Below are 51,328 nucleotides of genomic sequence, written 5' to 3' on the forward strand. Positions count from 1 at the left end.
CTGGGCAATGGACATTGTCAGTTTGGCAGTTTGACTGGGGCGGTCGCCTCCCAAAAAGTAACGGAGGCGTTCAAAGGTTCGCTCAGAATGGACGGAAACCATTCGCAGAGTACAAAGGCACAAGCGAGCTTAACTGCGAGATATACAGATCAAGCAGAGTAGAAATACGGACTTAGTGATCCGGTGGCACCGCATGGAAGGGCCATCGCTCAACGGATAAAAGCTACCCCGGGGATAACAGGCTTATCTCCCCCAAGAGTCCACATCGACGGGGAGGTTTGGCACCTCGATGTCGGCTCGTCTCATCCTGGGGCTGAAGTAGGTCCCAAGGGTTGGGCTGTTCGCCCATTAAAGAGGCACGCGAGCTGGGTTCAGAACGTCGTGAGACAGTTCGGTCCCTATCCAGCGTGGGCGTAAGAAATTTGCGAGGAGCTGTCCCTAGTACGAGAGGACCGGGATGGACATACCACTGGTGTACCAGTTGTTTCGCCAGAAGCATAGCTGGGTAGCTAAGTATGGCATTGATAAGTACTGAAAGCATCTAAGTACGAAGCAACCCTCAAGATAAGATTTCTAAAAGAAGGTAAAGAAAATACCTTAGATAGGTCCAAGGTGTAAGTACAGTAATGTATTAAGCTAAAGGATACTAAACTTTAAATCTTGACTGGAAATATTGTTACGGACCTAATCACATTTGCCAAGCAAATGTATGATAGGTCCTAGTCGATAGTGTCCCAACGGTAGAGCTCGAAGAGCTCTAGCTTGGCAAGACACTTACGGACAAGTCGTAAGTATAACAAAAGCTTAAGCTAAGTCCTTTAACTCGACTAGCTATTTAGAAGGTTCAAAAGAATATGGTGATGATGGCATGAGGGATACACCTGTATCCATACCGAACACAGAAGTTAAGCCTCATAACGCCGATGGTACTCGGAGGGCAACCTCCCGGTAGAGTAGGAAGTCGCCAAATAATCTAAGAGCTAGTCAATTGACTAGTTCTTTTTTATTAACAGGATACACCTAACACGAAAACCCGCTTTTTTCAAAAGCTCTTCCGCCCTACCGGGCTAAGTTTTCGGCATAAATATGCCAAATCAAGGCATATTTNGAATTTAGACTTAGTCATTTGACTAGATCTTTTTTTGTACGTAAATGCATCAAATTTAGCTTCTAGCTTAAATAAATCTTTATATGTAAAAATAGTGAATTAGATAATAATTGCCAATGTTTTTTTATTATAGATCCTATTTATTTCTTAAATTTTTAAGAGAAATGCCGATATCAAAATTATAATTTCACAAAATAATTATAAGTTGACATTTAAATATTTTTGCTAAGGGACTTGTTATATTGTGGACATATAATCATGTATATTTATAAATAACGTAATTGATAATATTTTAAAAATATTTTTTTGAGAATATGAGTAAAAATTAAAGTTTGGGACATCTATATTATATGGGGAGTAAATTTTTGAAGTGGAGGTATTTAATTGAAAAGATGGCGAAAATGGATTAATATTATTTTTTCTATCGCCACATTACTTGCTATATTTTGTTCATATTTCTTGATATTTGATTTTGGCAAAGTCACAGCAACACTAGAAAATTTCAATAGACAAGGATGGTTCTACTATTTCTTGACTGTAGTTGCTATTTTAGGAGCATTATTAGCTTTATATGTTTTGATTAAAACTATTGCTCTTCCAACAACTAACGATTATGTAATTGATAAAGGTGATTCTGGTGATATGCTCATTAGTTCTAGAGCAATTATAGATAATGTACTTACGACTGTAAGAAAATATCCAGAGATTAGAAATTCAGATGCAATTATCAAGGTTACAAATGGAGATTCTAACGAAATAAATACTAGGGTCAAATGTGGTGTTTATGAAGGAGAGAATTTAAATTCATTAGGACAAACTATAAAAGAAGATATTGCACAAAGTTTAGAAACTTTCACAGGTTATCCTGTAAATAAGGTTGATTTAGAATTTTACGATATTAAAAAAGATTCTAATAAGAGAGTAGTTTAAGAGGTTTCATATGAAAAATAATTATGAAAAATATTCGGATTATCAAAATGATTATGAGAACTCTATATTAAAAGATACTAGTGAAAAAATAGTTATAATTGAAAAAAAGAAGGAAAAAGCAGATTCGTTTTTTATAGGTAAAATTAAAAACTTTGCGAGTTCTCATTGGAATGAGTTCAAATATACAATACTTGGACTTGTTGTTTCAATACTATTTTTAACAATAGGATTTTTTAGAACTCTCTTGATTATAATCTTATACAATATTGGCAAAATTTATGGCAAGTATAAAGATGGTGATCCGGAAATAATATTTATGTTGGAAAAATTTTTTAGATAATAATAAAAAAAGGAGATATTAATATGGCAAATGAAGAAAAATACAATGAATTAGCAGGCGTTAACAAAAAGGAAGCGGATCAAAGAGCAAGAGCTCAACAAAAGGAAGAATTTGTAAATGATTTCCAAGAAAATTTCAAAGAAGATAATAAGCCAGCTCATGAATCAAAGCTTACATTTGACGGTTCTGTAATAGAAAAAATAGCTTCAATAGCTTGTCAAGAAGTTGCTGGAGTATTAGATATGAAGGGTGGTTTCTTCTCTGGAATATCTGAACAATTTGGTGGACGTTCACTAACTAAGGGAATAACAGCTGAAGTTGGTGAAAAAGAAGCTGCTATTGATGCCGCAATTATTTTAGAGTATGGATATTCAGCTCCAAAAGTATTTGAAGAGTTAAAAAGAAATATAGCTCAATCTGTTGGACAAATGACTGGACTAAAAGTTGTTGAAGTTAATGTTCGTGTTGACGATGTAATGACTAAAAAAGAATACGAAATTAAAAGAAAAAATACAAATAATGAAGACTCTAGCTATAATCAAGGATCTTCCTTAAGATAGTAAGTTTTTAATTTTAAAGGGGCTGTTGCAAAAGTCCTAACATAGAAAAAAGACGAGGAAACTAAAAATCCTCGTCTTTTTCTGATACAATGTATTTATGAAACAAAATATTAATACATCATCATTAACTAATTTTACACTAGTTGATGATACAATTCAATTAAAATTAAATTTTAACACCGAAGTATACATCCAAGATGACATAAAACTAAGGCTTGTAAAAAATATAATTGAAAGGATAGACCTAACAGAAATAAAGAAAGTCTACTCATCATTTGGAAGAAAACCTACTGTTAACCCAGTAACAATGCTTCAAATAATAATATTCTGCTACTCTGAAGGAATATTTACATCAAGAGAAATAGAAAAATCATGCAAATATGATCTAAGAATAAAATATCTTCTTGATGGACAAACTCCACCAGATCACTCAACAATAAATAGATTTAGACAAAAAATAATAAATCTAACCCCCAATCTACTAAATGAAATGGTCCAAATATTAATAGAAGAAAATCAGATAGACCTATCAAGTATATACATAGATGGAACAAAAATAGAAGCCTACGCCAATAGATATAGCTTTGTATGGAAAGGAAGCATAGAAAAGTGGCAAGAAAAACTAAGGATGAGAATAATAAAACACTTCAATTTAAACAAAGACCTAACTGCAAGCCAAGTATTAGAAGTAGTAAAAATAGTATTTAATCAAGTTAGTAAAGAATGCATAGAAAAGAAAATCAACTTTGTATTTGGACAAGGCAAAAGAAAACATCAGCTTCAGCGTGAGTATGAAATGCTAAAAGATTGGAAAAGCAAACTAGAAACTTACCAGAAACATCTAGAAATAATGGGCGATTACAGAAACTCCTACTCAAAAACAGACCATGATGCAACCTTTATGAGAATGAAAGAAGACCACATGAGAAATGGTCAACTAAAGCCAGCATATAATGAACTAGCCCGTCCGGCTCGTGGAGGACCTAGCAAGTGCCTCAGGCTTCATCATAGGAGAAAATGTATCCCATCACCCATCTGATATGTATACGCTAAAGCCATTCTTAACAAAACTACTAAAAAGTTACCCAAACAAACTATACAAAGTAGTAGCAGATGCAGGATATGAAAGCGAAGAAAACTATGTATATCTTGCAGAAAATAACTTAACATCCTACATAAAGCCATCAAACTATGAACAATCAAAAACACGAAAATATAAAAAAGAACAAGAATTTAAACAAAGCCTAATATATGATGAAAATCAAGACAAATACATATCAGAAGAAGGTAAAGAATTCATAAGATGCAATGACAGATATAGAAAAAGAAAAAATGGATATGTAACAACCACAAAAATCTACAGGTGTTTCCATTGGAACAAAGATGGACAAAAAACTAAAGGCATCTACATATCAGAAACATTCCAAAAATATAGGAAAGAATCATTAGAAAACATAATATCCGACCAAGGAATAGAGGAAAGATTAAATAGATCAATCCAAGCTGAGGGAGCATTTTCTAAAATAAAATCAGGGCTAGACTACAACAGATTCCATCATAGAGGAAAAGCAAATATAATAAGTGAAATATGCCTTTTATCAATAGCGCTCAACTTAAATAAACTGGCATCCAAAATAGAAAACAAAAACTTAGAAATCATAAAATACAAAGCTGCTTAAGAAAAAACATTATTTTTATAAGCTCTATTAAGTGACCCTATTTTTAAGAAAAATGTGGAAAAGTTCACTCATATCTTAAAAAACTCTATAAAAATTAATGGCTTGATACAGATATACAAGAAAAAAAGTGATGAGCAGAATAGATTTATCTATTCTGCAACATCACCTTTTTTTCTATATTTTTTAAAGATTGTAATCTTTCTAAGAAAGATATAAATAACTATTAAAAAAACTTTGAAAGCCTTAGTAGTTTTATATAGTATAGATTAATAATAATGGGCTGTTGCAAGATAGATAAATCCTTCCTATATCATTCGAGCACTCTAGAAGAAAGACCTCTGTCAGACGGAGATCTAAAGCTCAAACTTTCTGGGGGTGCACTCCAATGATGGGACGTTAGATATCTATCAATTTGCAAAAGCTCCATACTGGAGAGTGTATAGACTTATCTAATTGTTATTAAAATCATGGCCTGCAAATTGAGAGTCTATCTTGATTTTGTGACCTTCTAGTTCGTCTATTTGAGGATCTAGCTCTAGGTGGATGCTCTTTAGTAATTTGCTTTCTTTGTCAAATTCTATTTCCATTGATTTTTCTATTTCATCTTCTTCTACTAGTGTTAGTTTTATGTTGTATTCGTTTTCGATATATTTTAGAACGTCTTCTGCATCATCTTTGAGAATTAGCTTGATGGTTTGATTATCTTCACTTACTTCTAGATTATCTTTTAAGTCCATAACAGCTTGTATTAGCCTATGATAGTCTGGTTGAAGGTCGTAGGTATCAACTGTTGCTTCTGTGACAGTTGTTTCTTCTTCGCCAGCTTGTCTTTCTATAATGTAAGCTTTAGTGTTGTCATTTTCATCAAACTTAACCTCTTGGTAGTAGCCGTCGTTTGATTCAGAAATTGTATCAGCTTTTATGATAAGCAAATCATCACCATATAGGGCATCGGCATCAAATGTTTGTATATTAGTCTTATCTGGGTCTATTTTTTTAATTTCTGATTTCATATTGACTTTTCTTACTTTGTCATTTTCTGTTTTTATTTGGTCAAACAAGGTTTCTTTTTCAGCTGAATCTTTACCGTCATCTTGCTTTTCTTCTACACTATCTTCTTTTTCAAAATCATCTTCTTTTACTTCTTCTTTTTCATCGACGACTTGATTTTTAGTTTCTGATTCTAGCTTATTTTCCTCATATTCCTTGTTTGTTTTATCTGTTTCTGTGGTTGCTGTGTCATTTGCAGTAACTTCACTTGTTTCTTCTGTAGGGCTAGTTTTTTCGTTGTTTGCACTACAAGCTGTTAGCATGGACAGGGTAAGGGATAGCATTAAATATTTTCCGATTTTAATTTTCATCTTAATATCCTCTTCTGTTTTATTCTTCTAATAACGTCTTTACTTCATCAGGTATATTTATTTCTTTCATCTCATTTATTTCTTTGTATTCAGCTGTGTGCTTATAAACCTAACGTCTTCGTTTTCATCGGTAAATTCTAGCTCAAAATCATAAGAAATAGGATATATATTATCCTTGCGGAATTTGTGCCAAGACTTGATAGATGTTAGTTCTCCAACAAAAACTTGACCTGATGTGTCTTTCATGATAATATCCTTCATTTCATTTATATTCTCAGGATTGGATTCTAATTCTATGGTATAATCGTCAGGATTTTCAATAAGCTCATAATACTTTTCAAGCTCTTTAAAGATTTTATTACTGTTTTTATCAGTATCTGAAAGATTGTAAACATCTTCTCCATCTGTCATCTGTGTTTTAATCCATCCACTATCATCTTTTCTATAAACCATTAGATTATCAACTTGATAGGATTCCATTTCCATTTGGCCTACACTAGGGTCGTATATAGTATATAGGGAATGGTAGATATTAGCTTCTCTATTAAATTCTACATAACCTTCGGTAGCATTTAATTCTTCTGGATTGCTAGAATTTGCCTTAGCTATTTGCTTGGTGGTGGTGTCTATCTTGTAAGAATCCAGGCTGCCTTCCTCAGTTAATTTATTAAAAAGTTCTTCTTTGCTTAGCTTATCTGGCTCTTTCTTATCATCTACTTGTGGATTATCAGCTTTTGATTCTTCTAAGCTCGTATCATCTTTCCTGTTTTCTTCCTTAGTCTTTATATTTGCCGTGTCATTTGCGGTAACTTTGCTAGTTTCTTTTGTAGAGTTACTATTTATATTGCAAGCTGTTAAAATCGACAGGACAAGTGCCAATATAAAAATTTCCTTTTTAACTTTCATTTAACATTTCCTTTCCTATATTATTCTTCTAACAAAGCCTTAACCTCATCAGGTATAGGAATGTCTTCTACTGCATTTACCTCTTTATAAATATCATTATTTTTATATAGGGTTATGTCACCATTTTCATTTATAGACTCAGCCTCCAAGTCATAGCTGATTGGATAAAGGGTTTTCTTGTCAAATTTGTGGTTAATTCTAATAGTTGTTAGCTCACCATCAAATATTTGCTCAAATTCATCACCCATTATCAAATCCTTAATTTCTTCGAGGTTGTCTGGACTTGTTTCTATCTCTAAAAGATAGTAATCGTCAGTTTCGCTTACTGTGTAATAATCATCAAGTTCGTTTACTATAATATTGTTCTCGTCATTTGTTTCATTTTCTGGTATTTCAGTTCTCATCCAAGCGCTAGCATCTTGCCTTGTGACCGCAACTCTTCCATTTTGATAAGTTTCAGTTTCCATTTCACCTACAGCAGGATCGTGAATCTGATATAGGGCATGGTAGATATGTGGCTCTTTGATATATTCTAATTTTGCATCGGTGGAATTTATTACTTCTGGATTATCAGAATTTGCTTTTGCTATTTTTTCTGATCTAGTTTCAATCTTGTAGGATTCTAAACTAGAAAGTTCATTTAATTTGCTAAATAATTCTTCTTTGCTTAACTCTTCTTCTTTTGCTTCCTTGCTTTCTGTTTTATTATCTTTATTGGTATCTTCTGCCGTATTTTCAGTTTTTTCCTCACTTGTTTCACTTTGTGACACCTTAACCTGTTTATTATTTTGATCGGCTGGATTATTACATGATGTAAGTAGGGCCAAGCTAATGGCTATGACTAAGCTTATTTTGTATTTCATAAAATTTCCTTTCGCTATCTCTTATAAATGCATATATTACAATAAGTTTTGTAACAATATTTATCTAATTAACAAATAATTGCGATTTGCTTTAGCGGATAAATATATTTTTTAATTACCCGATTATAAAAAAGATAAACAAAAATATGAAATAAAATAGCAGGAATTATATGTGGGGATATGTTAAGAAATAAACCATATTTGATAGAGAAGCTTGCACAAAAAGGGGCTGTTGCAAATTGATAGATATCTAACGTTCCATCATTTGAGTGCACTCCCAGAAAGTTTGAGGTTTAGCCCGCCGGCTCAGGGAGGCCAAACTTTCTGGGAGGGTGCTCGAATGATATAGGAACGATTTATCTATTTTGCAACAGCCCCGTCTTATATAGATATTTTAACTGTTTTTAATAGGTATGAAGATATCCTTACCAAAGCTGTTAGAGTTTTCTCATATACTAAGCCGCTTTCAGGATCGCATTGTCTTTCTCTCATTCTTAGCATATGGTCATATCTACATTTTTCTACATCTCTTTCTACGATTTTGTAGTAGTCACTTACTATTTTTACTCTTTCATCTTTTGGTAAGTCTTCTCTCAAGGACTTTAGCATTTTTATTGTGTATTCATTTAATGTGTACAAATCTTCATAAGCTATGTTTGTGAAGTCTAGTTTTTGTTCAGACTTAAGCTTTGCAACTTCAGCAACATTTTTGGCATGATCACCAACTCTCTCTAGGTTTCTTGATATTCTCAAATAAGATACGAAATTGGCTGATGTATCTTCATCCATAGACATGGATAGAGCATCTATTATGAAAGCAGATATTTCTTTGTTTAAGTGGTTGATAATTTTTTCTCTATGGAAAATATCGTGGTATTTATCCTCATCAAATTTCGCCAAGATATCCATTGAATCTTCGTAATTAAGATCTACTATGGCCAAGAGTCTATTTATTTCAGCCCTAACATCTGTAAATGTAGCATTCACATCTTTAGTTATGTTTTTGTTTATATATTGTAAGCTCATTTCTTCTTGTTCCTTGTCCTTACCAGGAATTAATTTTACTGATAATTCTGCAAGTTTTCTTGAAAAAGGAACCAGAATTATAGTCGTTGCAATATTAAACAAGGTGTGTAGATTTGCTATTTGAGCCGCTGGCAAGTCCCTAGAATGCCTTAGTACAATTTCATCTATTGGTAAGAACATAGCGACAATAATGAATATTATTGTTCCTATTATGTTAAAAAGCACGTGGGCTAGAGCTGTCCTCTTTGCGTTTTTGGATGATCCAAGTGCAGATAAGACTGATGTAATACAAGTTCCTATATTAAAGCCAAACACTATGTATATACACCTTGGTTAGCAATAGCCTGTAAGATACCAAGAGATGCTGATGATGATTGGATAAGAGCAGTTATAAGTGTACCAGCCAAAACTCCTAGGAAAGGATTTTGAAATTTGGTCATAAGTGTGACAAAACCAGGATAATCCCTTAGTGGTTCCATGGCCGTGCTCATAAATTCCATACCCATAAATAGAAACCCAAGTCCCATAATAGCTTGTCCTAAAAAAGTCTTCCTCTCTTTTTTAGAAAAAGTATTCAATACGAAACATACAAAGGCTATTATCGGAGCAATGGTAGAAATATTTAAGGCTACTAGCTGACCGGTGATAGTTGTACCAATATTTGCGCCAATGATTATCCCAACGGCTTGGTAGATATTCATCAAGCCCGCATTTACAAAACCTACAACCATGACAGTTGTAGCAGATGATGATTGGATAATGGCGGTTACTATCACCCCAACAAGGATCGCCTTAAAGAAATTGGATGTCATCTTTTCAATAATGACACGAAGCTTATAACCTGCGGCAAGCTCCAATCCCTTGCTCATCATGGCCATCCCGTACAAAAACAGGGCCAGACCTCCCAATAATTTGATAAAATAATTAATTGACATATACCCTCCATAATCATTGATTATTTTTATCTATATTTAATTTTTAAGTAAATAATTAATGCTGTTATTTACTATGTACAAAATAAGACCTAATAAAAAGTCCGCTATAATAATTTTACCTTTTATACTTTTAAAACTTCTTAAAATTAGAATATAAGCCTAGTCTTAATAAAAACTTTAATAGTCAGTCGATAAGTGATATAATTGTTAATTATAATACATGTTGGGATATAGCCAAGTTGGTAAGGCACCAGATTCTGACTCTGGAGAGCGTAGGTTCGAGTCCTACTATCCCAGCCATTTTTATGTGAGGAATTAGCCTATGGATAATAATATAGTAAAACAATTAGAAAATGACTTTGGAAATAAAAATTTATTAGATGGAAAAAATCATTTTATTTTAAATGACTACGATGATAGTTTCTTATCCTACAATCGCCATCCACTTTCCATTAATTGCGTGGGCAATTCCTTGCTAGTTCGCTCTTCTGATAAAAATTTACTTAAAGAACTAGAAAGGGAATACAATGACTACCCAGCTGAGTGGTTTATGGAAGTTCCCAATCTTATAAAACTACAAGATATCCTTAAAAATCACAAGATGACCCTAAAAAATATGGCTCCAATTATGGGACCAAGTAGAAGTTTTAAGAAAATAGATAGTCCATATGAATTTACTAGGATAAAAGAAGAAGACTTTATAAAATTTAAAGGCGTAACTAAACATGCCTTTAGCTTTGATGATGGAATTTGGAAAGATAGACTTGCCCTAGCCTATTATGATAATGAAAGGCTTATAGCAATAGCAGGCGCCAATCAAAACTCAAAATACTTGTGGGAAATAGGAGTAGAGAAATTTGATAAGTCTCCTAAATATAAAAATGTGACTTCATACTTGGTAAATAATCTAGTCAACATAGCAAGAGAAGAAAACCCAGAAATAACAGTAATATATTCCACCCAATTTTCCCATGTAAAGTCTATGAATGTGGCAATAAGAGCAGGATATGACTTTGCTTTCTCACTTCTTGTGGGAGATTATAAGTAAAGGCTTGTAATATTATTATAAAGTAATGAATGATATTTACGATAGATATCAAAAACCATTATTTATAGTAGAAAATGGTCTTGGTGCTATCGATAGGCCTGATGAAAAAGGATATGTTGAAGATGATTATAGGATTGATTATCTAAGAGAGCATATAAAGCTGATGAAGGATGCAGTGGAAATTGATGGTGTAGATTTATTGGGCTATACAACATGGGGGCCAATAGATTTGGTTTCAGCAGGAACTGGACAAATGAAGAAAAGATATGGCTTTATCTATGTTGATAGAGATGACTCTGGAAATGGAAGTCTAAAAAGAAGCAAAAAGAAATCATTTGATTGGTACAAAAAAGTTATTGCATCAAATGGAGAAGATTTGGATTAAAAAAGTGATGGTAGATTTTTATCTATCATCACTTTTAACTTATGAAGCAAAGGAAACTGTACTTGCTATTCCATCTTTTACTTCGATATTTAGTCCTAGGCCAGAATCTGTTATACCTTGATAGTATTCAATAAATTCTGCTGGAGTAAATATTTCTGGTTCGGCTAGGCCGCCCACTGCTTGGAACTTGGTATCAGAGTTAAATTTAAATTTGTATGTCTTTTTTTCAAGCTCTTTTGGACTTTCTTCAGAATTTGGATCTTCTCTGTAGTCCATGGTGCCTTCTACTATTAGTGTATCTTCTTCGATTTTGATACTAGAAATTGTAGCAAGCCCCATGTCGCTATCACGTTCTCCGCCCTTTGATGCAACTAGGTTTGAAAAATAAACTCCGTCTTGGTCTTGGTTGTCCATATCTTCTTCACTTTCGCTTGTATTTTGTGAATCATCAGCAGTTTCGTTATTAGAATCTTCTTTTTTTTCTTCTTTATTTTGATTCTTGACATTTATTACTGTCTTTTCTTCTGCTTTTGAATCATCAGCTTTTTCATCAGTTTCTGCCTTATCTTCAATTTCGATAACTTCGTTATTAGCATCGTTAGATGTCTCTTCAGCTTCTACATCTTTTTCTTCGTTTGTGTTTTCCATACTAGCTACTGCTTCATCGCTTACATTTTCTCCTGAATCGGAGTTTGTACAAGATGCTAGGCTTACTGCCAAGATTGCAGTTAATAAAATTTTATTACTAATTTTCATAATATTCTCCTTGTTATATATTTTACCCTTATTTAGCTATAAGAAAATATTTTGAAGAGAATTTATTTTATGAAGATATTGATACTAAGGTAACTATGCCATCCTTTACATCAATAAATAGGGCTAGTCCAGAGTCTTTGACATCTTCATAGAATTGTAAGAATTCTTCTTTAGTATAGACTGTAGGTTCTTGGTCTCCGCCTGCTGATTGAAGTTTAACATCAGGACTTAAGTTAAAATGGAAAGACCCCTTGTCATATTTTTCGACATCTTCTGTGTTTTCTAGATCGACCAAATAATCAATGGTACCATCTACGGTGAGTACATCATCTTCTATTGTTAGATTTGATACAAATCCAGCGTCGAAGTCTTCGCTGCGTTTTCCGTTTTTTGAAGCCATTAGGGTTGAAAAATATCTTCCATCACGTTCTTCTATAATCATCTTATCGCCTACTTCTGATTCTTCTTTTGAATCATCAGGAGTAGTATCATTAGCATCTTCTTCTATATTTTTTTCAGGATTTTCACTATCTGCAATAGCTTCGTTTTCATATTCCATTGGCTCTACAATAGCTTCCTTGGTCGCCATTTTAGTATTTTCGCTTGTCTGTTCTGATTCTGTTGCATTGCCACAACTAGCTAGGGCAAGTGCTAAAGCCGCAGTCATTAGTATTTTCTTTTTCATTATTTTCTCCTTTTTATAATAGTTTTATTTCAAACCCATATGAACTTCAATTACCCTACCATCCGCAACTTGTACAAATAAAGCAAGTTGCTCGTCCTTAGTTTCATTGTACATACTTAAGAATTCTTCTTTGGAATGGGTATTTGTCTCAGTACTTGAATTGCTTTGGGTTGTAAATTGAGTAGCATCGTCAATTTTAAAGACATTGACCTGATTCTCTAAAGGCTTTGCTTCACTGCTAGTATCATCATCTGAGAAAAAGTCTAAGCTTCCTTTGACAATTAACATATCTTTATCTATAGCCATGTCGTAAACATTGGCCCAAGACCCGTCAGCTTCTCTTTCTCCATTTCTGCCTGGCTCGAGACTAGAGGTGTACGTTCCATCATCAATCATATTGGTTCCATCGGCTGTATCTTCTTTGCCTTCATCATTTGTATTGGCTTCTTTATTTGTTTTATTTGAACTTTCATCATTAGTTTCACTTTGCTTACTATCTTCACTTACAATTTCTGTAGAAGTATCGGTAGATTTATCTAAATCTTTTGAACAAGCAGCAAAAGTGAGGATTGCTAATAGGGCTAACAAGGTCTTTTGTAAATTTTTCACATTCATAAAACCTCCTTTATTTCTACTTTTTATACCCGTTTGCAAAAAACATTAACATCTTATTTGCATGAGTAAAATTAAATGACAATTGTAGATAATAACTAGACAATTAATGACTGGTATAGTATAGTAGACCCACTAGAAAAGATTTTTGAAATTATATAAGTTTAGGGAAATATAGAATGAAATTAAGGGATAAACTCGAGATTCTAGCTAATGCGGCTAAGTATGATGTATCTTGCTCATCTAGTGGATCTAATAGAAAAAATCATAATAAAGGACTAGGTAATGGGTCAATGGGTGGCATATGCCATTCATGGTCTGAAGATGGTAGATGTATTTCCTTGCTCAAAATTTTAATGACCAATTCTTGTATATATAATTGTGAATATTGCATAAATCGTAGGGATAATGAAACGAGAAGGGCTACGTTTAGCCCAGAAGAAGTGGCAAATCTTACTATGAATTTTTATCGCAGAAATTATATAGAAGGCTTGTTTTTATCATCTGGCATAATTAGAAATCCAGATTATACCATGGAACAATTAATCAAAGTTGCTGATTTGCTGAGAAATACCTACAATTTCAATGGATACATACACATGAAGGCAATTCCTGGTGCAAGCTACGATTTGCTAAGAAAAATGGGCTTACTCGTAGATAGGATGTCTATAAATATTGAGCTTCCAACCCAAAAAGCTCTATCTGAACTAGCACCAGAGAAGAAAATAGCAGATATCACCCGTCCAATGGATCATATAAAAAACGAACTAATGGTTTATGGAGCTGATAGGATGAAGTTTGCCCACACACCTAAGTTTCTTCCAGCAGGTCAAACGACTCAAATGATAATTGGAGCAAATAGGGAAAGTGATTACGAAATTATCAAGGCTAGTGAGAATCTATACCAAAACTATTCTTTAAAGAGAGTTTATTATTCGGGTTTTGTACCAGTAGTGAAGTCAAAATGGACTCAAGGAATTGATAAGGCTCCACTCTTGCGTGAACATAGGCTATACCAGGCTGACTTTCTCATGCGTGGATATAGATTTGCCGCTGATGATATATTATCAGTGGTAGATTCGAATTTAGATTTAAGAATTGATCCCAAAACTAATTGGGCGATAAATAATATTGAAAGATTCCCTATAGAGATAAATACTGCAACATATGACCAACTGATGAAAGTTCCTGGTTTTGGTAGAACCTATGCTAATAGGATTATCGCTGCTCGTAAATTTCACAGATTATCCTATGACAATCTAAAGCAAATGAAAATATCAACCAAACGTGCCCAACATTTCATCCTAGTAAATGGAGTCTATAGAGGTCTACGTTTTAAAAATAGAAAGGACCTTAGGGATATGATGAGAGCTCCAGACAATTCAAATTACCAACAATTATCAATGTTTGATAGGCAGCTTCCATGATTTACAATTACGATGGGACCTTTGACGGTTTAATGACTGTAATATTTGAAAAATATAATGAAATAGTCAAATGTGAGATCTCAAAAGAAAGTGAGCAAGTAAACTTTCTTCAAAGTGAGCTTGTAGAAACAAATTTGCCAGAAGCTCAAAGAGTCCTAATGTCTATAAAAGATAACATAGGAGATGAATTTTTATCTGATGTCTACAAAGTCTTTAAGTCAAAAGATGACACAAAAGAAGAAACCATAGCTATCACAATCAAATCCTGCCTGGTATATGGCAGAATATACCTGGGATCATCCAAAAAAGCCGCTGTAAAATTTAGACAAATATTAAGAAATTTCAACCACGAGGTTCATACCTACAAGGGCCTAGCAAGATTTAGGGAGATCCAAGAAAATTATTTATTAGCAGAAATAGAGCCGGAAAATGACATCATAGAACACTTGACTCCACATTTTTTATCGAGAATGCCAAATGAGAAATTTATCATATATGATAAGAATCGAAAGAAGGCAAGTCTTTGCGAAAAGGGATCTTGGGAGATAGTAGAAATACTTAATATGAATGGGGTAGATAGTAAAGAGGAAGAATTATTTAAAGACGCCTGGCAGGGGTTTTATAAGGCCATAGGGATTGAGGAAAGAAAAAACCAAAAATTGATGGTATCTAATATGCCAAAAAAATATTGGAAGTACCTACCTGAGAAGAACGAAATATCATAAATATATAGATAGAGTTTTTTTATAGTTTCTTCATTCGAATCGGGAGAAATCAGATAGTCAATTGATATTATCGATGAACTAAGTAATGTGTTAATAGTTAAGAAGAATTTGCGAAGCAAACTTCTACTGCTCATTGCCCCACGCAGTGGCGGAGGGGGTGTAGAAGGTATAGGGGGATCGGGGGAGTTAAACAGCCGTTGATTTCGGCTGTTTAACCCGGAAACTCAGTGCGGTAGCACGAAAGAGCTTTGAATAAAGCGAGTTTCCGTAGGAAAAAGGGGTCTGTCCTCTGTCAGCCGGACGGGCTAGATACCCCTAATTCCTATCCCCCGAGGTCCAACGGTACATATTTGAACTATCAGAAAAATATAAGGTATTATTTTTTGATAATTACTTATGAAAATCTTTATATCATTCCTAATAATCTCCTAAGAGTTTAACAAGTGAATAATAGAACAATTACAAAGGATAATTATGAAAGACAAATTAATTTCAATACTAAAAGAAAGATTCGATAGTAATTTCGACCTTCATCCAAAGGCAAATTGGGATCAAGTTGAAGAGAAATTATTAAAGAACAAAAAGTTATTAGAAACTTTGTGTCTAATGGAAGAAACTGGTGGAGAGGTTAATCTTGTTGATTTGCCTATATTTTCTGGATTAGTATTTGTGGATCTATCCAAGGAATCTCCCAAGGGGCGCAGGAGCTTTTGCTATGACAAGGAAGCTAGAATAAAAAGAAAGAAGAATGCTCCAAATTCATCTGCCATGGAAGAAGCAGAAAAAATGGGAATCGAACTTCTAAATGAAGACCAGTACTATGCTCTTCAAGAACTTTTTGAATTTGATTTAAAATCATCGTCATGGATTTTAACTGAAGATGACTTGAGGGCAAGGGGTGGGGCTTGCTTTTGTGAAAAGAGATATGGCAGAGTCTTTACCTTCCACAATGGAGCTGATTCCTACTATGCATCAAGAGGATTCCGTGGCTATGTTAAAATTTAAACTAGGAGTCAAATATGCCTGATATAATTAGAAAATTATTTAGAAAATATAATATAAAAATAGGAAAGCAAGTAACTAGAACACCGAATAAAATAACCTTAAACTACTTTACAATGGATTATAAACTGACTTCTTTTGTACTTGCAATTGTATTTATCCTTCTTATAATTTTAGATTTAACAGGATTGGCAGATATAGATATTTTTGATTACCTATTAGTGGGTATACTGATGGTAGGATTTTATTTTGCAAAGTCATAAAAAATTACTAGCGAGAGCTGGTATTTTTTTTATGTAAATTTAACAAAAGATATTATATAATATCTGTAAAATGGAGGTAAGTATGCGTGTATTAGTTGTAGAAGATGATTTAGATTTAATAGATTTACTTGAAGAAGGTCTAACTATGTATGGTTATGCGGTAGATAAGGCGACAGACGGTGAAGAAGCTATCGATATGGCATATGTTGAGACTTATGATGTGATTGTTTTGGATATCAATTTGCCAAAAAAAGACGGCTTTGAAGTCTTAGAAGAAATCCGTGACTTTAACAAAGAAGTTAATATCATAATGCTTACAGCTCGTTCTGATATAGATGATAGGGTCAAGGGTCTTGATTTTGGGGCTAATGATTATATGGTAAAGCCATTTGATCTAAAGGAGCTTGATGCCAGAATGAGGGCACTTTTGAGAAGAAAATCTGTTACAGAAGCTCCAATACTAGAAGCTGGAGGTATGACTTTTGATACGACTACCCGTGAAGCCTTTGTAGGAGATCAAAAATTAAATCTAACCCAAAAAGAAACTGGAATCTTAGAATATTTATTTTTGAACAAGGAAAAGTATGTATCAAGCGAAGAGCTTATAGACCATGTATGGGATTCCAATGCTGATAGTTTTTCCAATTCTGTAAGAGTCCATATGTCTTCTCTTAGAAAAAAAATAAAAGAAGCCAGTGGAGAGAACAAAATCGAAAATATAATTGGCAAGGGTTATAGAATTTATGAAAACTGAGAAATTTTATCAATCCATTGTTTTTAAGCTGATTGCTGCTGTTGTTATCATTTTTATTGCTATGATTACTATAACAAATTATTTGATTAATCAAAAGCAAATAGAAATGACTGAGATTATGCTAAGGCAGATTGAAGAATGGATGCCTAGCTATAAAAATTCCATAGTTGTAACTGTAAATAATGCCCACCTACAATCATCAGCTGATTTTAAAATCTATACATTTATAGTAACTGGCATTGTGATATTGACTGGGTCTTTGATTTTTGCCTTTATTATTACAAAAATTTTGAATCCTCTAAAGGATCTCCAAAAAAATATTGCAAAAGTTGATATAGATAGGCCAGAAACTTTTTCAGAAAAACTTTTGATAGAAGATGGATCAAGTGAGATAGTGGATTTGTCAGAAAGCTTTAATAGTCTCATGGATAGGGTCTACAAGGACTACAAAAAACAAAAAGACTTTTCGGCAAATGTAGCCCATGAACTTCGCACACCCGTTGCAGTTATGAAGGCTCAGGTGGATGTTTTCAAGAGAAAAGAAATGGATGATGATACATGGGTCTTTGTAGAGAAAATGGATAAATCCCTAGAAAAACTTACAAATCTAATAAATTCCGTTCTGATTTTTTCCAAAAACCAAGAACCACATATAAGCAAGGTCTGCATAAATTCTTTGATAGATGAAATATTATTTGATTTAGAAGATAAAATAGCTAGCAAAGATTTAAGGGTAAACTTTGAAAAAAATACAGATCTTTGTATAAATTCAGATGATGCACTCTTGCAGAGATTGCTATTTAACATAATTGAAAACTCGATAAAATACAATATTCAAGGTGGATTTATAAGTATAGAAACTAAAGTTATTGATGATAAATTAAAAATAGAGATAGCAGATTCTGGTATTGGTATGACCGATGAGCAAAAGAAGAAAATATTTGATCTATTCTATCAGGCAGACAAATCAAGAAACGGAGAAGGCTTTGGAATAGGTCTATCCTTATCAAAACAAATAGCAGATTCCCTAGGTGCAAAGATTGAAGTTTTGGACAACGAGCCAAAGGGAAGTAAATTTATCCTTACTTTCAAATAATCTTAACAAGGAATTAACAATTCATTTGCTAATATTATTCTAGAGGTAATGATATGAAAAAAATTGACAAAAAAATAATAAGAAATTTAATATTTGTCACTTCTCTAGTCTTTATGGTATATGGGGCAAGTCGTGGCGAAGTAGACACTGTCTTTCACAAAGCGGTGAAACTATGTTTGGAGTGTATTGGAATTGGATAAGATGAATCCCAGACATATTATACAAGCTATAGCGACACTAGTTTACAACATACATATACCGAACTTTTTCAAAGGGAGAATCTATACTGGACCAACAAAGAAGATATGCCTTCCTGGATTAAATTGTTATTCCTGCCCTGGTGCTGCTGGTGCTTGCCCGATTGGGTCCATGCAAGCTGTTATGGGCAACAAAAAGTATAGATTTTCATACTATGTGTTTGGCATAATGGCATTTTTTGGAGTAATGTTTGGAAGACTCATATGTGGCTTTCTTTGCCCATTTGGCTTCTTCCAAGATTTGATCCACAAAATCCCAAGTAAAAAATTGTCCACTAAGAAACTTTGGCCACTTCGCTATATCAAATATGGAATCCTATTTTCCCTAGTGATTGCCTTAGGTCTTGTCTTAAGAGATGTGTACGAAGTAATTCCTCCATATTTTTGCAAATACATCTGTCCACAAGGGATTCTAGAAGGTGCATTTCCCCTAGCACTTAAAAATCCTTCACTAAGACTTGGCATGGGAGCCTTATTTAATTGGAAGCTAGGAATTTTGATAGTGACCATAATCCTATCAACCATATTTTATAGGCCATTTTGCAAGTGGATTTGTCCACTGGGTGCATTTTATGCTTTCTTTAATAAGTATAGTTTTTACCAAATGGAAGTTAGCAAGTCAAAATGCATAGACTGTGGCAAATGTGCCAGAGTTTGCAAGATGGACGTTGACATTAGGAAAAATTCTTGCCATAGCGAATGTATCAGATGCAATGACTGTGTCAGAGCTTGCCCTACTAAGGCCATATCAACCTCAATGATAAAAAGGAGAGAAAATGATGAAAATTAAAAAATTTAATGCTATTTTATTAGCAGGTCTAATGCTTACAGCTTGTGGCAATCAAAAAGCTGAGAAAACTGAAAATGAAACTAAAACTGAAGCTAAAGCAGAAACTGAAGATAAAACTGAAACAAAAGAAGAAACTGCACCAGCTGAGGCTATGGAATCTATGCCTGAAGGTGCAAATGTAGTAAAGGAAAATCTTCCTATAGACGAGCCAGAAACAAATGGAGAAAAAATCACAAAATTACCAAGCTTCACATCAAAAGACCAAGATGGCAAGGATTTTACTAACGAAGATATTGCAAAAAATGATGCTACAGTAATCAACCTATGGTTTACAGGATGTTCAGCTTGTATAGACGAGATGGATGAGCTAAACGACCTGGCAGATGAGCTAAACAAGGAAGATGGGGTAGAATTCCTATCCATGTGTACAGATGTAAATTACGATGAATCTACCAAGGAAGCCTTCGATAGAATAATAGCTGACAAAAAGCCAACATACAAAACACTTGCGGTTGACTATGAGGGTGAAATGAAAGACTACCTAGAAAACATATTTGCCTATCCGACAACTATAGTAGTAGACAAGAACGGAAATATTATAGGAGATCCAATAGAAGGAGCCCTTATTCCTGAAGAACAAGTAGCAAAACTAAAAGAAAATATTAAAAAAGCTGTTGAATCATCAAAAAACAGCTAAAAGGTGCACATTTATATGTGCATTTTTTATTTGTTGATTAATGGAATAAAGCATTATATAATTAAAGGAGATTATTGTAAAGGAGTTTATAATGGCTAATAAAAAAATTCTTACTTTATGTGCGGTGATATCCTTATCTGCATTTTTGCATACAAATGTAGCAAATGCCGCTGACACATCTCCCACAGATAATAATTATATAAATGAAACTATAGAAATCACAGATACTAATGTAGAAAAATTAGCAAATAAAAATATCTTGCTAACTAATAACATTTCTGATTCTGGATTGGAAGAAGACCTAGATGGCAAAGATGAAATAAGTAAATTCTCAGAAGATTCATCCGAAAATGCTCCGCTTGTATATTATAAAGACATAAATCTAGATGAGCTTTTGCCTTTGCTTAAAGAGGATTACCAAAGTCCAGATACAAAACCGGATAAAGAAGAAAATAATGAAATAGCTGAAGAAAAAGAGGAAAGTCAAAGCACTTACAAACTAAAAAATGACACAATATACCAAGTAGTAGATGGAAAAGAGTCCAAGGCTAAAGATACCTGGGCATCTGTTGGAGGTAAGATTTACTACGCTGGCAAAGATGGCAAGGCCTACCAAGGCCTAAAAGACATCTATGGCAGAAAATATTTCTTTAATAGAGATTACAATCTAGCAGTTGATCAAACATTTATTGCAGATGGTGGGACCTACCAAGCAGGAAGCGATGCTAGTGTTAAGCTAACAGAAGCTGCCCAAAAAGGCTGGAGGGGTCTTGGTGATAAATCTTACTACTTTAATGATAAAGGAAATTTATTAAGAGGACTAAATGATTTAGGCACCAATAGGTTTTACTTTGACAAAATCGATGGACTCATGCTTAGAAATCAGATAATAAATGAAGGTTTTGACAAAATCCATACTGCGGACAATGGAGTAGCCCACTATGTAGGTTGGGATTATTATAATGGTAAGCTAGGATATTTTAATTCCAACGGTACATATTCTAAGGGTCTTAAAAAAATTGATGGTATGACTTATGGTTTTGATAACGCTGGTAAAATCTATAATCGCCAATACAAAAAAATCGACAACCAATGGTGGTATTTCAACAAATACGGAGAAGCTTCCAAATCAAATGGAAATTTCCCTAAAGGTTGGGTTGGAGATAAGTATTATTTTTCAGATGGTAAACCAGCTGAAGGCCTTCAAGTTATAAATGGAAAGACCTATATCTTCCATGAATTGACTTTAGAAAAACAAAGAAATGTAGAAAAAGTTTTTAATCACAAGAGATATAGAACTGATGGAAACGGTGTAGCAAGATATATTGGTGAAGTTAACCGATACCCAGCTCAAGCTGGAACAAGGGGATATTTTAGAGGAGGATTTAGCAAGTACCTAAACCGTAAAACTCCATACTTTACACAAAACGACCCTAGGTGGAAATACAGGCCTTATGCCTCAGGTAATTTTGGAGCATACGCTTGTGGACCAACAGCCATGGCCATGGTTTTAAATAGAAAATTAAACAGAAACGACATATATCCTACAACTACAGCAATAGACGCCAGACCTTATACAGCATGGAATGGAACAGATTGGCAATATCTAATTGAGGGCCCAGAAAATTATGGACTAAAATCTTATCCAGTAACGGTAAATGAAAAAGCCTTTATTCAAGCCTTAAAAGAGAATCCTATCATTGTAAGGGTAGGCAATGGTTATTTTATAAATAATGGCCATTATATGGTAATTGATTCCTACAAAGATGGCAAGTTCTACATCAACGATCCATTTTATTCAAAGAAAAATACCATGGAAGCTCACGATTTCTGGAGATTAAAACAAGAAGTTACTGTGGCTTGGGAGATTAAATAATTATTTATTAAAATCTTAAAATTAGGTAAATTATAGTTAATAATAAGGAGGCTTGTTATGGTAGTTATGACAGTGATATTAGGTCTTACATATTTGATACTTGGAATAAAATTCTATAATACAAAAATGCTCCACTTATTAAATGGAATCAATATTGAAAAAGTAGATGACCCGATAAAATTAGGAAAAAATGTAGGTAAATCTTACATAATATTAGCCGTGTTATTATTTTTAGAAGCAATTGCTTATAGGTCATTTTGGCTCTCTCAAAATTCATTTGTATTTTGCCTTGTAGCAACTGTCATTTTTGGCCCTATAATAATGACTATAGTATTAAGTCAATATATTTAACTTTAGCACCCTTTATGGGTGCTTTTAGTATGCAAAAATATATGGATATTTATTTGCAAATTGGGTATAAAATTTCCTAAGAGGTGAAGATATGTATTTTGAAGATTATAAAGTAGGTATGATTTTTGATGAAGAAATTGAACCAATATCTTTTACAGAAGAAGAAATTATAGAATATGGCAAAAAATACGACCCAAGACCTATTCATATAGACAAAGAGGCTGCGGCAAAATCCAGGTTTGGTAGGATCATAGCCCCAGGTTCTTTTGCAAATATGGCCTTTTGGGGGCAATGGGTAAAAACAGGCATAGATATGGATGGACTTGTGGCTGGCGCATGGCTAGATGGTGGCCAGTGGATAAAGCCAGTATATGCAGATACTCTTTATGATATAAAGGTAGAAATTACTGAAAAGAAAGTCAGACGTGAGGGTATTGATGGCTTTGTGACCTATAAATTAACTGCCTATGACCCTGATCAAGAACCAGTTTTGCACTACGAAGCAAGTGGACTAGTGAATTATAATAATAAATAATGATTTTCATTATCAGTTGTGGGTATAAAATAAGTACAAATGAAAATTAAACCACTAGGAGGTTTTATATAATGCTAGAACTTAAGAAATTAGCTTACGAATATAATGCACTAGAGCCAGTCATATCAAAAGAGACTATGACCTTCCACCACGACAAACACCACCAAGCTTATGTTGACACAGCAAATAAACTTTTGGAAGGCACAGGATATGAAGAAAAATCATGTCCAAAATGTCTATTAAAGGATATAGAAAATATTACAGATGATGCTGACAAAAAGCAAAAGCTTATCAACAATCTTGGCGGAGTTTTAAACCACAACCTATTTTGGGATACAATGACTCCAGGTGGATCAAGTGAACCTGTTGGTGAATTAAAAGCAGCAATTGAAGAAAAATTTGGATCATTTGATGCATTCAAAAAAGAATTTGAAGAAGCAGGCAAGGGTCAATTTGGTTCAGGTTGGGCATGGCTTGTTGTAAGTGAAGAAGGTCTTGAAGTTATCTCTACAAAAAATCAAGATAATCCAATTCTTTGCGGCAAAACTCCACTTCTAGGCAACGATGTTTGGGAACATGCTTATTATCTAGACTACCAAAATGCAAGAGCTAAATACCTAGAAGAATGGTGGAAAGTTGTAAACTGGGATGTAGCTGAAGAAAGATACCAAAAAAATTGTAAATAATATTTGTGACTTAAAAATTATATAGATGCAAAAAGCCTATTCGAGATCTCAAACTAATGGAGAGGTCATTAAGGATAGGCTTTTCTTGTCTAATTATTATATGATCAGAAATAAATAGTTAAAATTTTGTAAAACCTTAATATTAAGTATTGCAAAAAACGTTTTTATAATATATAATATAGCTCTAAGTTATAACTGAAGACTAGATGAACTCTAGAATTTGTAGGAGAAAAGAACAATAAAATATAAATTTGAAAAAATTTATGTTTTACTATTTTAATTTTATGAAGAATAGGTTATAATTTAGTTGCAAAGGTTTACATAATAATATACATAGGAGAATTTTATGGGACGTTTAAAAAACATCGGACTTGTTCCAAAACTAATCGTTGCAATCGTTCTCGGTATCCTAATAGGCACATATATGCCAGCTGGATTTACGAGATTGTTTGTAACATTTTCTAAGATCTTCGGATCATTCTTATCATTCATTATTCCATTAATGATTTTAGCTTTCGTTACCAAGGGTATTGCAGATCTTGGTGAAGGCGCAGGTAAATTATTGGGTATAACAGTATTAATAGCATATTGTTCTACATTAGTAGCTGGAAGCTTATCATACATTATGGCTAGCAATATATTTCCAAAATTCATTACTTCGGCTCAAGTAGATGCTATTACAGCTTCAGAGGGAAATGGACTTGAACCATATTTCACAGTTCCAATAACACCATTTTTTGATGTAACAAGTGCTTTAATTTTTGCATTTATGATGGGTATTTCTATTTCTTGGTTACGTAAAAATCACAAGGGTGAAGTAATTTATAACGCGGTTTCTGAATTTAACTTAATTATTGTAAGAGTTCTTGAACTAGCAATTGTACCAGTTCTTCCATTCTTCATTCTAGGTAACTTCGCAGATATGGCACACTCTGGATCAGTTTTTGCAGTACTAAGCATATTCTGGAGAATATTCCTATGCATAGTAACCCTACACCTACTTTATATAACATTAATGTTTATAATTTCAGGTTCTTATTCAGGCAAAAACCCATTTGCTATGATGAAAAATGAAATAAAGGGATATATGACAGCTGTTGGTACACAATCATCAGCTGCAACAATTCCAGTAAACTTACAATGTGCAGCAAACAACGGTGTTAGCCGTGAAATCTCAGACTTCGTTGTGCCTCTTGGAGCTACAGTACACATGCCAGGTTCTATGATTACAATCACAGGTTGTGTATTTACAATTTTATACATGTACAACCTTCCACACTCATTTGGATTAATGCTTTCATTAATCGCAACTTTGGGTGTTGCTATGGTAGCTGCACCAGGAGCACCAGGTGGGGCTGTTATGAGTGCATTGCCATTCTTACCAATAGTAGGTATTTCACCAGAATCAGCAATGGCAAGTTTGTTGATATCTCTATACCTAACCCAAGACTCATTTGGTACAGCAGCAAACATCTCAGGTGACGTTGCATTAGCAGTAGCAGTAGACAAATTTTATAATAGAGTAATCTTAGGCAATAAGGATTGGACACCAGCACCAGTTGTTGAAAATCCAAGATAGAAAAAATTAGCCTTTGCAAATTAAAAGAAGGTAGCACAACTATGTTTGCTACCTTTCTTTATCAAAACATAAAAGGAGATTATATGACAGTAAATGCGTCAATTTTCGATATCATAGGCCCAGTAATGGTTGGGCCAAGCTCTTCGCATACTGCAGGAGCTTGTAAAATAGCAAATGTAGCAAGAAAAATTGTTGAGCCAGGTTTTAATGAAGTCGCTTTCTATTTGCACGGATCTTTCGCAGCAACCTACAAGGGCCACGGTACAAATAGAGCCTTGGTTGGTGGAGTTTTAGGCTTTGGACCAGAAGATGATCGAATTATCAATGCTTTTGAATATGCAAAAGAACAAGGCATAGCTTATGACTTCATAGAAACAGACCTTGGCGATGTACACCCAAACACAGTAAGGATTATTTTCAAATACCCTGACGGAAGGGGCCCAATTGATATAGAAGGATCCTCAATCGGTGGCGGCGCAATAGTTATCACAAAAATTTATGGCAACAAGATTGAATACTATGCAAACAAACCAACCCTATTTATGTCATATGGAGAACAAAAGGGCATAATTGCCTTTGTTTCAAGCATACTCTTTGACCATGGTTACAATATTAACCTAATGAAAACCATAAAAGAAGGGGATAATGTGATGCTTGTTTGCGAACTAGACGAGCCGCTAACAGAAGATGTATTGGAATTAATTAGAAAAGGTAAAGATTTTACCTTCATTAAATACTTACAATAGGAAAAATTATGCTTACAAAATTTGAATTATTAAAAGAAAGATGCCAAGAAGAAAACTTAACTTTGTGGGAACTATCCATAAAGGATGAAGTAGAAAATACTAAAAAAACTGAAGAAGAAATATTTGACAGACTCCAAAGAACACTTGACATAATGAAAGAATCTTCACACGCGGCCCTTGATGTAGCTGTAACATCAGTAACAGGAATGACAGGTGGCAATGCTAAAACAATGAATGATTACTTCCTGGGAGGAGAATCAATACTTGGAGAAACTGCAGCAAAAGCTATGGCTATGGCCCTATCAACAAGCGAAGTAAATGCAGCCATGGGTAGGATAGTCGCTGCACCAACAGCAGGTGCATCTGGAATACTTCCTGCAACACTTATGACTATGTATCATAAATATGGTTATGACGATAGAAAACTAATGGAAGCTATGCTAGTAGCAACCCAAATTGGCCAAGTAATATTTGACAATGCAACCTTTGCGGGAGCTGAAGGTGGATGCCAAGCAGAAACAGGATCAGCAGCAGCAATGGCAGCAGCTGCAGCAGTATACCTTCGTGGATATGACATAGAAACTCAAGAAAAAGCTGCAACTTGTGCCCTACTAAACATCATGGGACTCGTATGTGACCCAATCGGAGGCATGGTAGAATTCCCGTGTAACCTTAGAAATGCAAACGGCGTAATGAACGCCCTAGCAAGTGCTGACATGGCTATGGCTGGAGTTACTATGTATGTAACATTTGACGAAGCAGTAGAAGCTATGAAGAGAGTAGGAGATAGCCTACCACACGGCCTAAGAGAAACAGGAGAAGGCGGCATAGCAGTATGCCCATCTGCCCTAAAACTAAGAGCAAAATATATTGATGGTACAATGTAATATAGGAGTGAGCAAGCATGGCTTGCTCTTTTTTTCTCCAAAATTTAAACTTGTTTATTGATTGACAAACAAGATATCTTAGCATAAAATAATGATAAATAATAAATTAACAAAAGGAGAAAGATTATGGCAATGAAAGTTTACAGTGTACCAAGAGTAATAGTTCATGGTGAAAATTCCCTAGACTACCTAAAAGAGCTCGATGGCAAAAAGGCAACTATAGTTACTGGCGGATCTTCTATGAAGAGATTTGGATTTTTAGACAAAGCCAAGGAAATCCTTGAAGAGGGTGGAATGGAAGTTCAAATAATCGATGGAGTAGAACCTGATCCTTCTATCAAAACTTGCAAAGATGGTGGAGCAAAGATGGTAGAATTTGGTCCTGATTGGATTATTGCCCTAGGTGGAGGTTCTGCAATGGATGCTGCTAAGGTTATGTGGGTTTATTACGAACATCCAGGCTATGACTTTGCTAAGCTTGCTAATTTTGAAAATCCCCCACTAAGAAACAAGGCGAAGATGGCTTGTATTGCTTCAACATCAGGTACTGCATCAGAAATAACAGCATTTTCTGTAATCACAGATACAGAAAATAAGATAAAATACCCACTAGTTCACGCAGATTTTGTTCCAGATGTGGCTATAGTTGATCCAGAAATCCCATCCAAAATGCCTCCACTTATCACAGCTCAAACAGGTATGGATGTTATGACCCATGCAGTTGAAGCATACGTTTCAACAAGTGCCGATGATTACACATCACCTCATGCATTAAAAGCTATAGAACTTGTTTTTGAAAACCTAAAGAAGGCCTATGACAATGGAGAAGACTTAGAAGCAAGAGAAAAAATGCACGATGCTTCAACCCTTGCAGGAATGGCATTTTCCAATGCATCACTTGGTATAGTTCACTCCATGGCTCATAAAATTGGCGGTATCTTCCACCTAACCCACGGAGAAGCCAATGCGATTATGCTACCATACATCATTGATTACAATAGAAAATCTACTGATAAATATGATGAATTAGAAAAATTACTGGGTATTGATGATATTGCAGAAGAAATCAGAAAATTAAATGCATCAGTAGGAATTGCAGCAAATATCAAAGATGGAAAAAACACCGTAATTGAAGAAAAAGACTTCGAAGAAGTTTTAGATCAAATGAGCAAAAATGCCTTCGCTGATGCTTGTACCCTAACAAACCCAAGAGAAACATCAGCTGAAGATATCAAGAAAATATACAAGGCAGCTTACTACGGCGAAAAGGTAGACTTCTAGTAAATAAATGACTATTTAAAAATTGGCTATTACACTAAAACGTAAAATGTAGTAGCCGCTTTTAATTTTAAAAACTATAGAGATTCAAAAATAAATTTTATATCTTTTTTAGGGTTTAATAGAAGGTTTAACGTGCCTGCTTCTTTGGTATTCATATTTGTAGTAAAAACTGTTTTTTTATAAGCTTTAAATCCGCATTTTTCCTGGAGCTTTTTGGATGCCAGGTTGGCAGAGAAATATCCCGCTAATAAAAAATCATAGTTTAAAGTATTAAATAAATAATTAATTATTTTAAATACGGCCTCGCTCATAAGACCTGATTTCCAATATTCTTTACTCAATACAAAACCTAATTCCCTACCGATATAATTTTTAAATCCTACCGGCTCTTCTTCTGTTCCATATTTTTCTATGCCAATAGATCCTATAATTTTATTATCGTTCTTATGGTAAATAGCAAATGTCTTATCTCCCTCTATAAACATATCTAAAATTTTTTTGGATTCTTCCTTATTCTCATGGTGCTTCCAACCAGCCATCTCACCAACGCCGGGAACAGATGCATACTCATAAAAATCATCCAAGTCATCTTCCTCAAAAGCTCTCAGTATTAATCTGTCCGTTTCTAAAACTTTCCCATCAATCTTAAAATCAGCATTCATTCTTATTTCCTCATACTTTTTAGTGATTATACTATCTAAATAAATATAAGGGAAATATTATCGCATAAATTGTAATAATATAGGATGTATAGATACTAAATAGAATATTTTTTATTCGAAGTTAGGCATTAAATTCCATCATGATAATAGTAAATTTAATGAACTATTGATCTAGATTAATATAGGTTCTAGAAAAGCATTGTTAAGTCTACAAATAATATGTATATTTATTCGTATTCTTAGTTTTATTTTATCTTATGGAATTTGCCATTAATTTATAATTATTCATATGCTTATATCTTATAAATATAGAAGTCTACTGATTTACTTATCTTAAATTATAGGCAAATTACAACCTCATATTAGCTTTTATATTGGATTTAATGTTACGTTTTTTGGGAATAATCATAATATATATACAAATATTTTAGCATAATAGCAGCTTTTTTTTCAATTTCGAGTAAACTTACAATAGCAGGTCTAAAATTTAACGAAATTGAAGACCTTATATTTTTCCCATTATACTATGTATAAGCTTATTAATTATTAAATTCTTTGCAAATTGGGAATAAATATATTAAGCGAAATTTGAAAGGCGGTAATTTAAGTGGATAACCCGAATGGTAAAGGGATCAAAAAGGAAAAGTTGACACTAAAGAGGATTTTGAAGTTTATAATTCCTTCTATTATAGGAGTGCTACTTCTAATGACTCCTTTTGAAAAAGATGGATCATCAACTGTTATGGCTTCAGTGCTTTCTAAGGCTGTTAATAGTGGTATCGATTCTATTATTCCTATATATATTTTAGTTTTGATATGCATATTCATTTCTTGCATACTTGCTCTTATATATAAGATTTCTAAACCAATTTTTATAGAAAATAATGAAGTTTTAAAAAATGCAGCAGATATTTCTAATTTTTGGCTTTTAGTAAGATTTATAGGTCTTATCCTAGGTCTTATGACAGCCTTTAAAGTGGGCCCAGATATAGTGTATGGTCCTGATACTGGTGGACTTATCTTGTATGAATTGATAGGTGGTCTATTTACAATATTTTTAGTCGCTGGATTTGTCTTACCTTTTTTGACAGAGTTCGGTCTGTTGGAATACATAGGGGTGTTTTTGACCTCTGTGATGAGACCTGTATTTAATCTACCAGGTAGATCTGCCATAGACTGTTTGGCAAGCTGGATTGGGGATGGTACTATTGGAGTTACCTTAACTAATAAGCAGTATGAAGAGGGATATTATACAGCCAGAGAAGCAGCTATTATATCTACGACTTTTTCTGCGGTATCAATCACATTTTGCTTGGTTGTTTTGGAAAATGTTGGTCTAACAGATTATTTTGGCAAATTTTATTTGACAGTTGCTGTAGCAGGAATAGTAGCAGCTTTGATATTGCCAAGGATATATCCTCTAGCTGGCAAAGAAGATAAGTACAAAACCAAAGAAGTCAAAGCTCAAGCAGAAAATATACCTCACGGTTTTAGCAAAAATGAATGGGCCTTACAACTTGCAGTACAAAAGGCTGAAAAAAATAACAGCGTAAAAAACTATTTTGTAAGTGCAATTAAAACAGTCCTAGGCCTATGGCTAGGAGTTGTGCCAATTATAATGGCAGTAGGTACTATTGCTCTCATAGTTTCAGAGGCAACACCGTTTTTCCAAATTTTGGGTAAGCCATTCTTGCCATTACTTAAACTTCTACAAATCCCAGAAGCTGAAGTAGCAAGTACGACTATGGTAGTTGGATTTGCAGATATGGTTGTACCATCCATACTTGCAGCAGAAATAGCAAACCCTATGACAAGATTTATAGTAGCAGCAGTTTCAGTAACCCAATTAATATATATGTCCGAAACTGGTGCTGTGATACTAGGTTCTAACTTGCCTGTTTCACTTCTAGATTTATTTATATTATTTTTGGAAAGGACAATCATAACCTTGCCAATAATAGTAGTCTTTGCCCATATTTTCTTCTAGCAAAGGGCATTTAAGGAAAGGGGCTGTTGCAAATTGATAGATATCTAACGTTCCATCATTGGAGTGCACTCCCAGAAAGTTTGAGGTTTAGCCCGCCGGCTCAGGGAGGTAATTAGCCAGTCGGCTGACAGAGACCTTTCTGGGAGGGTGCTCGAATGATATAGGAACGATTTATCTATTTTGCAACAGCCCCTTTCCTTTTTTAATGATAATTTTAAAATTAAGTTGTAAAATATTATCATCATAGGAGGATTTATGGATCAAAATGTTGATTTAACCAAGGGTGATATCACATCATCACTTTTCAAACTGTCAATTCCTTTGGCTTTGACGGCTTTTATACAGATTACATATAACTTTGTGGATATATTTTTCCTTGGCAGGCTTGGAAAAGATGCAATAGCAGGAGTTGGAATAGCTGGATTTTTATTTTGGATTGCCAATGCTATTACCCTTATTCCTAAGATTGGGACAGGGGTTTATGTATCCCAATCCTTTGGTAGAGGAGATAAGAAAGAAACAATCAGGGTTTTAAATAATGGCTATATTTTAACTATAATTGTAGCCCTGGTTTATTCTATATTTATGCTATTATTTTCAAGTGCATATGTAAATTTCTATGGATTAACTGATATGGCTAGTTCTTATGCTAGAGATTATTTGCATATTATAAGCTTTGGCATGGTTTTTTTCTTTATAAATCCGGTGTTTTCCCAAAGCTTCCAATCTCTGGGCAACAGCCTTACTCCCTTTAAGATAAATACAGTAGGACTTGTGGCAAATATAATAATGGATCCAATATTTATCTTTGGCCTTGGGCCTATACCACGCCTTGAAGCAAAAGGAGCTGCAATAGCAACTCTACTTGCTCAGGTATTTGTCAGCCTAATTTTCATAGGAGTGATTTTTAGAAAAAATGAACTTCTAAAAAGCGCCTTAACTAGGATAGATTATCAGAGGAGTTGGATCAAAAGTATCTTTAAGATGGGTTTGCCCTCTGCTTTGATGAGCACATATATGGCCTTTATAAGTATAATTTTGAATAAGTTTATGGCAAGATTTGGTGAAGCTGCTGTTGCAGCCTACACAGTTGGTAGCCAGCTAGAGGCAATCACTTGGAACACAACAGAGGGTCTCCAGGTCGGCATTGCAGCCATAGTTGGGCAAAACTATGGGGCTGGGCTTTTTGATAGGGTAAGAGAATCTATCAAAAAGTCATTTCAAATAGTATTTATAATTGGACTAATATCAAATCTTGTTCTATTTTTATTTAGATACCCACTCTTTAAACTCTTTGTTCCATCAGATAAGGAAACTATAGAGCTTGGGGCTACATATCTTGCGATTTTATCCATGTCGCAAATATTTCTATCGACAGAAATAGGACTTACAGGAGCCTTCAATGGTCTAGGAGATACAAAAACACCAGCAAGAATAGCTATGTTTTTTGATACAATGAGGATACCGTGCTCCTTACTATTTATGCCAATTTTTGGAGTAGCAGGAGTCTGGCTTGCAATGACAGTTACTTCAGTTTTTAAGGGATTGTTTGTAGGGGTATTAATAAGAAGAAAAGCAAAATATAAACTTGAAAAACCTAGCTAAATGCTAGGCTTTTTTTATGAAAAATTTACTTTAATTTTACAAAAACCTTTTACTTATAAATCTTTTGTAAAATGATTTTACAAATAATGCCGGGTAAATTTATCCGACCTTGATATTTCATATTTTTAATATTTATATGTATTTACAATAACTTTATTTTTTACTAACAATAATCGTATATATTAGCATATAGATACGAGTTTTAACGAAGTTTTTCATTACTTACATTAAATTATTTATATAAATTCGTAATTCTAATTTTTTAAAATCTTAATCTTTTAAGAAGGAGAATAGATGAGCAATATTAAACTTGAACACATCTACAAGGATTATATTGAAGGGCATCATGTTGTTCGCGATTTTAATTTGGATATTAAAGATGGTGAATTTATCGTGCTTGTCGGTCCTAGTGGTTGTGGAAAGTCGACTACTCTAAGGATGATTGCGGGACTGGAAGATATTACTTCAGGTAAGCTTTATTTTGAAGATAAATTGATGAATGACGTGCATCCTAAAGATCGTGATATAGCCATGGTTTTTCAAAACTATGCCCTATATCCTCATATGAGCGTTGCTGAAAATATGGGATTTGGTCTAAAAATGCAAAATAAAAGTCAGGATGAAATTAACACTACAGTAAAAAGAACTGCTGATATTATAGGTCTTAGTGATTATCTTGATAGGTTACCAAAGGAGCTTTCTGGTGGACAACGCCAAAGAGTGGCCCTTGGTCGTGCCATTTCTAGAAATCCAAAAGTTTTCTTGATGGATGAACCACTTTCAAACCTAGATGCTAAGCTTAGGGTACAGACTAGATCAGAAATTTCAAACATTTCAAAAGAATTCGGAAACACTACTATCTATGTGACCCATGACCAGGTTGAAGCTATGACAATGGCTGATAGGATTGTTTTGATGCGTGATGGAGTTATCCAACAAGTTTCTACACCTAAAGATATTTATTTGTATCCAAATAATATTTTTGTTGCAGGATTTATGGGTTCTCCAGCAATGAACTTTATTCCAGCAACTCTTACTAAAGACGGACTTGAAACTGGAGAAGGGACATTGAATCTAAACGAAAGTATCCTCAACCAACTAAGCTTTAAAGGCTATATGGATAGGGAAATAATTTTTGGAATCCGACCAGAAAATATCGTATTAGCCGGTGACCTAAGTGAAGCAAACGATCGATATGTTCCATTTGCTACAAATGTTCGCTTGGCTGAAATGCTTGGCTCTGAGACATTAATCCACTTTATGCTTGATAATCAAAATATAATTGCAAAAGTAAATACTTTAGAAGAATTTACCAGAAATCAAGATTTAACCCTCGCTTTTGACCTAGAATTTGCTAATTTCTTTGACAAAGACTCTACAGATAGAATAGTTCTTGATAATGAGAAAAATTATCAAAATATAACTATGGAAGGAGGAAGTGCTAGTGGAAAATCAGACAAGCAATATGACCAATCAAATCAGTCAGACAGAACACATAGCCAAACACACAGTTTCCAAGCCTCCAAATAATGATGATAACGACAATGACCCATACTTTAAGCCGGTGAAAAAAACTTTGTGGCAAAGAATGGCAAGATATAAAACTTTTTATCTAATGCTATTGCCTGCCTTGCTTTTTTTCATAATATTTTCTTATTGGCCAATGACAGGAAATATCCTAGCCTTTAGAAAATTTTCATTTAACTCTGGCATGTATGGAAAAGGATGGGTTGGACTCCAGTATTTTAGGGAGTTTTTTGCTGATAGACAAACACCGATTTATATCAGAAACACCCTTATTATTTCAGCTATTAAATTATTTATTTATCTGCCTTTTCCAATAATATTGGCACTGATATTTAATGAAATAGTTAATACTAAACATAGGTCATTATTCCAATCTGTTAGCTACCTGCCATATTTTATTTCTTGGGTAGTTGTCGTGGGTATGTTAAACAAATTATTTGCTCCAAACACCGGTCTTATCAACAGCCTTTTAAGAAATATTGGAGCAAGTGATGGTTCCAGATTTTTTATGATGGAAAATGGATTTTTCTATCCAGCAGTATTTGGATCTTATTTGTGGAAAAATGTTGGTTGGGATTCAATCATCTATTACGCGGCAATTATGGGGATTTCACCATCCCTTTATGAAGCTGCAGCTATAGATGGAGCAAATAGATTAAAGCAAACCCGTCATGTAACCCTGCCTGGAATTTCAAAAACAATTATGATATTATTTATCATTTCCTTAGGTGGGATATTATCAGCTGGATTTGACCAAGTGTACTTGATGCAAAATCCAGGAAACTACCAAGTATCAGAAATAATTGATACCTATGTAGTAAAAACAGGGCTTGAAAAAGCTCGTTACGGTCCAGCAACAGCAGTTGGACTTGTTCAAGGACTCGTAGGACTTGGACTAACAGTTGCAGTTAACAAAGCAGCCGATAAATACGGCGAAAATTCTTTATGGTAAGAGGAGAAAATATGAATATCAAAAAAACTTTTAGCAAAGCGATGCTAATGGCAATGAGTTTAGTTGCCCTAACAGCTTGTGGAAACAATGATTCTAATACCACAACTGACAACAAGACAGAAACAACTCAAAGTGCAGAAAACAAAACAGAAGATGCTGACAAAAAAGATGCTAACACAGAAGAAGAAAACACAGACAAACCAGATACATGGATAGCAGATCGTGAAATCAGACTTTTAGTATTCGAATCAGCGGGAGATACTGGTGAAGGCACAATGAGCCCAGAAATTGCTCAATATATCAAAGACAAAACAGGTATCACACTAACAATCGAATCAGTATCAAATGAAGATTCTTATGAAGCTCTTGCAGCAGGACTTTCATCAGGAGACCTTCCAGATGCAGTTGCTTTTTACCTAGACAACTCAGGTAGACCAGAATTCCCATTATTATTAAAAGCTAGTAATGAAGGAATGTTTGCTGATATTTCTAAACCTCTTAAAGAAAGTAAGATTTATGGTAAATATTTTGAAGAAGGCTACCTTCCAACAGATACAAAAGATAATATCATGATGAGAGATGACCAAGATGGTGCAACATACCTAGTTCACATGTCAATTAATAGAAATCCTGCAGACCCAGGACGTAAGTTATTTGGAAATATGTTTATCAGACGTGATATTGCTGAAGACCTTGGTGTAAAAACAGATGACATCAAAACAAGTGATCAACTAGAAGAATTATTAAACAAAATTGCTAAAGGTGGCTATGAAGACAATAATGGCAACCCTGTAACACCACTTGGACCAACATCATGGGGTGGTTCTGAAAGACCAAGACCATATAGAGATTTAATGTGGCAAGGTGAAGGCGAACAAAAATTTGCCAAAGATGGAGATACAGTTAAACACGAATCTATGACAGATTACGGTGAAAAAAGAGTTGCAAAAGTACGTAAATGGTTAGAAGAAGGCCTAATGCACCCAGAATTCTACACAATGGAAGAAACACGTGCTCAAGAAGGTATCCAAAATAAATCATTTGCAATCGTATCAGACTCACACAACTACAGACCAGAAATCGCCAATGGAGAATGGATGCCACTTGGAGATATCAAAAGAGTAGACGGATCAGACAACATGGTTAAACCATATAAATCTGGTTATACAGGTTGGGCAGTACCAGCTACAACAGAAAATCCAGAAGAAGTTGTAAAATTTGCAGACTGGATGGCTAGCGAAGAAGGAAAACGACTATACTTCTACGGTCTAGAAGGTAAACACTACGACATGGTAGATGGAAAACCAGTTCCTAAAAAAGAATTAGTTGAACTTCAAGATGAAAATCCAGACGAAGCTATCAAAGAAGGTTTCAGAGGCGTTAGAGCATTCTGGGGCGAACACTTTGCATACACAGACATGGACAACCTAGGAGACTTTGGTGAAGAATCTTGGGGAGATAGCGTAAGAGGGGATGAAGCTAGTGGAGCTCAAAAACTTCTTGAAGAATATAACTATGACAAAAAATTCGAAGACAAAGAAGTAATCGATGGTCTATATCCAAAAGCTTACCTATACGAATTTGAAGGAGAAGATGGAAATCTTACTCAAGCTCTAGAAGATTGGGATGATGCAATTCTTAAAGCATATTATGCAAAAAGTGAAGAAGAAGCAAATGCAATCTTAGAACAATCTCGTCAAAGACTTAAAGATGCTGACATCGAAGGTTTCTGTAAGTTCTTAGAAGATAAAGAAAAAGATGGAGATACAATATTCTATTAATATTTTAAATTAAAAGCCTTCTCCGAGAATAAGCTAAAATTTCTCGGAGAATCTTTTATTTTAGGGAGGATTATGGACAGTTCAAAAAAAGCCATCCAAACAAGCAGATGGGCACAAATTATATTTTATATTATTTTGATACTTATGGCTCTTGCCATTATTTTGCCATTTTTACACATCCTAGCCCTTGCTTTTAACTCAGGTAAAGATGCAGCTAGAGGAGGTATTACCTTTTTTCCTAGAGAATTTACCTTAGAAAACTTTAGAGAAGTTTTTAAGCAAGATAACCTTATAAATGGATTTTTCATTTCTATATTTAGAACAGTACTTGGTACAGCCCTTGGCGTATTTTTGATGTCTATGGCTGCTTGGGCCCTTACAATTCCTGACCTGCCAGGTAGGGGTAAGATTACATTCTTTATATTTTTTACTATGCTATTTGGTGGAGGAACTATCCCTTACTATTTGGTACTTAGTCAATTAGGTCTTACAAATACCATTTGGGTTTATATTATTCCAAGCCTTTATAGTGTTACAAATATTTTGCTACTAAGATCTGCATTTTCTCAAGTGCCAATGAGCCTTGTGGAAGCAGCAAGAATAGATGGGATGAAAGAATTCAGGATTTTTACAGATATGGTTTTACCTATGAGTAAGCCAACCCTTGCTACAGTTACACTTTTTACAGCTGTGGGACATTGGAATGACTGGTTTGCTGGAAGTTTCTATGTTAGAAATCAAAAACTAAAACCACTTGCTACAATACTTCAAGATATGTTAACCCGCCAACAAGGGCTAGCAGATATTTTGGCCAAAAACTCAGGTGCAGCCTACCAACAACTTGATAAGATTCAGGTAACGGGAGACTCCCTACAAATGGCAACTATCATTGTAGTTATATTACCAATTGTAATTTTATATCCATTTATACAAAAATATTTTGTCCAAGGTATCACCATAGGATCAGTAAAGGAATAATATGGAATTTAAAAATAATACATTTAAAATCGTACAATTTACCGACACACACTTTGGAAATCTACCTCAACATGAGGATGACATCAGGACTTTTGACTTAATCGATAAAATCCTCACTGATGAAAAACCAGATTTAATTGTTCACACTGGCGATATTATGTGGTCAGATGGGGTTAAAGATTCTGATAAAGTTTTTCAAATAGTGATGGACTATTTTGATAAATACAACATACCTCTTGCAATAACTTTTGGTAATCATGATAGCGAGGAAGGTATAAGCCGTAGCGAACTAAGGGATATTTATGAAAAAACCATTAGCAAAAAGCCAGAAAAGAAGGATAGCTTTATTATAGATGATAAGGAAAGTTATGTGATTACTTTATCAGACAATGATGAAGATATTGCTTACTTATACTTCATTGATTCAGGAGCTGATGATAAGCTTGGATTTGGAACTTACGAGTGGGTATTGCCAGAACAAGTCGAGTGGTTTAGAAAAACATCTGATAAAAATAAGAAAAATGATGGGGTAAAACGTGGCATAATATTCCAACATATTCCAATTCCTGAATATTGGCAAAGCAAAGATAATATTTTATACGGAGTTCAAGAAGAAACTAACGAAGAAATTTCAGCACCAAAAATAAATACGGGACTATTTGCGAATATGGTTTTAAATGGTGAAATATGGGGCATGCTTGTAGGTCATGACCACGAGAATAACTTTGACAGCGAGCTTTTTGGTATTCACTTAGCCTATGGAAATTCATCTGGTTACCAAGCCTATGGAGATTTAGCAAAAGGAGCAACAGTGATTGAAATTACAAAAGATCCTTTTGAAATTAAAACTAGAAATATTCAGATAAATGCAGATAAATAATAAACTATTTACAAAAGAGTACCAAAACCTATTTTGGCCACTATTAGTAGAGCAAATATTTTTAACTTTAATTGGGAATTTTAATGTATTTTTATTCTCCTTATTTAATGACCAAATGGTTGCCGCTATCGGTATATCTGACCAATTATTAAATATATTTGCAATGATTACCAATATCATTGTCCTTGGAGCAAGCATACTAATCATACAAAATGCAGATAAATCTAGACTTTCCTATGTAAAGTCAATTCTTAAAGAATCTATAATTTTAAATATAATAATTGCAGCTTTAATTGTTATAAGTGTATTTTTATTTAACAAAAATCTTCTTATGCTCATGCAAACTCCAGAAGAACTTTTGGAACAAACATCTATATACATTAGAATAGTATCAGTTTCCATAATATTTTTGGCCATGACATCTTTAATGCTTGGAGCTTTGCGCGCATTTGGATTTGTAAAGATAGCAGTAAAAGTTTCAGTAATAAACACAATATTGGTTATCCTGGGAAACTCATTAATAGTTATTTTTAATTTAGGTGGCATAACATTTATTGCAATTGCAACTCTAGTTTCAAGACTCTTGGCTATGCTTTTGACATTTTTCACCTTAAAAAGTAAGATTCCAGATTTGTTTGACTTTAAAAATGGATTTAGAAAAATATCCTTAAAAAAAGAAATTTTAACCCTTGGAATTCCGTCTGCCATGGAACAAATTTCCTATAATTTTAGCCAAACATTTATAACAGCAATTATAGCATCTTTGGGGACTATAGCAGTAAGTTCCAAGATTTATACACAAACCATTACTTCATTTATATTTTCTATTGGAGTTGCGGCAGGTGTTTGTGGAAATCTTGTTATTGGTAATTATTACAGAAATAAAGATTTTGATATAATAAATAGCTTTGCAGTTACAAATGCAAATAGGATTAGCTTATTAGCCGGTGGAATAAATATAATACTAGCCCTAATTGGTAAGTTTTTGGTAGGTATATTTACTAAAAATCCAGAAATAACTCAAATAGTAACACAGCTATTATTTTTTCAAATATTACTTGACCCAATGAGAGTTGCAAATGAAATTTTGGTAAATTCATTAAATGTCTTAAAGGATGTTAAATTCCCAGTTGTTGTAGGAATAGTAACAACATACATTTTAGTAATTCCGCTTTCATATCTTATGGTCAGTAAACTAGGAATGGGACTTAAGACAGTTTGGATAATATTTATTATCGACGAGACTCTAAGAAGGCTTTTATTTACAATGAGATTAAAATCTGGAAAATGGAAGAAAATAAATGAGGTGGACAATGGAATCCAAATATAGAAATATAATAAGTAAAATTTTTGAAAAAACATATTATTATTTATCTTACTCACTAATATATGTATTTTCGCTTGTAATTGGCCTAGTATTTTTAACATTTGCAGGGGCAAGTGTAATGGTATTTGATCTTCATGAGAAAATAGATCATGAAAGATACAAAGAAAAAGTGAAAATCTTTAAGTTTTTTAAGGATAATATTATAAGTAATTCATTGAAATACTTAAAAGTGAGCCTCTTATATACAAGCTTAATTTTAATATTAGCCGTAGATCTATTCTACTTTTCAACATCCATTAACCCACTATTTACAGCTATGTTTTATATAAACATAATAATGACCTTCATTTTAATAAATTCTATGGCCCTAAGCTTTTATCTAATGGAAAAATATCCAGAGATAAAATTTAAAGAAATTGCAAAAAATGCCATATCATTGACAATAGTACACATGGTAGATATCTTAGTTTTAAATGTATTTCTAATAGTAATAGCCTACCTACTTTCAAGGGTTTCTGGCATTTTACTTATTCTTATATTACCTGGAATTGCAATTAATCTATCCTATAAATTTTATGTAAAAATGTTAGATAAAAAATCAATAACTTATTTAATATTTAATTTAAATTAGTCCTAAAAGTCTCAAATGATTTCAAAACCACCAGCAGTTTTGCTAGTGGTTATTTTGTCCACTTAAGTGAGTTAATCGAACGAAAGAGAGCGAAACAAAAAACCACCTGCTATGCAGGTGGAGGCATTTAGCTTTAGCTTCAAGCACCAAGAAAACCTCCTTAAAGTATAATTGTGATAGTCACATGCACAATTAAATAAGGAGGTAATCGTGGATAAAAATACTTTATCACATACAAGCCGGAGATGCAAATATCATATAGTATTTGCACCAAAATATAGAAGACAAGTAATATATAGGCAATTAAGTAAAGATATAGGAAGCAGACTTCGAGAATTATGTTCAAGAAAAGGAATAAAAATAATAGAAGCAGAGCTGTGTCCTGATCATGTCCATATGCTGGTGGAAATACCACCCAAATATTCAATATCACAAATTATGGGATATTTAAAAGGAAAAAGTTCACTGATAATATTCGATAGACATGCCAACTTAAAATATAAATATGGAAACAGACACTTTTGGTGTAGAGGATACTATGTGGATACAGTGGGTAGAAATGAAAAGAAAATAAAAGAATAAATACAAAATCAATTAAAAGAAGACTATTACGCAGACCAAATAAGTATAAAGGAATACTATGACCCGTTTACGGGAGAGAAAGTCGAATAAAAACAAATAAAAAACTGCTTAAGTAGTAGTTGAGATAGTGGCGCATGTGATGGAATATTCGACAGCCCCAAAAGGGGCGTGCCGGTATTCGCGCCTTATAGGCGCTGTGCAAACTATCAGCTAAACTGGTAGTTTTGATTATACGATTACATTATAGTTAAAGTCCCCAATCCCATCAACAGCAAAGTCAGCAATTTCTTTTATTTCATCCCATTCTTTCTCATTCCAAGGGAAATCCTTGATTCCACAAGTTTTAATTCCAGCTTTTTTGGCTGCCTCTAGGGCGTAGCCTGCATCGTCAAAAAGGATTAGGTTTTTTGTTTGAGTTTTTAATACTTTGGCTGTATTTTCCCAAAATTCTACTTGGTTTTTTTTAGATTTGTTAAATCTGGTGTGAAAAATTCTTTAAAGCAGTCGTGTATGCCTAGCCTTTTTAGGGCTGCTTTAACAAGAGTTGAGCTGTTTGATGAAGCTACAGCCATTTCATAGCCCTTGTCATGAAGGGCTTTTATGGTCTCTAACGCACCTTCTTTTGCTGGGATGGAATTTTTGTATCCATCTTCTAATATGCTATCAAAGTAGGCAGTGACTTCTTCTTCGCTCATGCCTGTTACAAAGTGTTCCCAAATATATTTTACACAATCTTCATAAGATAGGGACTCTATTTGAATCCTGTCAGATGCACTCATGGTCTCTAGGCTATGTCCAGATTTTTCTATCAAATCTTTCATACTTTTTAGCCAAAGTCCCATAGAGTCGATTAGGGTACCATCACAATCAAATAATAATTTCATATTTTCTCGCTTTCTTTTGTTTATAAGTCTATCATACCAGATTAAAATAATATTATTTTATAAAACGTTTGTATAATGGCTTGTAAGAGTCTTATCTAATCACTATAATGTTAGTAGGAGGGATAGTGATGACAGATTACAGAAAAGAACGCGATTCTATAGGCGAAATTGAAGTGCCTGTTGATGCCTTGTATGGGGCAAATTCTCTAAGAGCAAGAAATAATTTTAATATTACATCTTTATCAATGGATAGTGAGATGATAAATGCAATAGTTGAGGTTAAGAAAGCCTGTGCTATTGAAAATGAGAAGATTGGTCTTTTGACAAGAACTCAACAAAATGCAATTGTCGCAGCTTGTAACCAAATTTTGGCAGGCCAACACAGGGACAATTTTATAGTTGATCCAATCCAAGGTGGAGCTGGTACAAGTTTTAATATGAACGCCAATGAAGTAATTGCCAATGTTGCAAATACTGCTATGGGTGGTGGTTTAGGTACATATGAAAATGTTCACCCAAATGACCATGTAAACTTGGGTCAGTCTACCAATGATGTTATACCAACTAGTGGTAAGATAGCCCTTATTAGATATTTTAAAGAACTTATCGATGAAACTATATTGTTAATAAGATCTATTGAGAAAAAGGCTGAAGAATTTAAAGACGTTTACAAGATGGGACGTACTCAGCTTCAAGATGCGATTCCAATAAGTCTTGGCCAAGAATTTAGAGCCTATGCTAGGGTAATCACCCGTGATTTGGAAAGATTTGACCTTGCTGTTGATAGCCTAAGCCATGTAAACCTAGGTGGTACAGCTATTGGTACAGGATTAAATGCGGATCCAACTTATGTTGAGGAAATAGTTGGGGTCTTAAGCGAAGTAACCGATTTGAAGTTAAAGCAAAATGAAGACTTGATAGATGGAACCCAAAACTTGGATGGTTTCTTGTATGTTTCAGGTATTTTAAAAACCTTCGCAGCTAATTTATCAAAAATATCTAACGACCTAAGACTTATGAGCTCTGGTCCACAAGTAGGCATTGGCGATATAAAATTAAAACCAACACAAGCTGGTTCATCAATCATGCCAGGTAAGGTAAACCCTGTAATCCCAGAGGTTGTAAACCAAGTTGCCTTCAATGTTATAGGCAATGATATGACTGTAACTATGGCTGTTGAGGCAGGACAACTTGAACTAAATGCTTTTGAACCAATTATTTTCTACAATCTTTTTGAGTCACTAAAGACACTCAAAAATGCCATCTATACACTAAGGGTTAATTGTATAGATTACATCACGGCTGATAGAAGCGAACTATCAGAACAAGTAGAAAAATCAATCGGACTTGTTACAGCCCTTGCTCCTCATATAGGCTATGCAAAGGCAAGTGATATAGCTCACAAAGCCCTAGAAACTGGCAAATCAATTAGAGAATTGGTTCTTACTGATGAACTACTTAGCAAAGAAGAACTTGAAAAGATATTAGATTTTAAACAAATGATAAAACCAGGTATCTTGGACGAAGATGCCTTAAAAAAGGAATAAAAATGGATTATAGAATAGAAAAGGATAGTATAGGTGAGGTTAAAGTTCCAGCAGATAAATTATGGGGAGCACAAAGTCAAAGATCTTTTGAAAATTTCCCACAAGATGCTGAACTTATGCCAAAATCACTAATTTATGCCTTAGTTAATATAAAAAAAGCTGCAGCTATAGTAAACAACAGGCAAGGAAAGCTAAGTGAAGAAAAAAGAGAACTCATAGTCTTTGCCTGCAACAAGATACTTTTGGGCTACTACGATGATCAATTCCCACTAACAGTATGGCAAACAGGATCTGGCACACAGACCAATATGAATGTCAACGAAGTTATAGCCCACATAGCTAACAAAAAGGCAGGAGAAGATGTCATCCACCCAAACGATGATGTAAATATGAGCCAATCATCAAATGATGTTTTCCCAACAGCTATGCATATCTCAACTATATTAAAAATAAAAGAAAAGCTCTTGCCAGAAATCAAAAAAACAATTGAAGTATTAAAAGATTTGGAAGAAAAAAATGACATCATCAAGACAGGAAGAACCCACTTGCAAGATGCCACACCACTAAAACTTTCCCAAGAAATTTCTGGATGGAGAACTATGGTAGAAAGAGATTGGGAATCCATACACAATGCAAGCCAAGCTCTAAGAAAACTTGCCATAGGTGGAACTGCCGTAGGAACTGGAATCAATGCATCAAAAGATTATGGCAGTGAAGTAGCAAGTGAGCTAACAAAGCAATTGGACCTAGAATTTGAAAGCGATACAAACAAGTTCTACCAACTAGCAAGCAAGTCGGCCCTAGTAAATGTCCATGGAAGTATAAAAGCCCTTGCAAGCGATATGTATAAAATAGCAAACGACATCAGATTCTTATCATGCGGACCAAGATGTGGTATAGGAGAGCTGATAATACCAGCCAATGAGCCAGGCTCATCAATTATGCCAGGCAAGGTAAACCCAACCCAAGTGGAATCAATCACCATGGTAAGCATTCAAATTATGGCAAATGATATGGCAATAAGCATGGCCAACAGTCAAGGACAACTCCAATTAAATGCCTACATGCCACTAATAATCTATAATATGGATCAAACTGTAAGCCTCATGAGCAAGTCCCTAGCTTGCTTTAGAGAACACTTACTAGTAGGACTTGTGGCAAACAAAGAAGCAATAGAAAACAATTTAGAAAATTCACTAATGCTAGTAACAAGCCTTTCTCCACACATAGGCTATGACAAGGCTAGCCAAATAGCCAAATACGCCTATGAAAATAAACTAACCCTTAGAGAAGCTAACAGAGAGCTAGATTTTGTAAGCGAAGAAGAATTTGATAAATACGTAAATCCAGAAAATATGGTATAAAACGATAAAATAATAACCCAAAGTTTAACAAAAAAACTTAAAGGGTCAGTTTTTATTCGATAAAGATCGCTCATAAGATTATATCAGCTAAAGTTTTTATTAAGTTACTTATAATGGTGATAAAAAATCAAAAAGACCATAGCCTGAGGTTGATAATTTAGAAAATTTTGTAAAAAAAATAGCTCTATTCAAACCTAAAATTATTTTGTATGAACAATTGAAAATCTAGTGGTTGTAACATAAAATGTTAGTGAATGTTTAGCATTATTTGTCGGTTGTCACTATATCACATATGTGAATCGTATTGTATATCTGCTGTTGATTTAATTTAAATGAGGAGGAAAAATGCAGACAAAACGAAAAACACGAAGAATCTTATCTTCATTCCTAGCCCTAGTTTTGGTTATAGGAATGTTGCCAATTAGGTCTTTTGCTGAGACTAACAAGGCCGATTGGACTATAGATGAGAAAAAAGAAGCCGAAATGAGCTTCTGGAGATTATCCAATAAAAACGAACTTACCGTTGTAGCTAATGCTGAGGGTATCAAGACCCCTTCTATAAACTACATCGGGACCTATGTAAATGATAAAGGAAGGACAGTCATCAGACTATCATATAGAGTCTTCCAAAACCTTGCTTCAGGAGTATGGTCAAAGGCCCTCTTTAAATTTGATAAGGACCTATTCGATCTAATTGATTTTACAGATGCTGGAACGGGAATGTACAAGGGAACAGTTAACGGTCGCTGGCATGATGCAGCTGCTTATAGTGAAGTTTCCAAATTTACCGATGTAGTGAGTTCTACATCAGGAGCAGTTCATGTAAAAGAGCAAAACCTAGATAACAATGGTAACAAGGTAGGTGGATCTTCAAGACTAGAGATTCCTATAGACCTTGTTCTATTAGAAGGAAAAACTGTAGATAATCTAGTTGGTCAACCTCATATTCAAATGAGAATAACAAACAAAGACTACAGCAAAGTTTTCTGCGTAGCTGGTACTGGTAAGGCTAGTTCAGATCCTACAAATAATGATGATTCAGCAGTCGATCCAGATACTCTAGTAACGCCATATAACTCATATACCTTTATGACTTATGTGCCATCAAAAAATAACAATGCAGACGTAAACACAGTATCTGACTATAATATGGACTACCAATTCTATTCTGCCAACTCTTATGCTAAGTATAACGAAGAAGGCGGATATGTAGATGTATTCCACAAACAATCAAAGATGAACTCTGCTGATAATATAGGTGGAGAGAGCTTCGCCTTTAGACAAGTATTCAACGAAAAATTCGCATCCGTTCTAAAACCAAAAGATACATCAGGTACAGTTGCACAAGTATTTACTGCAAGCCAACAAGGTGATATGTGGAAAACGACTCAACCAATTTATATTACAAAAAGCCAACTAAATACTTCAGCTAATAGTGATCTAAATCCAGGATTCACTGGTATCCAAGTGGCATCAACCTTTAATAATGGTACTATTAGACAAAAATTTGCAGGGCTAAATACTGCATTAACTACAACAAAACCTCAAGATTCATTCCTAAATAGTGCCACAACAGAGTTTAACTCAGGACTTCCTACGATTACGAGATACTATATTGATAAAAAGAAAGTAGCAGAAAAGGGACTTACAAAAGATGACCTAGCATCATTTGATTTTTACTCAACCTTTATCTTAGATAGTACAAAGAAGTTTATCGAATATAGTGCTACTAATGATACAGGAGCTGATATAGTATTAAAGCCAAATAGTAAGTTAGGTCTAACTTATGCAGATAACCCAACATCTTTTCCAAATCAGCAGTTAGAAAAATACTCACTAACTTTTGGTGATGATGCCTATAAGATTGAGCTAAGATCCAACTTTAACCATGTTGGAACTTTAGCAAATAAAAATGTAGGTAGACAATACGAATATACTCTAATTCCTGGCATGACTATCAAATCTGGCGAAAAGATCACTTTCAGAACTATGAAATATGACACTCCGCCAACTAGCGTAACATTAACATTACCAGGAAAAGATGGAGCTAAAAAAATTGTTCTAAAACCAGGGCAAAATGGGCCTGAAAAGACCACACCTAGAAGATTAAACTATATCACAACCTACGCAGGTGGATCAGCTACTCAATCAGCACTAAACCCTGACATCGACGAATTATTTACTGATTCTAAAAATATTACAGGTAGAACAAGATATGAACTAGCAGTAATAAAACTATTCTACCCAGATGGTAAGGAATATCCATTTACTATAGCAGACCATGATGTTAGGACTAAGATGAACATCAACGGTACTGAGCTAGATGGTTTTCCTTTCACAACAGAAGGTAAGACTGGATTTAAAATGCCAACAGGCCTAGTAAAAGACTCAGTTATTGGTATTACAAATACTGACGTTAGAAAAGCTGCAGTACCAAGTGACAAAGTATTTGAAAAAGTACAAGCAAAAGTAACCTTTGACCTAAATGGTGGTAAGTTGCCAACTACAACAAAATCATTCGAAGGATATGATGAAAAAGTCCTACCAGGAACAGAGTTTGCTTATAAGCTTAAAAGAGCAAAAGAAACTGACCCAGTAGTAAGAATTGCTCCAATGAATGAAAAGGCAGCAAGTGAAGAAGGATATACTCCTAATGGCTTTAAGGTAGATAAATATATTGACCACAATGGTGATGCATTAACAGGCGATGCCCTAGAACTTAGAAAAATAGTAGGAAATCCTACTAAAGACGGAGCAGAATTCTACGGATGGACAACTAAAAAAGTTACTTCAGTAGAAGATTACAATAAACTGGAAGAACTAAAAACAGCTGAACAAGCCAAAGATACTACAAAGGCTTATAAGTTTACAGAAAATTCACCAATCCTAACAGGAACTACAGTATATGCCTTCTATGGCGCTGCTAAATCTGTAGAAGCAAATCCTGTACAAAAATATGACGAAACAACTGACAAGCAATATATCGAAGGAATCTTGCCAGAAGGTAAAACTATTCCAGAAAATGCTACAGTAGAACTTGTTACAAAGAATGAAGACGGAACCTACACAAAAGTTGATGTACCAGTAATCAATATTGGTGGTAAAGATGTCTTTGATATAACAGGTGAAAATTCACCAGTAAAACATGGTGACGAAATATACATCATGACAAAAGAAGATGGAAAACCAGCATCTTACTCAACAACACCAGTTGTAGTAGATAAACAAGGTCCAAGCTTTGTTGGTGATGGGGAAAATGACCTAGTGGTTACCCAAGACCCTTACGGCTACCAAATTACAGTAGCAGCAAATGCCCAAGATGATTCAGGCATCCTAAGAGTTTACCTTGATGACGACAAGAATAATGGATACTACCAAGAAGATGCATCTCAACAATCAGGTGGATTTGAAGCTAAACTTCAAAATCAACAAGGTGAAGAAAAAACAGTCACTGTAACAGCTGTAGATAAATTTGGTAATAAATCACCTGCAACACATACGTTTATGCCACAAATCACCCAACTTGATTTGAGTGTGAGAGAACCAAGAAGTGGTAGAAAGATTGTAATAGTTACATCAAGTGTAGGGGCTGATGTTACAATTAAACGTGATGGAGAAGTTATTGGTCAAAAAACATTAACAAGAGCAACTGATAGAATAACTGTAAGTTCTCCTCTTAACGCAGGTGACCAACTTGAAATAACTGCTACATTAAACGGTAGTATGAACGTTGTAACAACAGAAGTAAAATAAAAAAAATTATCAAAGGGGATTTATCCCCTTTGAATTTTGAATTATTAGCATAGAAAACTAATAAAGGAGAAAAAATGGACAATAGGTCTAAATTAGAAAAAATTATAGAATATAGAAAAGCTAAGGGTTCTATGAGAAAACCTAAATACGCTACTAGGAAATTATCTATGGGTCTAGTTTCTTGTATGTTAGGATTTACTCTTCTTATTTCACCATCTGAAGCAAAGGCTGATTCTGGAGAAAATACTGCGACTATAGTTGAAAACGCAGGAACTCCTGAAACAACTGGCGATGGATCAGTTGAAAATACAGAAGAAATCTTAAATGAAGACAATGGGAGCGGAAGTGAACAAGATACTGAACCAGTCAAAGAAGAAAAAAGTTTAGAAAAAACACAAGCTGAAGAATTTAATGCTCAAGTTGAGGAAATCAATGTTGAATTAAATGGAACAGTTGACTATTCATCAGCTATTACAAATCTTCCATCAGATGCTAGTGTTACAGTAAAAAAACAAGCTGACACAAGTAAAGCTGAATCACAAGATGCTACAGTTGAAATAAAGTTTGCAGACGAATCAACTACAGAAGTTACTATAAAAGTTAATGTAGAAGATAAAAAACAAGAAGCTAATCTTGAATCGAACAACAAAGAACAAACTGAAGATAAGTTGGAAGAAACAGATCTTAAAGAAGAAAAAGAACAAGAAGGAAAAGATAAATCACAAGAAAAAACTGTAGAAGAAAAAATAGAAGAACCTACCGATAAGGAAGAACCAGCGCTTGAAGTTGGTGAAAAAATCGGAGATGATCGTGTACAAGCCACTCCAGAAGATGGAGAAAATACTGAAGAAAATGCATCAGGCACAGAAAATGCCCTTTCAAATGTAAAGGTAAAAATTACTAAAAAAGGTATTGGAGACAAAAATTTCAACTTTGATGGTATATTTGGCCAAGGAGCTAGAAAGAAAGTCACTCTAAAAAATAAAGTGACTGGAGAAACACAAGAGGCTGAATTTGGCTCAAAAGAAGAGTTTGTAGAATATATTACAAAGATAAAAATGTCTGATGTGGTGAAAGATGGCAAATATACCGGTAATTATTCCATTGAATTTGAAGGGGGCACAGTAGCTGGAAAACTTTTTGTTGATAAGAGTGCAGCAAAAGCTAACCCTCAAACCGGAGAGACATTATTTGAACTTACACTTTGGCAAGTAAGAAATACAGACATAGAAGTTAAAACTAAAAATAAAGCTGGTGAGGTGGTAGAAAATCCTACAACTGATCAAACGAATGGTAAAATTCAAAGTGGTAATGTAGAAATAGACATTCCATCAAAAGGAGAATCTGCTTCAGTCATAGAAGATGGTCTAGAAATAGAAGACTTATTACCAGAAGAAATAGAAGATATCAACAACCAAGAACCAGAATACAATCTAACAGGAAAAAAGGGTGACTTCCTCGTATACAGAGACGGCAACAAAGCCTACAAACAAGATGGAGAAGTCAAAGTAGACCCAGAAGGTCTAAAACCATCAGAACTTAACCTAATAGAAAAGCCACTTGTAACAGAAAAAGACCAAACTGGCGATACAGACTATGCAACAGTAGAATTCGATGCAGGGGAGCACGGAACAATACAAGAAGGAAAGACCTACTACGTAATCAAAGGCGTCACCCTAAAAGACGGCACAATAGCAGAACCAAAAGTAGTACCAAACACAGGTTGGAAATGGACTGGTTGGGATAAATCACTAACAGGACCATTTGCTGAAGGCACAACAATTACAGCAACTTATGAAGCAGACAAAACAGATGCAGAAAAGAATGATCCACAAGGACAAGACATCAACACTAAAGTTGGAGGAACACCAAAAGCTGAAGAAGGAATCAAGAACAAAGATGACCTTCCAACAGGAACTAAATACGAATTCAAAGAAACACCAGACACAACAACAGATGGAACAAAAGATGCAACAGTAGTAGTAACATATCCAGACGGATCAACAGACGAAGTAGCTGTAAAAGTAAATGTTACAATTGATGCAAGCACAATAACACCAATTCCATCAGTAACAGCAGAAGCTGAAACAGTTAACTTTGGTGGAGAATATGACCTAACAGATAACATCAAAAACCTACCAGAAGGTGCAACAGTAGAAGATGTAACACCAGAAGGCACAATAGATGTAAACAAAACAGGTAACTATACAGGAAAAGTAAAAGTAACCTTCAAAGATGGATCATCAAAAGTTGTAGACGTACCAGTAACAGTAGGTGACTCACAAGCAACAACAAATGAACCAACAGGTAAAGACATCACAGTTAAAAAAGGTGAAACACCAAAAGCAGAAGATGCAATCACAAACAAAGATGACTTACCAAAAGGTACAAAATATGAATTCAAAGAAACACCAGACACAACAACAGATGGAACAAAAGATGCAACAGTAGTAGTAACATATCCAGACGGATCAACAGACGAAGTAGCTGTAAAAGTAAATGTTACAATTGATGCAAGCGCAATAACACCAATTCCATCAGTAACAGCAGAAGCTGAAACAGTTAACTTTGGTGGAGAATATGACCTAACAGATAACATCAAAAACCTACCAGAAGGTGCAACAGTAGAAGATGTAACACCAGAAGGCACAATAGATGTAAACAAAACAGGTAACTATACAGGAAAAGTAAAAGTAACCTTCAAAGATGGATCATCAAAAGT

At 34.3% G+C, this 51,328-nt stretch carries 47 protein-coding genes, 1 tRNA gene, 2 rRNA genes and 1 pseudogene; 41 read left to right on the forward strand and 10 right to left on the reverse strand.

All coding sequences use genetic code 11. From position 1 onward, the window contains the following. From BQ7474_RS00060 to BQ7474_RS10720, 7 genes are all read left to right on the forward strand, one after another. Positions 1-668: ribosomal RNA gene (locus BQ7474_RS00060) — 23S ribosomal RNA — on the forward strand; the annotation flags it as partial. A gap of 185 nt (positions 669-853) precedes the next feature. After that, positions 854-970: ribosomal RNA gene (gene rrf, locus BQ7474_RS00065) — 5S ribosomal RNA — on the forward strand. A gap of 522 nt (positions 971-1,492) precedes the next feature. Beyond that, entirely contained in the window at positions 1,493-2,038 is a 546-nt protein-coding gene (gene amaP / locus BQ7474_RS00070; protein ID WP_073997054.1) for an alkaline shock response membrane anchor protein AmaP, read from the forward strand. Positions 2,039-2,048: 10 nt separating this feature from the next. Beyond that, positions 2,049-2,378: a DUF2273 domain-containing protein gene (locus BQ7474_RS00075; protein ID WP_082187844.1), complete on the forward strand. Its 330-nt coding sequence runs from the start codon at positions 2,049-2,051 to the stop codon at positions 2,376-2,378. 23 nt (positions 2,379-2,401) lie between these two features. Continuing rightward, positions 2,402-2,938 carry an Asp23/Gls24 family envelope stress response protein gene (locus BQ7474_RS00080; protein WP_073997055.1) on the forward strand — a complete coding sequence of 179 codons (537 nt, stop codon included), beginning with the start codon at positions 2,402-2,404 and terminating at the stop codon, positions 2,936-2,938. A 97-nt stretch (positions 2,939-3,035) separates the two neighbouring features. After that, positions 3,036-3,977, forward strand: a complete 942-nt coding sequence (locus BQ7474_RS10715; protein WP_218188965.1) for a transposase — start codon at positions 3,036-3,038, stop codon at positions 3,975-3,977. A gap of 1 nt (position 3,978) precedes the next feature. Continuing rightward, positions 3,979-4,617, forward strand: a complete 639-nt coding sequence (locus BQ7474_RS10720; protein ID WP_218188966.1) for a transposase — start codon at positions 3,979-3,981, stop codon at positions 4,615-4,617. Between the two features lie 449 nt (positions 4,618-5,066). On the opposite strand, the gene BQ7474_RS00090 is transcribed toward BQ7474_RS10720, so the two are convergent. The 5 genes from BQ7474_RS00090 to BQ7474_RS11035 all read right to left on the reverse strand — a co-directional run bounded on the left by BQ7474_RS00090 (position 5,067) and on the right by BQ7474_RS11035 (position 9,708). Then, positions 5,067-5,978 (reverse strand): hypothetical protein, encoded by a 912-nt coding sequence (locus BQ7474_RS00090; protein WP_073997056.1) that lies wholly within the window; start codon positions 5,976-5,978, stop codon positions 5,067-5,069. Positions 5,979-6,053: 75 nt separating this feature from the next. Further along, complete coding sequence (locus tag BQ7474_RS00095) at positions 6,054-6,884, reverse strand: hypothetical protein (RefSeq protein ID WP_073997057.1); 831 nt, start codon at positions 6,882-6,884, stop codon at positions 6,054-6,056. 20 nt (positions 6,885-6,904) lie between these two features. Beyond that, the gene (locus tag BQ7474_RS00100; protein WP_073997058.1) at positions 6,905-7,747 is read right to left on the reverse strand and encodes a DUF6612 family protein; all 843 of its coding nucleotides are present in this window, start codon (positions 7,745-7,747) and stop codon (positions 6,905-6,907) included. A gap of 381 nt (positions 7,748-8,128) precedes the next feature. Then, positions 8,129-9,088: a Na/Pi cotransporter family protein gene (locus BQ7474_RS11030; RefSeq protein WP_328585394.1), complete on the reverse strand. Its 960-nt coding sequence runs from the start codon at positions 9,086-9,088 to the stop codon at positions 8,129-8,131. Then, on the reverse strand, positions 9,088-9,708 hold the full coding sequence (locus BQ7474_RS11035; protein ID WP_328585395.1) for a Na/Pi cotransporter family protein: 621 nt from the start codon (positions 9,706-9,708) through the stop codon (positions 9,088-9,090). The genes BQ7474_RS11030 and BQ7474_RS11035 overlap by 1 nt, the downstream gene beginning before the upstream one ends. A 224-nt stretch (positions 9,709-9,932) precedes the next feature. Here BQ7474_RS11035 and BQ7474_RS00110 point away from each other — a divergent pair. From BQ7474_RS00110 to BQ7474_RS00120, 3 genes are all read left to right on the forward strand, one after another. Then, positions 9,933-10,008: transfer RNA gene (locus BQ7474_RS00110), tRNA-Gln, on the forward strand. Positions 10,009-10,030: 22 nt separating this feature from the next. Next, positions 10,031-10,756: a hypothetical protein gene (locus tag BQ7474_RS00115; protein WP_073997059.1), complete on the forward strand. Its 726-nt coding sequence runs from the start codon at positions 10,031-10,033 to the stop codon at positions 10,754-10,756. 25 nt (positions 10,757-10,781) lie between these two features. Further along, on the forward strand, positions 10,782-11,141 hold the full coding sequence (locus tag BQ7474_RS00120; RefSeq protein WP_456236382.1) for a family 1 glycosylhydrolase: 360 nt from the start codon (positions 10,782-10,784) through the stop codon (positions 11,139-11,141). A 39-nt stretch (positions 11,142-11,180) separates the two neighbouring features. On the opposite strand, the gene BQ7474_RS00125 is transcribed toward BQ7474_RS00120, so the two are convergent. The 3 genes from BQ7474_RS00125 to BQ7474_RS00135 form a co-directional block, all read right to left on the reverse strand. Beyond that, positions 11,181-11,897 carry a hypothetical protein gene (locus BQ7474_RS00125; protein WP_073997060.1) on the reverse strand — a complete coding sequence of 239 codons (717 nt, stop codon included), beginning with the start codon at positions 11,895-11,897 and terminating at the stop codon, positions 11,181-11,183. 67 nt (positions 11,898-11,964) lie between these two features. Next, positions 11,965-12,582, reverse strand: a complete 618-nt coding sequence (locus BQ7474_RS00130; protein WP_073997061.1) for a hypothetical protein — start codon at positions 12,580-12,582, stop codon at positions 11,965-11,967. 24 nt (positions 12,583-12,606) lie between these two features. Further along, positions 12,607-13,197, reverse strand: a complete 591-nt coding sequence (locus BQ7474_RS00135) for a hypothetical protein (protein WP_073997062.1) — start codon at positions 13,195-13,197, stop codon at positions 12,607-12,609. Positions 13,198-13,373: 176 nt separating this feature from the next. Between BQ7474_RS00135 and BQ7474_RS00140 the strand changes: the two genes are divergently transcribed. The 17 genes from BQ7474_RS00140 to BQ7474_RS00215 all read left to right on the forward strand — a co-directional run bounded on the left by BQ7474_RS00140 (position 13,374) and on the right by BQ7474_RS00215 (position 28,146). Further along, positions 13,374-14,621, forward strand: a complete 1,248-nt coding sequence (locus BQ7474_RS00140; RefSeq protein WP_073997063.1) for a putative DNA modification/repair radical SAM protein — start codon at positions 13,374-13,376, stop codon at positions 14,619-14,621. Beyond that, entirely contained in the window at positions 14,618-15,346 is a 729-nt protein-coding gene (locus BQ7474_RS00145; RefSeq protein ID WP_073997064.1) for a TIGR03915 family putative DNA repair protein, read from the forward strand. Before BQ7474_RS00140 ends, BQ7474_RS00145 begins: the two co-directional genes overlap by 4 nt. A 474-nt stretch (positions 15,347-15,820) precedes the next feature. Further along, positions 15,821-16,351: a DUF4256 domain-containing protein gene (locus BQ7474_RS00150; protein ID WP_073997065.1), complete on the forward strand. Its 531-nt coding sequence runs from the start codon at positions 15,821-15,823 to the stop codon at positions 16,349-16,351. A gap of 14 nt (positions 16,352-16,365) precedes the next feature. Beyond that, on the forward strand, positions 16,366-16,611 hold the full coding sequence (locus BQ7474_RS00155) for a hypothetical protein (protein ID WP_073997066.1): 246 nt from the start codon (positions 16,366-16,368) through the stop codon (positions 16,609-16,611). A gap of 82 nt (positions 16,612-16,693) precedes the next feature. Further along, entirely contained in the window at positions 16,694-17,365 is a 672-nt protein-coding gene (locus BQ7474_RS00160; RefSeq protein WP_073997067.1) for a response regulator transcription factor, read from the forward strand. Further along, positions 17,355-18,461 (forward strand): sensor histidine kinase, encoded by a 1,107-nt coding sequence (locus BQ7474_RS00165; protein WP_073997209.1) that lies wholly within the window; start codon positions 17,355-17,357, stop codon positions 18,459-18,461. Before BQ7474_RS00160 ends, BQ7474_RS00165 begins: the two co-directional genes overlap by 11 nt. A 53-nt stretch (positions 18,462-18,514) precedes the next feature. Continuing rightward, a complete protein-coding gene (locus tag BQ7474_RS11070; protein WP_268873852.1) occupies positions 18,515-18,661 on the forward strand; it encodes a CD1871A family CXXC motif-containing protein in 147 nt (48 codons plus the stop codon). A gap of 1 nt (position 18,662) precedes the next feature. Continuing rightward, complete coding sequence (locus BQ7474_RS00170) at positions 18,663-19,508, forward strand: 4Fe-4S binding protein (RefSeq protein WP_082187853.1); 846 nt, start codon at positions 18,663-18,665, stop codon at positions 19,506-19,508. Continuing rightward, positions 19,498-20,205 carry a TlpA family protein disulfide reductase gene (locus BQ7474_RS00175; RefSeq protein WP_073997210.1) on the forward strand — a complete coding sequence of 236 codons (708 nt, stop codon included), beginning with the start codon at positions 19,498-19,500 and terminating at the stop codon, positions 20,203-20,205. The genes BQ7474_RS00170 and BQ7474_RS00175 overlap by 11 nt, the downstream gene beginning before the upstream one ends. A gap of 91 nt (positions 20,206-20,296) precedes the next feature. Continuing rightward, entirely contained in the window at positions 20,297-22,081 is a 1,785-nt protein-coding gene (locus BQ7474_RS00180) for a C39 family peptidase (protein ID WP_073997068.1), read from the forward strand. Positions 22,082-22,138: 57 nt separating this feature from the next. After that, positions 22,139-22,432 carry a hypothetical protein gene (locus BQ7474_RS00185; RefSeq protein ID WP_073997069.1) on the forward strand — a complete coding sequence of 98 codons (294 nt, stop codon included), beginning with the start codon at positions 22,139-22,141 and terminating at the stop codon, positions 22,430-22,432. 91 nt (positions 22,433-22,523) lie between these two features. Further along, complete coding sequence (locus BQ7474_RS00190) at positions 22,524-22,967, forward strand: MaoC/PaaZ C-terminal domain-containing protein (protein ID WP_073997070.1); 444 nt, start codon at positions 22,524-22,526, stop codon at positions 22,965-22,967. Positions 22,968-23,038: 71 nt separating this feature from the next. Further along, complete coding sequence (locus BQ7474_RS00195; protein WP_073997071.1) at positions 23,039-23,653, forward strand: superoxide dismutase; 615 nt, start codon at positions 23,039-23,041, stop codon at positions 23,651-23,653. Between the two features lie 346 nt (positions 23,654-23,999). Continuing rightward, entirely contained in the window at positions 24,000-25,232 is a 1,233-nt protein-coding gene (locus BQ7474_RS00200; protein ID WP_073997072.1) for a dicarboxylate/amino acid:cation symporter, read from the forward strand. Between the two features lie 83 nt (positions 25,233-25,315). Further along, a complete protein-coding gene (gene sdaAB / locus BQ7474_RS00205; RefSeq protein ID WP_073997073.1) occupies positions 25,316-25,978 on the forward strand; it encodes an L-serine ammonia-lyase, iron-sulfur-dependent subunit beta in 663 nt (220 codons plus the stop codon). Between the two features lie 8 nt (positions 25,979-25,986). Continuing rightward, a complete protein-coding gene (gene sdaAA, locus BQ7474_RS00210; protein ID WP_073997074.1) occupies positions 25,987-26,865 on the forward strand; it encodes an L-serine ammonia-lyase, iron-sulfur-dependent, subunit alpha in 879 nt (292 codons plus the stop codon). A 132-nt stretch (positions 26,866-26,997) separates the two neighbouring features. Continuing rightward, positions 26,998-28,146, forward strand: coding sequence for an iron-containing alcohol dehydrogenase (locus BQ7474_RS00215; RefSeq protein ID WP_218188968.1), 1,149 nt, complete (start codon positions 26,998-27,000; stop codon positions 28,144-28,146). A 74-nt stretch (positions 28,147-28,220) separates the two neighbouring features. Here the strand turns inward: BQ7474_RS00215 and BQ7474_RS00220 are convergent, their stop codons facing one another. Further along, positions 28,221-28,808: a GNAT family N-acetyltransferase gene (locus BQ7474_RS00220; protein ID WP_073997076.1), complete on the reverse strand. Its 588-nt coding sequence runs from the start codon at positions 28,806-28,808 to the stop codon at positions 28,221-28,223. 706 nt (positions 28,809-29,514) lie between these two features. Between BQ7474_RS00220 and BQ7474_RS00225 the strand changes: the two genes are divergently transcribed. From BQ7474_RS00225 to tnpA, 10 genes and pseudogenes are all read left to right on the forward strand, one after another. Continuing rightward, on the forward strand, positions 29,515-30,795 hold the full coding sequence (locus tag BQ7474_RS00225) for a YjiH family protein (RefSeq protein WP_143179973.1): 1,281 nt from the start codon (positions 29,515-29,517) through the stop codon (positions 30,793-30,795). Between the two features lie 255 nt (positions 30,796-31,050). After that, complete coding sequence (locus BQ7474_RS00230; protein WP_073997077.1) at positions 31,051-32,400, forward strand: MATE family efflux transporter; 1,350 nt, start codon at positions 31,051-31,053, stop codon at positions 32,398-32,400. A 294-nt stretch (positions 32,401-32,694) separates the two neighbouring features. Continuing rightward, positions 32,695-33,930 (forward strand): ABC transporter ATP-binding protein, encoded by a 1,236-nt coding sequence (locus BQ7474_RS00235; protein ID WP_073997078.1) that lies wholly within the window; start codon positions 32,695-32,697, stop codon positions 33,928-33,930. Beyond that, positions 33,845-34,879 (forward strand): ABC transporter permease, encoded by a 1,035-nt coding sequence (locus BQ7474_RS00240; RefSeq protein ID WP_218188967.1) that lies wholly within the window; start codon positions 33,845-33,847, stop codon positions 34,877-34,879. The genes BQ7474_RS00235 and BQ7474_RS00240 overlap by 86 nt, the downstream gene beginning before the upstream one ends. 11 nt (positions 34,880-34,890) lie before the next feature. After that, a complete protein-coding gene (locus tag BQ7474_RS00245) occupies positions 34,891-36,660 on the forward strand; it encodes an extracellular solute-binding protein (protein WP_073997079.1) in 1,770 nt (589 codons plus the stop codon). 72 nt (positions 36,661-36,732) lie between these two features. Further along, complete coding sequence (locus BQ7474_RS00250) at positions 36,733-37,638, forward strand: carbohydrate ABC transporter permease (protein ID WP_073997080.1); 906 nt, start codon at positions 36,733-36,735, stop codon at positions 37,636-37,638. Between the two features lies 1 nt (position 37,639). Continuing rightward, entirely contained in the window at positions 37,640-38,518 is an 879-nt protein-coding gene (locus BQ7474_RS00255; RefSeq protein WP_073997081.1) for a metallophosphoesterase family protein, read from the forward strand. After that, positions 38,505-39,848, forward strand: coding sequence for an MATE family efflux transporter (locus tag BQ7474_RS00260; RefSeq protein ID WP_073997082.1), 1,344 nt, complete (start codon positions 38,505-38,507; stop codon positions 39,846-39,848). The genes BQ7474_RS00255 and BQ7474_RS00260 overlap by 14 nt, the downstream gene beginning before the upstream one ends. Continuing rightward, positions 39,832-40,476: a hypothetical protein gene (locus BQ7474_RS00265; RefSeq protein WP_073997083.1), complete on the forward strand. Its 645-nt coding sequence runs from the start codon at positions 39,832-39,834 to the stop codon at positions 40,474-40,476. The genes BQ7474_RS00260 and BQ7474_RS00265 overlap by 17 nt, the downstream gene beginning before the upstream one ends. A 210-nt stretch (positions 40,477-40,686) precedes the next feature. Then, a pseudogene (tnpA, locus tag BQ7474_RS00270) lies at positions 40,687-41,148 on the forward strand (IS200/IS605 family transposase). 359 nt (positions 41,149-41,507) lie between these two features. Here the strand turns inward: tnpA and BQ7474_RS00275 are convergent. Then, positions 41,508-41,942 carry an HAD family hydrolase gene (locus BQ7474_RS00275; RefSeq protein ID WP_082187846.1) on the reverse strand — a complete coding sequence of 145 codons (435 nt, stop codon included), beginning with the start codon at positions 41,940-41,942 and terminating at the stop codon, positions 41,508-41,510. Positions 41,943-42,070: 128 nt separating this feature from the next. Between BQ7474_RS00275 and BQ7474_RS00280 the strand changes: the two genes are divergently transcribed. The 4 genes from BQ7474_RS00280 to BQ7474_RS00295 all read left to right on the forward strand — a co-directional run. Then, positions 42,071-43,489 carry an aspartate ammonia-lyase gene (locus BQ7474_RS00280; RefSeq protein ID WP_073997084.1) on the forward strand — a complete coding sequence of 473 codons (1,419 nt, stop codon included), beginning with the start codon at positions 42,071-42,073 and terminating at the stop codon, positions 43,487-43,489. 2 nt (positions 43,490-43,491) lie between these two features. Next, positions 43,492-44,853, forward strand: coding sequence for a class II fumarate hydratase (locus BQ7474_RS00285; protein WP_073997085.1), 1,362 nt, complete (start codon positions 43,492-43,494; stop codon positions 44,851-44,853). Positions 44,854-45,198: 345 nt separating this feature from the next. Next, positions 45,199-48,606, forward strand: a complete 3,408-nt coding sequence (locus BQ7474_RS00290) for a hypothetical protein (RefSeq protein ID WP_073997086.1) — start codon at positions 45,199-45,201, stop codon at positions 48,604-48,606. A 74-nt stretch (positions 48,607-48,680) separates the two neighbouring features. Then, positions 48,681-51,328, forward strand: a 2,648-nt coding sequence (locus BQ7474_RS00295) for a Rib/alpha-like domain-containing protein (protein ID WP_268873853.1), incomplete at its 3' end; no start/stop codon positions are given.

Origin of the sequence: Anaerococcus urinomassiliensis, from assembly GCF_900128425.1 — a bacterium.
GTDB classification, from domain to species: domain Bacteria; phylum Bacillota; class Clostridia; order Tissierellales; family Peptoniphilaceae; genus Anaerococcus; species Anaerococcus urinomassiliensis.

Coding starts and splice junctions, on each gene's coding strand:
- BQ7474_RS00075 (WP_082187844.1), top strand. CDS start 2,049: ATGAAAAATAATTATGAAAAATATTCGGATTATCAAAATGATTATGAG.
- BQ7474_RS00080 (WP_073997055.1), top strand. CDS start 2,402: ATGGCAAATGAAGAAAAATACAATGAATTAGCAGGCGTTAACAAAAAG.
- BQ7474_RS10715 (WP_218188965.1), top strand. CDS start 3,036: ATGAAACAAAATATTAATACATCATCATTAACTAATTTTACACTAGTT.
- BQ7474_RS10720 (WP_218188966.1), top strand. CDS start 3,979: ATGTATACGCTAAAGCCATTCTTAACAAAACTACTAAAAAGTTACCCA.
- BQ7474_RS00090 (WP_073997056.1), bottom strand. CDS start 5,978: ATGAAAATTAAAATCGGAAAATATTTAATGCTATCCCTTACCCTGTCC.
- BQ7474_RS00095 (WP_073997057.1), bottom strand. CDS start 6,884: ATGAAAGTTAAAAAGGAAATTTTTATATTGGCACTTGTCCTGTCGATT.
- BQ7474_RS00100 (WP_073997058.1), bottom strand. CDS start 7,747: ATGAAATACAAAATAAGCTTAGTCATAGCCATTAGCTTGGCCCTACTT.
- BQ7474_RS11035 (WP_328585395.1), bottom strand. CDS start 9,708: ATGTCAATTAATTATTTTATCAAATTATTGGGAGGTCTGGCCCTGTTT.
- BQ7474_RS00115 (WP_073997059.1), top strand. CDS start 10,031: ATGGATAATAATATAGTAAAACAATTAGAAAATGACTTTGGAAATAAA.
- BQ7474_RS00120 (WP_456236382.1), top strand. CDS start 10,782: ATGAATGATATTTACGATAGATATCAAAAACCATTATTTATAGTAGAA.
- BQ7474_RS00125 (WP_073997060.1), bottom strand. CDS start 11,897: ATGAAAATTAGTAATAAAATTTTATTAACTGCAATCTTGGCAGTAAGC.
- BQ7474_RS00130 (WP_073997061.1), bottom strand. CDS start 12,582: ATGAAAAAGAAAATACTAATGACTGCGGCTTTAGCACTTGCCCTAGCT.
- BQ7474_RS00135 (WP_073997062.1), bottom strand. CDS start 13,197: ATGAATGTGAAAAATTTACAAAAGACCTTGTTAGCCCTATTAGCAATC.
- BQ7474_RS00140 (WP_073997063.1), top strand. CDS start 13,374: ATGAAATTAAGGGATAAACTCGAGATTCTAGCTAATGCGGCTAAGTAT.
- BQ7474_RS00145 (WP_073997064.1), top strand. CDS start 14,618: ATGATTTACAATTACGATGGGACCTTTGACGGTTTAATGACTGTAATA.
- BQ7474_RS00150 (WP_073997065.1), top strand. CDS start 15,821: ATGAAAGACAAATTAATTTCAATACTAAAAGAAAGATTCGATAGTAAT.
- BQ7474_RS00155 (WP_073997066.1), top strand. CDS start 16,366: ATGCCTGATATAATTAGAAAATTATTTAGAAAATATAATATAAAAATA.
- BQ7474_RS00160 (WP_073997067.1), top strand. CDS start 16,694: ATGCGTGTATTAGTTGTAGAAGATGATTTAGATTTAATAGATTTACTT.
- BQ7474_RS00165 (WP_073997209.1), top strand. CDS start 17,355: ATGAAAACTGAGAAATTTTATCAATCCATTGTTTTTAAGCTGATTGCT.
- BQ7474_RS11070 (WP_268873852.1), top strand. CDS start 18,515: ATGAAAAAAATTGACAAAAAAATAATAAGAAATTTAATATTTGTCACT.
- BQ7474_RS00170 (WP_082187853.1), top strand. CDS start 18,663: ATGAATCCCAGACATATTATACAAGCTATAGCGACACTAGTTTACAAC.
- BQ7474_RS00175 (WP_073997210.1), top strand. CDS start 19,498: ATGAAAATTAAAAAATTTAATGCTATTTTATTAGCAGGTCTAATGCTT.
- BQ7474_RS00180 (WP_073997068.1), top strand. CDS start 20,297: ATGGCTAATAAAAAAATTCTTACTTTATGTGCGGTGATATCCTTATCT.
- BQ7474_RS00185 (WP_073997069.1), top strand. CDS start 22,139: ATGGTAGTTATGACAGTGATATTAGGTCTTACATATTTGATACTTGGA.
- BQ7474_RS00190 (WP_073997070.1), top strand. CDS start 22,524: ATGTATTTTGAAGATTATAAAGTAGGTATGATTTTTGATGAAGAAATT.
- BQ7474_RS00195 (WP_073997071.1), top strand. CDS start 23,039: ATGCTAGAACTTAAGAAATTAGCTTACGAATATAATGCACTAGAGCCA.
- BQ7474_RS00200 (WP_073997072.1), top strand. CDS start 24,000: ATGGGACGTTTAAAAAACATCGGACTTGTTCCAAAACTAATCGTTGCA.
- sdaAB (WP_073997073.1), top strand. CDS start 25,316: ATGACAGTAAATGCGTCAATTTTCGATATCATAGGCCCAGTAATGGTT.
- sdaAA (WP_073997074.1), top strand. CDS start 25,987: ATGCTTACAAAATTTGAATTATTAAAAGAAAGATGCCAAGAAGAAAAC.
- BQ7474_RS00215 (WP_218188968.1), top strand. CDS start 26,998: ATGAAAGTTTACAGTGTACCAAGAGTAATAGTTCATGGTGAAAATTCC.
- BQ7474_RS00220 (WP_073997076.1), bottom strand. CDS start 28,808: ATGAATGCTGATTTTAAGATTGATGGGAAAGTTTTAGAAACGGACAGA.
- BQ7474_RS00225 (WP_143179973.1), top strand. CDS start 29,515: ATGACTCCTTTTGAAAAAGATGGATCATCAACTGTTATGGCTTCAGTG.
- BQ7474_RS00230 (WP_073997077.1), top strand. CDS start 31,051: ATGGATCAAAATGTTGATTTAACCAAGGGTGATATCACATCATCACTT.
- BQ7474_RS00235 (WP_073997078.1), top strand. CDS start 32,695: ATGAGCAATATTAAACTTGAACACATCTACAAGGATTATATTGAAGGG.
- BQ7474_RS00245 (WP_073997079.1), top strand. CDS start 34,891: ATGAATATCAAAAAAACTTTTAGCAAAGCGATGCTAATGGCAATGAGT.
- BQ7474_RS00250 (WP_073997080.1), top strand. CDS start 36,733: ATGGACAGTTCAAAAAAAGCCATCCAAACAAGCAGATGGGCACAAATT.
- BQ7474_RS00255 (WP_073997081.1), top strand. CDS start 37,640: ATGGAATTTAAAAATAATACATTTAAAATCGTACAATTTACCGACACA.
- BQ7474_RS00260 (WP_073997082.1), top strand. CDS start 38,505: ATGCAGATAAATAATAAACTATTTACAAAAGAGTACCAAAACCTATTT.
- BQ7474_RS00265 (WP_073997083.1), top strand. CDS start 39,832: ATGGAATCCAAATATAGAAATATAATAAGTAAAATTTTTGAAAAAACA.
- BQ7474_RS00275 (WP_082187846.1), bottom strand. CDS start 41,942: ATGAAATTATTATTTGATTGTGATGGTACCCTAATCGACTCTATGGGA.
- BQ7474_RS00280 (WP_073997084.1), top strand. CDS start 42,071: ATGACAGATTACAGAAAAGAACGCGATTCTATAGGCGAAATTGAAGTG.
- BQ7474_RS00285 (WP_073997085.1), top strand. CDS start 43,492: ATGGATTATAGAATAGAAAAGGATAGTATAGGTGAGGTTAAAGTTCCA.
- BQ7474_RS00290 (WP_073997086.1), top strand. CDS start 45,199: ATGCAGACAAAACGAAAAACACGAAGAATCTTATCTTCATTCCTAGCC.